The following is a 57,671-nucleotide window of genomic DNA, read 5'->3' as shown; positions in this document are numbered from 1 at the left end:
GCCTGAAGCCGATTACGACGAACTACAATACAAACTGAAGGCATCTTCAGGCTGGAGCAATATCGAAACGACTGGCGTCATCAACGTTCACCGCAGACTGCGGCTTGAGTTCGGCGAAGAAGGCGGTGTGGCATTTAACCGCAGGCCTGGTGGGGGGAATCAGGTTATTCTGAGTATTCCAATTGTTCATGAACGTGCCGAACAGATAGATAGCATCGAGAAGGGCAGGGAGTGAATCTATGTATAAACTGTTGATCGTGGACGATGAGCCAAGAATCGTGAATGGCCTGTACGAACAGTTCTTGGATTGGGGAGACGTAGAACTTGAGGTGTATCGCGCTTATTCAGCTGTCGAGGCTTTGCGTATTGTGAGCGCTGCGAAGATGGATATCGTTCTATCCGATATTCATATGCCGGGGATGAGCGGACTGCAACTGCAGCCCAAAATTATGGAGCTGTGGCCTCGGTGCAAAATGATTTTTTTGACAGGTTATGGAGACTTTGACTATATCCAATCTGCGATGCGTCACGGCGGTGTGGATTATATCTTAAAAATAGAAGGCGACGAGCCGATCTTCGCTGCGGTTCGTAAAGCGATCGCTCGTCTGCAGGACGAATTAGAAGTAGATCGGATTATTCAAGGTGCCAAGCTTCAAGTGCGTGAGTCGATTCCCTTGCAGCGGAAGGAGTTGCTCTTGGGCCTGTTGGAAGGGGAGTTCGAGCCGAGAGGGACAACCCAAACGCGGATGAAAGAACTGGAGATTACGCTTCAATTCAAGGAAGACGTGCTCCTTGTCGCAGGGCGGATCGATGCTTGGCGGCAAGATGTGATCAGTTCTTACGACAAGTCTCTGTTCGTTTATGCTGTTCAAAATATTGCTGATGAATATTTAACTCCATTAACTAAAGCATCCTGCAGTTTGCGTAACTCGGAGCTGGTCTGGTTTATTCAGCCAGCTGACTCAGAGCTGCACGAGGATGAGGAGCGTTTGCGCAATTGCGAAATGTTTGTGCGTGATACATTGCCAGATATTCAGGCAAGCTGTGCGAAGCTGCTCGACGTGCAATTGTCGTTCGCGGTCAGCGGAGCCATGTGTGACTGGGATGATCTGAGCATGCAGCATCTGAAGCTGCAGCAGATGTTCCGCCAAGGACTTGGTGAGGGTAAGGAAGTGCTGCTGTTTGAGCCGAAGACGCTCATGCCGGAAGCGGGTGAATTAAGCAGAACGATAGACGTTCCCGTACAAGCGGATGGGGCGCTTTTGAGTCAAAAAATGAAAAAGCTGGAATGGCACCTGGAAAGTGGGCAGAAGGAAGAATTCGTTCCGTTATTCGGGGAAATCACACGCACAATAGCAGCGCTTGTCGCCTCTTGGGGAGAGGGGATGCCGCTGATTATTGAATTTCGATATGCGCTGAGTGGCATGTTTCTTACTTATCTGAATCGTCGAGGTCTGTTTGCAGAAGTATCGAAAATGACTAGAACGGAACCGCTGCTTAATATCTCGTTACTCCCTGTATGGCGCGATGTGGAAGCCTATTTCGGCGAATTGTCCGAGCTGTTATTCTCGCTGAAGCAAAGCGAACAGAAGGACAGGGTCAGTCAAATCGTTGCCGCCGTCAACCTTTATATTGAACAGCATATTAGCGAGCCGTTGTCGCTTGATATATTAGCCGATCATGTCTATTTGCATCCAACGTACTTGTCTAGGTTATATAAGATTTCTGCAGGGATTCGAGTAACAGATCGGATCAAAGAACTTCGTATGAAACGGGCCAAGGAACTGCTCGCAAATACGCGGCTTAAGGTCCATGAGGTTGCAGTTGATGCAGGCTTTGAGTCCGCACATTATTTTGCCAAAGTGTTCAAAAGAGAAATGAATCTTACCCCGCAGGAATATCGCAATAAGGTTACGGAGTGATGATGCGGGCAACGACATAAGGGGGATCGAAAGTGAGTATGGCGATACCATCAAAGGACTGGCATGCCTCATGGATTTGGTGCGATGGCGAAGAAAGCCCGCGCAATGAATGGCACTGTTTTCGCAGGACATTCGAAGTACCGGTAGCTGGCTGGCGTGATGCCTCGATTTCAGTTACGGCTGATTCTAGATATGCCCTTTATGTAAATGGGGAGTTGGTCGGGCGGGGACCCGTGCGCAGTTGGCCGCATGAGCTGGCCTACGATACGTATGATATTTGCCCTTGGCTGAAGCCAGGTCAACCGAACACGGTCGCACTAATGGTGATGCATTACGGACTTTCCACATTTTCGTATATTCGGGGTCGCGGAGGACTGTTAGCTCAAATCGATTGGACCGCAGGTGAAGCGGGGAATCAAGAAAAGGGCTGGATAGGAACGGATGGCGCTTGGAGAACGGAACGGCACAGGGGTTACTTGTCTCGCTCGCCTCGAATGTCATTGCAGCTTGCCTTTGCTGAGTCGGTAGATGCCGGCCTTTGGGATGAGGGGTGGTGCCAGCCAGCCTATGACGATAGCGGTTGGGCGCAAGCCGTTGTCATTGGCGAGGTGGGAATGGCGCCATGGGTGCAAGTAATCCCACGGGATATTCCCTATTTGACAGAGGAACTTATATATCCGTCTAGGATTGAATCTCTGCATCAGGTAACCCCGCTGTCATGGACCGCTTATTTAGATGCACGGTCGATTCTTGTAAGTGACAGTGCTAACCATGGCAATTCTACCGTATACGCAGGACATGTGGGAACGACCATTCGAATGTCGGAACATGCCAAGGTCACGATAGGCTTTGCGTATGTACCGCCTTTCTTACATGCTGTTTGTGTGGACGGTATTCGGTATCCGAAATCGAGCCTTAGGGGGCAAGGGAGTCAGGATCTATATTTGGATCTGGACCTGCCGGCAGGAGAGCACCTACTGCTGTTTGAACTAGCTGGATCGGATCACGGTCGGGGGATATTTATGGGAATCGACTGTGAGTTCCCTTTTGAGGTTATCTCTCCAGTTGGTGCTGGAGAGGCGTTTTCGCCTTTTATCTCAATCGGGCCTGTAGAAAACTATGAATATATTGACCATATAGTCGATGCACAGCAGAAGGCTCAGGATCGGCTTATCCAGGCGTGTGCAGGCAAACAGGCATTTGTGACAGAGTTGGACGACAGCAGAAAGCGGCAATATGAAGCTTTTTGCAGCATTAGTACTTCCTGTTCGATCAATGAAATAATAAAGCTCGGAGTACCGATAGCCCCAGCTTCACTGGCATTTGTCAGTCCTGAATCGGTCTATACCTTGACGCTTTGGAAGAAGCGAGCAGTTCAGAAACCGGTTCCGGCAAGTTTACAGCAAGCAGTCATGGCTCATGCAGGATATGCCGAAATTCCGTCCTTCGGGGAAGATGATACGGAGTTTATCATTGATTTTGGCACAGAATGGTCAGGTTATCTCTCGTTTGAAGTGGAAGCTGGTGCGGGGACGGTTATTGATTTCTTCGGTGTCGAATATATGCACGAAGGTAAAGTCCATTACACGCATTACTTAGATAATTCGCTGCGCTACATCTGTCGTGAGGGTAGACAAACCTACACCTCTCAAGTACGGCGAGGCTTCAGGTATGTGATCGTTACTGTGCGGAAGGCGCAGCGTACCGTAAAATTATATAGCGTGAATGTGCTGCAAAGTAACTATCCGGTAGCCGAGGTCGGACAGTTCCGCTGCTCGGATGCCAGATTGAACGAAATATGGGAAATGAGTCGTCATACCGTCAAACTATGTATGGAGGATACGTATGTAGATTGTCCGGCCTATGAACAAACGTTTTGGGTGGGAGATAGCAGGAATGAGGCGCTAATCACTTATTATTTGTTTGGTTCAGAGCCATTGGTCAAGCGTTGTTTGGATCTTGTTCCTGGTTCAAGCGTGCAGACGCCTCTCTATGCGGATCAGGTGCCAAGCGGCTGGAATAGTGTCATTCCCAACTGGACCTTCTTCTGGGTTATTGCGTGCGAAGAGTATGTTATCCGAACAGGCGATATGAATTACGCACGCGAGATCTGGCCGCACGTGACGTATACGCTGGAGCACTATGAACAGTTATTGGATCCAAACGGATTGTTGGATTTGCAGGCATGGAATTTCCTGGACTGGGCTCCGTTAGATCAGCCCCGAAACGGTATCGTGACGCATCAAAATATGTTTCTTGTTAAAGCTTTCCGCTCCGTGTCCCAGCTGTCAGCTTGGGTGGGAATGGCGTCAGAAGGGGAGCAATTCTCACAAAGAGCGGATACTCTGCAACAAGCGATCGAAAGACATCTGTGGTCAGAGGAGCAACAAGCCTATCTGGATTGTGTGCATAGTGATGGGCGACGCTCGGAGATTTTTAGTATGCAAACGCAGGTCGTCGCTTATTTGTGCGACATTGCGAGCGGGCAGCGTCAAGCGCATTTGGAGCGCTATCTCGATTCGCCGCCGGAAGCATTCGTCAAGATTGGCAGCCCGTTTATGTCATTTTTCTATTACGAAGCTTTGATGAAAATGGGGAACACGCGCAAGCTGGTTGATGACATCCGTCTGCAGTATGGTCGTATGCTTGATTACGGAGCTACAACCTGTTGGGAGACATATCCGAAAACGGATGATTCCGACCCTACGCCAAGTCAACTAACGCGCAGTCACTGTCATGCTTGGTCGTCAGCGCCTGGCTATTTCTTAGGTACTGCCGTATTGGGCGTTACTTGTAGAGAAACAGGCTGGCATGAAGTTGTTGTTCAGCCTAATCCATGTGGTCTGACATGGGCGAAAGGCAGTGTACCGCTGCCTACTGAAGGGCGGATTGACGTCTCTTGGAAAATTCAACACGATGGCAGGATGCACATCAAAGTATGGGTTCCAGCCGAACTGAAAATAGCGATCCTGCTTCCCGAAGGGATGGAAGGAACAACCGAGCTGCACGTAGTGTAGCTCGGTTGTTTTTTATTACCACATAAGAAAGTATAAGTTTTCGGTTCCCGAAAACCGCTTTCTTATTGGCGATAAAACCTACCTCTAAACGCGGTCGCTCATCCCTGAATGGCCTCGATAGAGGTTTTCTCATTATTCGTTTGCAAGCAGCTCACGCGCGGTCTCTTCGTTTGTGATGAGGACATTAACAAGTTGTCCTTGCAAGGCACCTTGAATCGCCTTCTTTTTGCCAACGCCATGCGCAATGCCAATGCGAAGCTCAATTTGCTTAAACTCCTCAGGGGTTGCCCCGACGACGCGGCTGCTTAGGCTAGGAAGTGAGAATGTGCCCTTGTCATTATAAAAATGAAAGATCAGATCGCCAACGCTGGAAGCGGAAAGCGCTTGGCTGCTTAAACCCGGGACCAGGTTTGATGTAATAATAGTTGCATCCTCCCCAGTATGGCCAATTCCGACGACAGCTGCGTCCACTTTCTTAATTTCAGAAACAATTTCTTGTACACTGGGGTCTTGTAAAAAGCTATTCTTAAGCTCCTCATTAACCGCGATCGCAGGAGCTGGGAACAGGAGAGGCTTGCAACGAAGCGATTGCGCCCACAATTGAATGACCGATGCAGCCGGGACGAGTTCTTCCTTGGCGCCGGAGCCACCGGAAAGCTGAATCACCTTTAAGCCCGGTCGAGGGTCGCAAAAATGCATTTGGGCGCCAATGGCATACAGTGTCTTCCCCCAGCCTAGACCGATGGATCCATGTGTAGGAAGAATTGAATTCAAATATTGGCTAGCTAACACCTCGAAGGAGGTTCCCGATTCATCAGATTGGAAAATGACACAATCCTTCATCTCGTAGCGTTTCATCAGTTGGCTTTCCAACTCAGTATGGCGGCAGCTATCCAAATCGGAACGGATTTGAAATTGCACAATGCCTCTCTCTCTGGCTTCGCTTAGGAAACGAGCGACAGAGGAACGGCCAATATTTAATTGCTCGCATATTTCCTGCTGACTCATTTCAAGGACATAATACATACGGGCGATGCGTTCTAGAAAGCTTTCCTTCGACAAGTGCTCGTTATTCTGCGTTTTACTCATGAGTCGCCTCGTTTCCTGATAATGGTAGGTATGTGTTAGTATGTGCAAATTTTGGACATAAGTTTCAAAAGTAATCATTTGTTCGATTCAACAAAATCTTATCACGCCGATTTACGTTCGTAAACAAAAACCCCGAAATGACGTTCGTAGCTTAGTCACTTCGGGGGTTTAATTATTTGGTTGAGCTCACCTGCAAGAGGTGAGCTTCTTTTGTTCTATTAAAATGGGTGAGAGTGAACAGATAATCACCTTTAAAATAGCTATTCTTATAAGCGCCAGCACCGGCGCCGACTTCAAGCTCCATGATGCTGTAGCCAGCTTCGTTCGGCTCATTCAGCTTCTTGAAGGTCTCGATGCCCGGCTGCAGCAGCGCCAAGGGCTTCGAGCCCCAGATGCTAAGCGAGGTGACGACCGCTTCCTTCGGGTTCGTCTTCGACGGCTCTACCAGCAGCGACAGCTGGTAGGCCGGATAGCTCAGCAGCAGCTTCACGCCAGTCGGCGCTGCTGCCGTTGCGTTAGCCGCGCCAGTTTCCGCGGCTGGTACGGCTTCGGAGGCGTCTGCGACCGCCGCCTCCTGGCCCGCGAGCATGACGCTGTCATCCTGCAGCGTCACTTCCGCCGGTTTGCCCAGCAAGTCTTCGACTTTCTTGCTGGACAAACTGATAAAGCTCTGCAGGTTGACCGCGCCGCCTGCCCAAAAACTCCGCAGCAGCGGCGCGCCGTCTGCGTCAAACAACGTGCCAAGGCCGTCGTAGACGCTGGCCTTGAAGTCGCCTTTGTAGACGAGTTTGCCTAACTCGTCATACGCTTCCCCGGCGCCGGTCAGGGCGCCGCTCTGGAACGCGCCTTTCAGGCGCGGCACGCCTTTTTCATCAAAGGAGGTGCCTTCGCCGTTATACTGGCCTACAAGGAATTGGCCTTTGTATTTCATCATGCCGCTTCCATAGAACTCCGTGCCTTCTCCTGAGTAGCTGCCATTCTTAAAGCCGCCTTCGTAGAGGAGGAGGCCCTTCGCATCGTAAAGCTTGCCTGCCCCGTTATATAGACTTGCTGCGAATTCTCCTTCATACTGGGCAATGCCCCCAGCGGCAAACAGTTTCCCAGCGCCATTGTACATGCCGCTATTGAAGGCTCCGTCATAAAGCAGGTCGCCGCTTGGCAGAAACAATTTACCTGCGCCGCCGAATTTGCCATTTTGAAACTCACCGTTGTAAATCACTTTCTGTTTCTCGTCGTACAACGTGCCAGCTCCATTATAGATATCGGTGGTGAAGGCTCCTTTATAGATCAGGTGACCCTGCTCGTCATAAAGAGCTCCGTTCCCATTTTTAAAACCTTTCTCAAAATCACCCTCATAAGCGAGAACGCCGTTGTCATGATACAGCTTCCCTTTGCCGGAATAGAGACCATCAACCAGATCGCCGACATAGCGAGCTTCTTTTTTATCTTTTTTAGGATCGGCTACGATTTTACCACTACCTGAAAAGCTATTGAGCTGAGGCGTGTTTTCTTGCAGGACAGGCACACGGTTGAACCATTTGTTCACGATCTTAGGCGGTCGGATAAAAATGAAGAAAATCAAAACCAAGATAAACAAGAGGATGAAAATGAGCAGCCTTTTGGAGATGTAGTAGGAGCCGATCAGAACGTAGTTTTTCAATGAGGATTCACGTGTCTGCAGAAAGACTCGCATCATTTGTTGAAATTTAATAATTGCTAGTTTAGGCAATCTTCCAACGGTTATGATCGCCTTCATAACATGTCCGATGAAAGGTGCTACGATAGGCCTTAGCACTTTCTCAATCGTTTTGATCGGCTCCAATGCTCCCACTCCTTATTTCATTATATGAAATCTATGGCACCTGAATCGTCATCTGACCAGGCTGTTGGATAGAAATAACGCCGCCCCAATTGCACATGCATTTGGAGCTGTTGTTTAAAGCAGGCATGTTCGCGACCAGTACAGTAGGAGAACCGGGTGCCCAAGGTGCAGCGGTGACAGGGATGCAGGGCATCGGTGTCAATACGCCAAAAGCCGCAGCTGTTGCCGCTGCAACCATCGGATTCGCCGCCGAATTGCACATCCCAAAAGGCAGTATATTGACCATGGGCTTATTGTCCATAATGTTGGCAATCGGCATGGCGGTCATGACCAAATTCGCAGGAAGCACCATTAACGAGCTAGGCGCAGCACCAAATGTGCACTGCATCATCGCTCCGCCGCATACTAGATTCCCCATTATGGAAGCCCCTTCCTTGAATTATTTCCCGTGCAATATTCGGCAAAATTCGCTTATCTCATTCTTTTATACTACTAGAAAAGGGAATAAGCGGCAATCTAATCCTCTATTCGATTATTTTCGCCATTTTTCTCCAAAGAATGGATGCGAGAGTGGTAGAGATATTGTACTATAAAGAGAGAGAAGTACGTGAGCGGAGGGGTTTATCCTGATTGGTTTGAATATGGTCAAAATAGGACTTGCAGGCATATTGGTGGCATCCTCAGCCATAGTTGTAAGCGTTCAGGCAGAAGCCGCTGTAGTCAAGGCATTGACCTTGCAGGAGGCTGTTAATCAGGGGCTCAAAAAGAGCACACAATTGCGTGACGCTAGAACAGAAGTTTTGAAGAAAAAGATCGAGCTGGAGCAAGCGCAGCATACGGTGAACAATGAAGAGGCCAAAGCCTCAGGCTTATTCGCAAAGCCGCATAATTTAAGTCAGGATATAAGCACGCGTTTGAAAGTGCCAGATGCCCGGTCACAGCTGTTTCTTGCTCAAGAAACGTTGCGGCAAGGGACGAATTCTGCTCGTTATGATATCGAAAAAAGCTATTTAACGGCCTACCAAGATGCTGCTGCAGAAGAGCGCTCCCGAAAGAAATACGAGGAAGCCAAAGCTGCGGTCGATACGGTTAAAAAGAAACGAAAATACAATCTCGCAGATGCTGCGGAACAAGATAAAGTGGAGAAAGCGTTAGAAAAGGCCGCATCCGACTACAAACAAGCGCAGCTGACGGCGAAATCGAGCCGATTAGCACTAGGCAAACTACTGCAACTTGATTTGGAAAATAAAGTGGAGCTTTCCTTTCAGCCGGATTATGCGGATTTGAACCAGCGGATGCTTCCTACTTATATAGCAATGGGTCAAAAGTCGACAGTAAGCCTGCTAAGAGATACGGAGACTCGCCGTTTGGCGGATGAAAAGCTGAATACGACTCGTAATTTATACAGCGGAAAATTCGGTCCGGCCCGCATGCGGGTGATGGATGGGTTATTCAAAGAGCAAGAGATCGATATGGAGCTTTTTCAAGCGAGTTACGATGAAACGCTGGCACAGGTGAAAGAGGATTGGCAGGGATTTTTTATGCTGCTGGGGTTCATTCCAATTCCGAAATCACTGCTGCAAGGCGAATTTGATGGACTGCGCTATTTGGACGATCTGACGAATGCGTTGCCGCTAGCAACCATGGAACAGAATAAGGCGCAGCTTCAGGAAAAAGAAAGTCGTAACGCTGTGATTGCCGATATTCGGCAAGCTTTTTTGGAAGCCAAGGGAGCCGAAGAAGGCTATGCGCAGGCTTTGCGTGATAAGGATAATGCGGTAACGAATCTGTCCAAAGCGAATCAAAAGCTGAAGCTGAGCTTGATGAAATCCGAGGAGCTTCAGGCCTATAAGGATGCGGTAGAGCAGGCGGATCAACAAATTTTGGCAGCGCAAATTGGATACAAAACAGCTCTTGGCAAGCTCGATGTAGCGACAGGCGGAGCTGTTAATCGTACGCTTCGCGAAGGAATTTTGCCGTATCGTGATCTCGATGATGGATTGTCTCCGATGAAGCCGCAGAAGCCCAAAGCGCCACTTGGCACGTGGAAGCTTAAGCCAGCGGTTGGACAACTGCTTAGCGATTTCAGCATTAGCGTGAGCAAGAAGCTGGGCGCAACGGAATATGCTGTTTTTACGAAAGACGGCAAGCGCGTTGGAAAGCGGACGAAAATCAATAAGCCGGTACGGAATTTATCGCTGAAATTTAGTCAAATCGATCAGCTGAAGGTCGTGCTGTATAAGAAGGGGCATGGAATTCAGACTTTGCCTTTAGATGGCAAAGGAAGTACAGGGCAGTTAGTGGATCCAAGCGCGGACAGCGGGGCGAGTCCTGGAAGTGCTGGCGGAAGTGGCGGTACGGATGGACAAGCAGGCTCGGATGGAAGCATCGGCAATAACGGCAATAGCGGTGACACTGGCAGTGACGACGGCAGCGGAACGGATGACAACTCTGAAAATGGTGGAGAAGGTGATGGCTCCGCCAATGACGAGGAAGGCTTGGGAACAGTCATTATCGGTTCCTACAAAGTGAAGCTGGAAGCGTTGACGTCAGAAGCGTTCAATGCAGCTACAGCAACGATGGCGTCATCGGGGCAAGGCATGGTGTATCAATCGGATGCGCCAGGCGCTGCATGGATTGGGATGGATGATGCTTTAGATCCTGAAGCTTTAACGAACCCTTCAAGTTCAGCTGTCTTATCTAAAGAAGCCGTGGATGCACTCAAGGTAACCGTGGAAATCAAGGAGCCGGGCGCGATTGCTTCGCTAGAGACACCGGCACAGCTGCAAGGCAAGATCGATACGCTAAAGCAAGACATTGTGCAGTTGGAAGCTGCCAAAGATGCGGCTGTAGCGGCCATGAAGCTGAACGAGATCGCGGATCTCGCTGTGCAGATCAAAGACGCGCAGGCCCAGCTTGGCATGCTGGAGGCGATGCTCAAAGGCGACACCAAGGCAGCGCTCTCGCAGATGGCGCTGGTGAACAACCCGGACGCGCTGATCGCAGCGCTGTCCGAGGAAGCATCGCCGGCTGAGCCGGGCGATGGTGGCAGTGGCGGCGATGGAACCCCCGCCGCCAACGACCAGGCCAGCGAGGACCTGCTGGCCTCCGAAGCCCAGCTCCAGCAGGAGAAGCTGGAGCAAGCCCTCGCCGCCGGCGAGCCCGAAGCCGCTGCAGCCTTGCTGCAGCAGCTTCTCGCGACGCAGGCGCAGCTCGCGGATGCGCAATCGGGCGCATCCGAGGGTCTGGCTTCGCTCGAAGCAGCGAAGCAAAAGCTGCAAGCTGCGCTGAGCGCAGCGCAGGCGCAGCAGGACACCGAGCGGGTGGCTACGCTGACCCGCTCGCTCGAGGCCGTCGACGCAGCGAAGCTGTCGACACACAAAACAGCGCTGTTCGCGAAGCTGGACGCTGTACAGGTATTGCTGGCGGAGCTGCCAGCAGACACGGCCGTACAAGCGCAGCTGGAACAGCACATCGAGAAGCTGCTAGGCGAGCTGCAGCTTCAAGAAAAAGCGAAGTATGCCCCGGAGGAGCAAGCGGAACTAGCAGAAATCGCTGCCAGCTTAGCAAGCATAACGTCCATCCCTGCGGCTTCTGATCTGCCTAACGGAGCAGGCGCTGAACTATCTGCCACAATCCAACCTCTTTCGGCAGAAAACGTGCTTTCTTCCAATATTTCTATTAAATTTACGGCTCCGCCTGTTATAATAAATGGACAAGCATATTTACCTATTAGATCCGTTTCCGAATCGTTTGGGGCGGCGGTAGATTGGGATCCTGAGAGCTTTACAGTCACGGTGAGCACGGAATATACAACGATAACAAGCTCTATTAATCAAGCGACGGCTTATATAGATGGCCAGCCTATACAGATAGATGGACCGTCCCTTTTGCTAGATGGTAGGACCTATGTGCCGTTAAGGTTCATTTCCGAGTCCTTAGGCCTAAGTGTCGACTGGAACGCAGCTATGCAAATCATTCAGATTACCAATTAAGAGGAGATAACAAGCGATGAAGAAATCGATTGCGGCATTGCTGCTCGTCCTGCTGCTTCTGGGTGCTGCAGGGACTTATCTTGGTGCACACCGAGATAGCATCCAACTGTGGCCAGGGAAAAAAAGCATGCCTTTCGACGGACTATCGAAGGCCATCTCAGACGCACAGAACAACTTATTCGTCATCGATAATGCCAAGAAAACGATCCATAAGCTGGATGCTCAAGGCATCCTCCAGTTCTCGATTACTAGTGAAACTGGAAAGAACGGTGAAGTGTACCGTTTTAACGATATGGCTGTCGATGAACAGGGTTATTTGTATACGATTCGAACACTGTTAGATCCATATGGAATTAATGTGAAATTGGAGCAAATAGTCCGCTATAAACCAGACGGTGCATTCGATCGCAGCTTGTTTACACAGGAATACGGGGATACCCAGTCCAAAAGATATCGAATTGGCTCCTTGCGCAACGTGCAGGTGCACGAAGGTAATCTGTACTTTTTTAACGATGAAGTGAAAAATTTATCTTTATACGAAACACCAGTTGGCAATGGTTTTACGGCAGAGCCTAAGCTCTTGTATACGATTAAGCTTCCGGACAATAAATACGTTTCAGAAGCCGATGGTTACAAGCCAGGGGAGATTTATTATTCCACGCAAAGTGGGGAGATTTATCGTGCTTTGAGCGAAGGACGCTCTGAGCTTGTATATCCAGTCCCGGGCTTGGATCGCACACGGCGCAATTTCCCAGAGAGTCTGCATTTGGACGATCAGGGACGATTAATTTTTATTGATTTTAACACGCGCATGATTACTAGACTTGATCCTAAACAGCCTTATGTGCTGGAAGGACTTGTTGACGATGAGAAGGCAAAAGCCAGTGGTGTGGAGCTTGCTTTTGACACGACAGCGAGCAGTATTGGCCCAGATGGCAGTCTCATTATTGTAGAATCTGCACAAATTAATCGGCGACTTCCGGATGGCACAATCACACCTTCTTTAATTGAAGCAGGATATAGTCCGTCTGCTCAAAACCATGCATGGCTGGTGTGGTCGATCGCTGTGGCATTTATTTTACTGGTGCTCTATGCCATCAGAATCATTTTCATTAACCTGCTTAAGGGCCGGCTGCCGCTGATGGTGAAGCAAATTTTCATTTTAATCCCGGTCATTGCCGTTTCTATGATTCTTCTATCTACCGTAATCTACAATAGCTTTTCCAAAAAAATGGAAGAAGAGACGTTCAGTGAGCTGATTTTACTTGCCAAAAATGGTCAAAACCTAGTAGATGGCGACAAGCTGGAAAGTCTCACCTCTCCTTTGGAGTATAAAGGTCCTATTTATCAGTCATTCCGCAAGAAGATTCAATCCGTCTTCGAGAATAACGCGCGTGATGATAATCAAGGCTTTTACAAGGCCGTTTACAAATATGAGAATGGCGTCATTTATCGTATTTTAGAAGACGATGACGGCATGCATATGTTTAATCCATTCCAGCAAACACCTGAGAATCAACAGGTTGTCTTGGAAGGCAAGCCGGCAACAGGCCAATGGGAGGATTTCTCCGGGGAATGGCGCTATGCCATCGCACCTATTTTTAACTCGGCAGGTAAAATTGTCGGTGTCTTCGAAACGAGTAAGAATCTAGATGGCATATTGAAGCATCGTCAATCGGTCCTTAACTCGATTATTCGCAATATTGCCCTCATTTCAATTGGCTTACTGATCGTGCTTGTGATCATGACCTATGTTCTTCTTTCTTCTATTCGCAAACTGAGCAAAAGCGTAGGCGAAATTGCCAAAGGCAATTGGGATACGGTCGTTAAGATTAATACCCGGGACGAAGTGTCGGACCTGGGCGACAGTGTCAATACGATGGCAGCTCGGATTCGCGATTACATCACCACGGTAGAGAATTTCAGCCAATCCTATTATCGATTCGTTCCACAGCAGTTTTTGCGCTTCTTAAACAAAGACAGCATTCTGGATGTCGAGCTTGGCGACCAAGTTGAGCAGAACATGTCCATTCTCATTTTTAACATCCGAGGCTTCTACCAATTATCCAAAAAGCTTTCACCATTAGAAAATTTCAATTTCGTAAATTCATTCTTGAAACGATTTGGACCGTATGTCCGCAAGCATGAAGGGCTTATGAATAAATATTTGGGCGCAGGCTTCATGGCGCTATTCCCGAATCAGACAGATGAAGCGCTTTTAGCTTGTGTTGAAATGCGCAAGGAGCTAGATACCTACAACTCGCATAGATTGAGTGTAGGCTATACACCGCTTGATTTCGGCATTGGGTTACATAAGGGGCCTCTTCGTTTAGGCATCATTGGGGAGGAGCAGCGTTTGGAAGGAAATGTGATTTCCGACGGTGTAAACCTGGCGACGATGCTAGAGAAAATGACGGAACCGCTAGGGTCATCGATTCTGATCACGGATTCGGTCATTAAGTCCTTGGAAAGACCATCGGACTTCCTCTATCGCGATCTTGGCTTGATCCAAGTAGATGGGGTGAAGGAACCGCTTCATCTGTTCGATGTGTATCAGGGGGATGCGGATAACATCCGCGCCTTGAAAGAGAAGACGAAAGCGCTGTTCGAGCAGGCGGTTACATTCTATCAGGTTGGACGGTTCTATGATGCGCGTGAAGCATTCTTAATGGTTCTTAAGCAAAACCGTCAAGACAAAGCAGCACAGTTGTACTTCTATATGTGTGATGAATATTTTGGGCAAGGCACAACAGGTGATTGGAATGGGACGTTATCTGTTTCTTAATGAGGTGAATGTTGTATGCAGGTAAGTAATTTGACTGTAAATGAATTGACAACCGAGAAGGATGCTAGGCGGATTACAGATTTTTATTTATCCCCCGACTCCTTCGATGATCAGAGACATACGCCAGGCGAGTTGGAGCATTTCCGTCAAGCCCCGAGGCTTAGCTTATCGCAGCGCAATCACCAGCATTGGTTTATTGAGAACGAGGCTGGCGACATTATTGCGGTCACTAGCTGCAAAGAAAATGAGCATAAATCCGGAGGCTTTCTCTGGGATTACTTAGCTGTCCACCGAGATTATCGCAGACATGGCTTTGCCAAGGTGTTATTTAACGCGTTAGAAACGTTCGCCCGTACTGCGAAAGGCCGTTACATTTTAACCTACACATGTGATTTGCCTGAATATCTCCCGATTCAAAAGATGTTCAAAGCCAACGGATTCGAATTAATCGGCATGTATCCGAATTATTACTATGAAGGTGAAGCTAGATTAGCCTTTTATAAACCACTGTCCCCTTGACAGATAGACTAATAGATTGGACCTGATGATATGCAAGGAACCTTAAAAGGGTGGATGGGGCTGCGCACAGAAGACAGTCGTAAGCTATGGATGATGCTGCCGATCTTTTATTTTAGCGGCATAGCGGAGTCCTTGAATTACACTGCGTTCATGGCACTTTTTAATCAGCGCTTCGGCGTGCAATATTTGCCCTATATTTATATGGTTGAAGCCGCTATTATGCCGCTCGAAGGCTGGCTCCTGGCGAAGCTGGCGAACAGACTGCCGAAGGCCAAGATGATGAGTACGCTATACCTCATACTGATGGGGCTGCTCTTTCTGAACGGTGCCGTACTGCTTGGATTTAAGCTAGGGGGCATCGATTATCGCTATTACTATCCGATACTTTTTCTGACTTCGAATTTCGTTGTGAGACAGTTGACCTTGCTCTTATGGAGCACAGCCTTTGACTTGTGTCCGACCCAACAGGCGAAACGGCTTATGCCGATGTTTATCGCGGCTACAACGACGGGCGGCATTACCGCAGGCTTGCTGGCGCATCAGCTAGGAAAGCTGCTTGGCACAGAAGCTGTGTATGCTCTTGCTCCTATACTTATGGTGTTTGGGTTCGTTTTCTTCCGCAGAGCACTCATGCGATATTTAGTGCCGCTTACCTTGAAGGAAGATAAGAGACTGAAGACGACGGCGCAGCCAGTCTCCATTACTGAGGAAGAGAAGCAGCAGTCATCTGGCTATTATGCCAAGCAAATGCTGCGAAGTCCGTTCCTGCTGTGTGCGGTCGCCCTGATGACGCTCATGCCAGCCGTATACTTTATGATGGAGTATCAATATTTTACGGCTGCGGAGTATAAGTTTTCTAATGAAGGTGATTTAACCTCCTTCTATGGCTTAATTACGGCGATTCAATTTACGTTCTGCTTATTACTACAAACGGTATCCACTCGCTTGATGAACTGGTTAGGTGCCAGCAATATGCTGTTAGCCATCACTGTTATTTTCTTTGGGGGCTTTGGTCTGACGGCGTTATTCATGCATCAATCGCTAGGATTGGTGATGGTTTCTGGGTCGTATGCGGTGTTCTATATTTTGCTGTATTACATTGCAGAGCCGTGTTATCAGCTTTTCTTTAAAATGATGCCCATTTCCAAACGGGATGGTTACCGTTATTTTGCACAGGGGGTTGCTGCTTCTGGCGGGATTCTGATCGGGTCGCTCCTCTCTATGCTGCATTCGTTTGGACTCCTTCAATTGTCACCGTTGGCATGGGTAGCCGTGGTGATTGCAGGCATTCTGGTCGTTGTGGCTTGGTTCGGGCGAAACCTTTATATTCGTGAATTGGTCAAAAGCGTACAATCATTACACGGCGATTTATCCGAAATCGCTGGCTCCTTTATTGGGGGCATACGAAGCTCCAAAGCTTTGTCGGCGATTCTAGACTATTTGAAACATCCGAATGATTATGTGCGAGAACTCGCCTTAGAAATAATCGGTAAAGCCAAGGATTCCGCATTCCTGCCGCATTTAATTAAGATGATTGGCGAAGAGAGCTCGCGGATTCGCATTGCCGTATTACGTGCGATGAACTTGCAGGGTGCCACGATTCAAGATCTCGTGCAGGTCGCTTCCTTCTTGGAGGATGAGGATCCGGAGGTGCGCGCTGAGTGTGTGAAACTAATTTCCAAGGCGGTCCATCTGAAAAGTCAGTCTCATTTCTTTATCCGTGTGAAGCTGCTGGATAGTCATCCGAAGGTTGTGCACGAGGGCGTGAAAGCTCTGTATGCACTGGAAAGTGAAGAAAGCTTCGCGGCCTGTGACGAGGCGATCATTAAAATGCTGGATACCGGCGGCGAATGGGCGGTATATGGCTGCCATACGGTAGCCGATCTGAAACTGGGATCGTATGCGGCTTGGGTTGTGTCTTTGCTGGATGAGGAGCGTCCTGCCGTGAAGGTTGCGGCTGCGCATTGTATCGGTAAGCTGCAGCTTGTGGAAACCATCCCGGTTATGCTTGGCATGGTCACAATGGCGGATCAAGAGCTGCGCAAAGCGATTCTGCAAGCGTTGTTGGACATGGGAGATAAGGCGCTGCCAACCTTACTGGAGTACAGCCAGCATCCGAATCCATTCATTTGGAATGCCGTCGTAACCACGCTTGCTGAGCTGTTGGATGAAGGCAGGCTGCATTCGCTTCTTATCGAGCTGTGCGTACAGCGGCTGCAAGCTTCGACACAGGAGCGCGCCTTGCCTACTGCGCTCGAGAAGCTTGATCTGATGGGGCTCGCGGAACTGGCGAAGGAGCGCTGCGGAGAGCTGCATGATGCGCTCATAGACGCGGCATGGTCCGTTATGGCGAAGCTCGTCGATGAGCGCATCGTTATGACACTGCGCGAAACGATTCAAGACGAGAACGTTGAACTACGTGAGAACGGCTTGGAGGTCCTTGCGGAAGGGTTAGGCGATCGCCGGTTGGCCTATGCGTTATTAGACCAGTTGAAGCAAGATGGCAAGGCCCACGTTGTGGAGGAATTACAACCGCTGCAACTGCTGCAAGAGGCAACAACTTGGGCAGATAACTGGCTCAAAGATATTTCCATTTACGCACTAAGCGCATTGGAGCGTGCAGATATGAAGGAAGAACGCAAATTTTTAACGATGCTGGATAAAGTCATCTTCTTGAAGCAGGTTAGCTTATTCGCCGACTTGTCCGTGGATGAGCTAGGCTTAATCGCGGGCATTGCGACGGAAGAAGTCCATGAAGATTTAACCTATCTATTACGACGGGGTGAACCGAACGCGGCCATGTATCTCCTCATTGAGGGGCATGTAGAGCTCAGCAATGAGACAGGTGTGGGAGAAACATCAACGATCGGCGTTTTGGGACCTAAGCAAGCGGTTGGTGAAACGACGGCATTGGACGGCTCTCCATCATCCGTTACCGCACAGGTGATATTTGACGAGGTACGTGTCCTTGCCCTGCAAGGGGAGAGTTTGTCTCGTTTAGTGAGACTGTATCCGGAGATCGGCATCGGGATGCTTCACGCTTCGAGTGCTAGAGTCCGATTGTTGGAGAACATGCTGTTGAAAATGTCGTAGGAGTGATCGCGCTTGCAGATTGAGTCCATCGTATTGAGCAACGATTTACAAGAGCTAGAACGTCTAGCTGCCTTTATCCAAGGCTTGTCAGAGACCCTCGGCATAGACGAGAAGTCTCTGTTTCAAATCAACTTGGTCTGCGATGAGCTTGTGACGAACATCATTCTGTATGGCTACCCAGCAGAGGAAACGGGCCTGCATACGATTAGGCTGGATGTGGGGCAGGTGGCAGATGGTTGGGAGCTTTGTCTGACCGATCGCGGCATTCCTTTTAATCCACTGTTAAAATCCAGCCCACGCACCGACTTAAGCGTCGAGGAGCGCGGTATCGGCGGGCTCGGTATCCATTTTGTCAGACAGGTTATGGATGAGCTGCGCTATGAGCGCTTGAATGAGGAGAATGTACTCCTAATGAAGAAAAATCGTATCCAAGAGGAGGGTGTTTCATGAACATTACCGAGCAGCAGCAAGGGGACATCGTGGTAGTAAGCTTACAAGGCAGATTGGATGGCAATACATCCGCCAGTCTAGAATCCGCTTTTGCCAAGCTGGTTGAGCAGGGCAACGGCAAGTTTGTTTTTAATCTGCAAGGGCTGGATTATGTCAGCAGTGCAGGGCTTAGAAGCTTGCTATCCGCTGCCAAAATGGTCAAGGTGATTCAGGGCAAGCTTGCTCTGGCTCACATGAATGAGCATGTGAAGGAAGTTTTTGATATGTCGGGCTTTAGCAGCATTTTTAAGCTGTATGAGACGGAAGAAGAAGCCGTTAACGCCATTAAATAAAGGAGCTGAACTGGATGGATGTTGTAGCGGGTGTGCTTGTAATCCTTTGTATTGTGGCAGTCATCCAGTGGCAGTTGGGCAATCGAAAGCGGCAAGCAGCGGAGCTGGAGCTGCAGCGGACGATGCAGCTTTTTGATGTGAGCTTGGAAGTAAACTCGACCATTCGCAAACAGGACCTGCTTGTCAAAATCATGGAAACTTCTTCCCGTATCATGAATGCGGAAGCATCCTCTGTCATTTTGGTCGATGAGGCGAAGGGTGAATTGTTTTTTGACCTTGCGCTTGGTGCAAAAGGGGACGAGGTGCGTGAAATCCGCCTCAAGATCGGCGAAGGCATCGCAGGGTGGGTCGCACAGACGGGGAAATCGGTCAAGATTGACGATGCCGCAAGGGATGAACGCTGGTCGTCCAAGGTCGCTAAGCGTGTCGACTATCCAACCCGCAATATGCTCTGTGTTCCACTAGTCAGCAAAGGAAAAATCATTGGCGTGCTGCAGGTATTGAACAAACGAGGCGATGCGCCGTTCACGGATCGAGACTTGCAGTTGCTGGAATCGATCGCCTCGCCAACGGCAGCCGCTTTAGAAAACGCGATGCTGTACGATGCGCTGGAGAAGTCCATCCATGCCTTGAAAGTAACGACAGCTGCGAAGGAACGCATGGAAAGCGAGCTGCGCATCGCAACAGACATCCAGATGGGATTTCTACCACGTAAGAGTTTCAGCTTACAAGGGGCAACAGCCCATGTGAATGCGCAGGCGATTATTCGACCAGCGCGGGAAGTTGGCGGCGATTTTTATGACTATTTTCGAATTGATGAAGATCGTTTATTTTTCGTGCTTGGCGATGTCTCCGACAAAGGGATTCCAGCTGCTTTATTTATGGCGGTGACGATGACGTTGCTCAAAGGTAAAATGTCCGCCGACTTGACACCAGGTGAGCTGCTGACTGAGGTCAATCAAGAGCTCTACAAGGATGACTCGACGATGTTTGCGACGATTTTTTGCGGGGTTTTGAATGTGGTGACAGGTCAGCTTCTCTATAGTGATGGCGGTCATTGTCCTCCCTACATAGTAAGGGCAAGCGGTGATGTTGAGCTTTTAAAAGGCAAAAAAGGACTCCCGCTTGGTGTAATGGACGATATGCTGTATATGGATAATGAAGTTATGTTAGGTCTACGAGATCGTCTCGTTGTGTACACAGATGGCATTACGGAGGCAGAGGACCATCTTCAAGATCAATATGGCTTTGCTCGGCTCAAAGATGTATTAGTGAGGGAACAAGCGAGTAGGCCGGAGCAATTGCTTGGACAGATGGTGCAGGATGTGGACGTATTCGCAGACGGCGCCGTGCAATCCGATGATATTGCTGTGCTTCTTGTGGATCGTGTTCCTATGAAATAGTAAACTCCGCTTCATAGCGTTGTGATATAGTAAATAGATAGACTTCTTGCACCAGGGACGGACATGTAGAAGTGCAAACCATGAATGAATGCATCCATCAAAAGCTCGCTAGGAGGGTTATGCCATGCAAAAATCCCATATTAACCGGCAACCAGATTCTTCTTTGCATACGAATAAAGTCAATAAACCGAATACACCGGTATCATCTGATTTGATGAATATTCAACGGGCCATCGGCAATCGTGCTATGGGGAATATGTTGACGATTCAGACGAAAATGACGGTTGGTCCAGCTGGTGATGCGTATGAGCAAGAGGCCGATCAAATGGGGAAGGCAGCGGCTGACCATATTGCAGCTCAGAGTGCGTCCTCTGGACCAGATGTTCAGCGTTCCGAAGGCGGCGAGATGGAGGAAGAGGAGCTGCAGATGAAGCCATCCTTGGAGTCTATCCAGCGCTCGGAAGGCGGCGAGATGGAGGAAGAGGAGCTGCAGATGAAGCCATCCACGGAGTCGATTCAGCGCTCAGAAGGCGGCGAGATGGAGGAAGAGGAGCTGCAGATGAAGCCATCCTCAGAGTCGATCCAGCGTTCAGAAGGTGGCGAGTCGGAGGAAGAGGAGCTGCAGATGAAGCCATCCTCAGAGTCGATTCAGCGATCAGAAGGCGGCGAGATGGAGGAAGAGGAGCTGCAGATGAAGCCATCCTCAGAGTCGATCCAGCGCTCAGAAGGCGGGGAGTCGGAGGAAGAAGAGCTGCAGATGAAGTCATCGTCGGAAGGTGGCTTTGAGGCGGATGCTGGGATTGAGTCGCAAATTAAAGCGAAGCAAGGCAGCGGCAGCAAAATGGATGCAAGCATTCAAGCGAAGATGGAATCGGCGTTTAAGACCGATTTTAGCAACGTAAATATACATAATGATTCAGAGTCGTCCAAGATTAACCGTTCTTTAGGTGCAGAGGCATTTGCAACGGGGAATGATGTGTTTTTCAGGGAAGGCCGTTATAACCCGGATACGCGTGAGGGGCAGGAACTACTTGGTCACGAATTAACCCATGTTGTTCAGCAACGAGGCGGTAAGTAGCGTAATTCTATCCCATAAAGGAGATATGGACGGATGCCACAAGGAAGACAGTCCCTAACCAAAAAGCCGAGCACCTCGCATCAGCAGGTACAGCAGTCGCCAACGTCACAGCCAAGCACTGTTGCATCACAAATGTCACCTGGGACGAATATCTTCATGCAGATGCAGCGTACGGTGGGTAATCGCGCTACGCAAGCTTATGCGAATCAGCTCATCCAGCGTACAGTTCCGGGTACGCAAACGGTGCCGATTGTGCCAGCGCCTACCGTTGCTTTCCACCGACGCAGGTCAGGGACTGCAGCACCGCCACAGCCTTTGGCATCTACCGTAGCACAAACGCCAGCGCCGACGGCAACTACGACGCAAACGCCAGCGCCGACCACCACAACAACGACACAAACACCAGCACCTACCGTGCAAACGCCGGCACCCACAGTGCAAACACCAGTGATACCTTCTGCTTCTACCTTGCATCCTACGGGTGACGACACAAAGGATAATGCAGACATGACATCGGGTGTTGGCGGAACCTTCTCCGATAGCTTTGGCAAACGCTCTGATGATTTGAAAGAGTCCTATGATAAAACGAAGGATACGAGAACAGCGGAGCAGTCAGCTGCTATGGGAGCAGTTGCTTCTACTGCAGATCTCGTGAGCGGGCCTTTCCAAATCATGAGTGCGATCAGAGAGACACTTTCGGTATCTGGAGATGCCAACCGAACTGGGCATAACAAACGCTGGCAATATGCAGGCACGGGCTCAACGATGATTGAGTCAGGCGGTAAAATGGTCAGCGGCTCAGCTGGGTTAGTAGACAAATCTGCCAAATCAACGGGGCATGCCAAAGGCGTAGGTGCCTCTTCCTCCGTCAGTGATTACTCTGGCACAGTGGCAGAAGCGATCTCCGCAGTCAAAAATACGATCATGGCTGTTAAATCCATCTACGATATGTACAGCAAGCATTCGGAAAATGGCGGTCTCAATAAGGCCGAAACGGCAAGAGGCGTTATTGACGTGATTAGCAATGCGATCCAAGCAGCGCAATCCGGTATTAAAGTGGCGAAGGGCATCATGGAGATCATGGAGACGAGCACGGCTAGCTTGACCTCTGTGATACCAGGCGTGAGTATTGCTGTAAGCGGTGTGAAAATTGCGATCAAAACGATCGATGTGATTAAAGCAGGACTCAATCGCAGCGCGATGACAACCTTGAAGCGCGACTTCAAAGGCAAGTCCGAGTATGCGGATATACTTAAAGAAAAGCGCTGGTACACGCGAAATGCGGGCGTAGATAAAGCGAAGCTAGCTGCCAAAAAGCAGCAGCTGCAAGCTGACATTGCCTCCGGAGATCCAGTCAAAGTTGCAGCAGCGAATCAACAGCTGGATGAAATCGCTCAATACGAATTAGCGAAAGAAATGAAAAAAATTAACGTGAAGCGAACAGACCGTGGCGCTATTCAGATCGGGCTTGAGCTCACGAAAATTGCCGCAGATATTGCTACGCTTACTGGGGTAGGAGCACAAGTTGGAACGCCGCTCAAAATCGTAGCAACAGGCATTGGCGCTGCGATGCCAATTGCCAGATCCTTGAAGCAGGCTGGACGTGATCGCGCATCGAAGGCAGGCGCTTGGGGTATTACTAAAGCGATCTTCAATGCTGATAAATCAACCGAGAAAAAACTCGAAAAACGAGCGCACGACACAGATCTTATTTTTGATATGTTCTCGAAGCTCCCAGCATTCGATGAAACCGATGCAGCTGTCGTTACGCGTTACAAACAAGTAGAGAGCTTTGTTGAAGCAGCTGGTATCAGTATTCAAGCCTTGTATAAGTTCGAGAACGATCCAGCGAAGCTGAAAAGCGCCATTGTTGAAGCGATGGGCAAGAGAGAATAGGAGATTGATCAGATATGCTGACAGAGCTTGCACATGCGCGCCATTTGGCGCAATTAGGGCAATTGAAAGAGATTTTGGATGAGGCAGAGCTTGCCACGAATCTATTAGAGAAATCCGAAGCGATTCCATTGCATGTATTAATGGCAGGGTTTCAAGAGGATAGTAAGGGACGAGATCGATTCCTTCACTTTAGTTTTTTACCGTTGAATGATGAAGAAATTGTCGCAATTCAGCTGCTGCAAATCTACAGTACACTGCCTTTCCATCTTCAACCAGGTGCTCGTGAAGGTGTAGCTGCGCTCTTACTAGAACTAAATACACGCTTGCCGATCGGTCACTTCGGGGTGAATGAGGAAGGCGAGATCCACTATCGCTATGTGTATAGCCTATCTGCTTCACGTACGTTTGATAGTGATGAAGTATTAGAAATCCTTACTCTGTTCGTCTATATGTGTGATATGTTTGCAGAGCACATCGAGCTGGTCGCCAGCGGTGAAGTGAATGCCGAGCAGGTCATTCAGTCTTTAAGATCATAAGATGGCAACTGCGAAGAGACCTCCGACCCCACGTTTTGTGGAATGGGAGGTCTTTCTCATTTTTCATCATTTCCTCGGAAATATTCGACTTATTTCACCTTGGTTTGCAGAAGTTCAATAAACTGCTTACCAACATCTCCCATTTGCCCGCCAGCAGGGCGATTGCCTCCACCGAAGCCGCCTCCGCCGTTTTGGCCACCGCCATTGGCGTCGCGATTCGGTCTTTGGCCGCCTTGTTGGCCGTTGCCAGTTCCATCGGTAGCATTCGCACTAGGTGCAGCGGAAGTATTTGGAGCCTGAGCATCCCCTTTGCCGCCATTCGGGTTGCCTTGACCTTGGCCTTGGCCGTTTCTGCCAAGACCACCTTGCCCATTTTTACCACCGTTTGGACCGCCGTTTCCGCCATTGCCGCGATTCGCCATGCGAGATTCTGCGTCTGTAAGGAAGGTCTTTTGCGCATCTGTCAGCTTAGCCAGCAGCTTCGTTTTATTGTCATCGCTTAGCTCATTCTTCGAGACGATGTCCTGAGCGACAGGCAGCATGGCCACCGCTTGCTCCTTCGTGATGGTGAGCCCATCCGATTTATCCATCATCGTCAGCATTTGGAACGTGCTGAAGAGCTGCATCTTCGCTGGGTCCATCGCGGGACGGTTACCTTGGTTGTTCGCTTGGCCGTTACCTGCTGATTTCTCCGTCTGCTGCCCAGGTTGAGAGGTGCCTGCAGCTGTGGTTTGGGTGTCAGATTGATTCCCGCATCCAGCCAGTAGAATGGGGACTAGGATGCATATGCCAGCTAGTTTCTTCATATTCATACTTGTATGTATCACTCCTATTATTTTTGTCCACGTCGTCATTGTACGATGATATTATGAAAGAATAACGAATAAATGCTGAAAGCCAGCTTAAAATTAGTGGAATGAAATGCCATGAGGGAGGCGCCAAATGGAATTTAGAACGATTGATGTGGAGAAGGATCGAGAAACCATCATCGCCTTTCGAAAAGATTCGTACGTCGTGAGCTTCGGAAGTGAAGAAGGCTTCGGGGATGAAGACGAATACGTCAGAAGGCTTGCAAACCGTGCCATACGATTTCCAGATGGGCTCGTGTTGATTGAAGAAGCTGGACAGCCTATCGGGCAATTGGAGCTTCAGATTGTTCTCTATGAGGGCAGCTATATTGGCTATGCGAACTTGTTTTACCTCATTCCTGCTTATCGGGGCAAAGGCTACGGACGACAGCTAGTCGCATATGCGGAACATTTTTTTGAAACCTATGGGGTTAAAACATATCAACTGCGTGTCGCGCCCACGAACCTGCCTGCGCTCCGTTTATATGAGAAATGCGGCTTACGCCTCTTAGAAAAGGAAGAGAACCAACCCAATGCTGTCTGGCTCATGGTGAAGGACCTCTAGCTATGTCGTATTAACCATATGCAAAAACCGAGAGTTATGCTATAAATGGTGAAAAAGCGATTTCACGAACATGTGAGAGGGTGACATCCGTGAGTACATTAACGAAAGCCATCCTACTAGCGGCTAAAGCGCATGATGGTCAGGTAGACAAAGGGGGCAGCCCCTACATTTTGCATCCGATTCGTCTAGCGAGCAGGGCCAAATCAACGGAACAGTCCATTGTTGCTGTTTTACATGATGTGGTGGAGGACTCGGATCTTACCTTATTTGATTTGAAAAAAGAAGGCTTTAGTCTATCTATCCTTGAGGCGCTAGATTGCCTTACGAGAAGGCCTGATGAATCGTACGAAGGATTTATTAAGCGAATCAAAGTGAATCCATTAGCCTCGGTTGTAAAGCTCCTGGACTTGGAAGATAATTGTGATCTCAGTCGCATTGAACAACCAACTCGTCAAGACTATGATCGAATTGATAAGTACAAGAAAGCGATAGCTGAATTGAAATTTGGAAACTGACACTGAGGTGTCAGTTTTTTTGTCGAAAAACACTTGTTGCAGGCGGACACCAATCGACATACGAAACGAGCTTTATGCCATATGATAAGTGTATGAGTATGAGCTGACTACTATGAAGAAAGGGTTGATCGCCATGAATAACATACGAATATCCTCTAAAGGTATCGAAAAAGCGCTGAAGAGATTTGATTATTTGCAAGCTGTTGCCGAATATATTTGGAACGGTTTCGACGCTGAGGCTACGTATATAGACATAACCCTTCATAAAAACATACTAGACGGCGTAGATCAAATCGTGATCGCAGACAACGGCTATGGCATTAAGTTGAAAGATTTAGAGGGCAAATTTACACCTTTCTATGAATCCGAGAAGAGCGTGGACCCAGATAACCGGGGCAGAACGACCTCAGCCATGCATGGGAAAAATGGGATAGGCCGCTTGACGTTTCATCATTTCGCTTCCGAGGCTATTTGGCAAACCACCTATGAAGATGGTCTCCTACTCAAAAATACGTACAACATCAACATTCAAGCGAAACGCTTGGATGCCTATCAGGTGTCAAAGCCGGAGGTAACAGACAAGAACAGAGGGACGATCGTCACATTTAACCATATCATCAAGGAGTTCGTAGTTGAGGACTTTCTGGCATTTTTGAGCAGAGAATTTGGATGGTTCTTGGAACTTCACGCGGACAAGCCGTATACGATACGTATTGACGGTGTCCCCTTGGATTACGCTAGCTTAATCGCAGAAAAGGAGACCTTTACCTCCGTTCATCCGATGTCCCAAACGAAATTTCGCATTACATATATTCGTTGGTCGGAACGGATGAACCATGAATATTCGAAGCTGTATTTTATCGACTCGAAGCGGAAAGAGCAGCATAAACAGCCAACAACGTTTAACAATAAAGGCGATGCCTTTTACCATAGTGTCTATATTCAGAGTAAGCTATTTGATCAGTTTGATTTTAGCTGTGAAGATCTGAGTGGACAACAGTCATTTACATTCGGTGCAAGTCGAAAAAGCGATGCTTTTCAATTTCTTTTAGATGAGCTGGGTACGTTTATTAGTGAGAAAAGACAGCCATATTTGCGGAAATTGTCTGACGTCGTCATCAAGGAATTTGCGGAAGCTAAGGCATTTCCGACATTTGCAGGTGATCCTGAAGCAGCAAGCCGCCGCGACGAGCTAGAAGCCGCTATTCGTGAGCTGTGTCACGCGGAGCCCAAGGTATTTGCTAGATTGAACCCAGAGCAGAAGAAAGTGCTCGCGCACCTGATGCAATTCGTAGGCTCAGAGGAACGGCAGCGCTTGTTGGCGGCACTTTAATGTATACTTAGGAGAGGACAGGTAGCCTTGGACATACTAGCCATTGAAAGGAGCGCGACAATGAATATTGACGAAGTAAAACGAATTAGTGAAGTATCTAAAAGTGAACGGTGGCCCTACCCGCGCACGTTTCAGGCATTGGTGGATGCAGGTGTCGCTTCATATCGAACCGAAGTTGCGGATAACTTTACGGTTTATATGGGTGGTGCTCAAGATGAGCGCTATGAAGATATGAATTCATGCATGGCGGAGAAGTCGGAAATCGCGGAGACCTTCCGAGGTGACGAGGTAGTCAGAGGCCTCCAGCATCATCAGAAGCATCTTACGCCTTATGCGGATTTCCTGAAAGACATGGCGAAGGCCGGTGTTGATTATTACATCGTTGACATGGCTGGCCGAAAAATTACATATACGAGCGGTAGACCGGAAGAATCATATACAGAGGCTATTCCAGCTTTTGAATAGGGTCGTGTGGAGAAAGCTGCGTCCTCAAGGGGGCGCGGCTTTTTTCGAAGGCTCTTGGGTAATCTTACTGGATTTTCTCCATCTATTTGGAGCAAAATCGATAGTTTTTTTGAACTAGCTGGATTTTGTACAGTTAATTTCCGCTCCAGAGGCTAAGTATATGGAATTCGGATGAATTAGCTGGAGTTTTTCCATCCGGTGTCAGAAATGCGGTTGATTTGATGGAATTTAACTGTAGATTATCCATTTAATTATTAGAGGGGGAAACACAATGCGCATAGCAATCGACGCTGACCTTACACTCAAATCACTGGAACCGAAGGATGCGGAAGCTCTATTTGCACTCACGGACAGCTGTCGGGATTACCTGAGAGAATGGTTGCCATGGGTGGATGCGACGCAGAATAGTGATCATTCCAGAGCTTTTATCCAGCATTGTCAAAATCAAGAGGCGGCTAACAATGGCTTTACTGCGGGCATTTGGTTCAAAGGGGAGTTGGCCGGCTGCATCGGATACCACCCGATTAATTGGGCTAATCACTGTGCCAGCTTGGGCTACTGGTTAGGGGAAGGCTTCCAAGGTCATGGCTTAATAACGCGAGCCTGTCAATGGTTTGTTGATTATTCGTTTAACGAGCTTGGATTGAACCGCGTTGAAATTCGATGTGGAGAAGCCAACTTCAAAAGCCAAGCGATCCCTGAGAAATTAGAGTTTACGAAAGAAGGGCAAATAAGGGATGCCGCGTGGTTATATGATCATTATATCGACCTTATTGTGTATGGCATGCTGAAACGAGAATGGCGGCAGCGGTAAAAAGATAAAGCAGGTTGCCGAGGCAACCTGCTTATTTTTGTGCGGGACCAGAGACATCCCAATCACGCTGGAAAATGATTCGTTCGCCAACCTTGTAGGTGACGGTTAAATGATTCATCCCCGGCTTAAGGGGGTGATCGAGTGAAATGTCATAAAGCTCTGTGTAATCATTCAATTTGTAGAGAAATGTTGTTGTCGAAGCATTCGTCTTGCTGGAGAGTCCGCCAGTATCACGATCTGCAACGGTAATTTGTAAATTTTGAGACACGGCATGGGTAGCGATACTGCTATAGTAAAAGGAGGCTTCGTACACAAGACCGGAGAAGAGGAGATGGTTCCCATCTGCACTTGTGGGCAGCTGTTGAAAAGCTGAAACATCATATTGACGAGCGTTGAACTCCACTTGCTCATTATCTATCGACGTTATTGTGGTGGCACCTAATAATGTCCTTATATCGGCTAGACTCAGTAGAGGAGCACCTTCATTCTCAGAAGCAGCGGGTGGTGCAGTGAGTGTGAGAATATTCGCGAGGTTACCCTTCCAGTGTGTGCTAGCCTGAAACTCGCCAGATTTAATCTGAAAGGAATAGCCAGACGTGTTCGTCAACGTCCACCAGCCTTGTAGATCGGGACCTGTTAAGTTGTACTCATACTGTTTGGCTATGAAAGAGCTAAAGAAGAAGGGCTCGCCTTGTATCTCGTACCCTATAGTCTCATTATCGAGAGAATAGATGCCATCTTTTTTATGATATCCCCCTTGATAAGAGTAGTTCTCTTTAATTTGCATATCCGAAGCGCGGTCTTTCAGTAAAAGCTGGTCATTCTGCTGAGGCTCAAGACGAATCCAAGCTTTACCTACAAAAGAGTTAATCTGGAACCAACGAATACCATTCGGGTCGGTCCAAGCTGCTACTGGATGGAGAGTTTGTGCGCCGAGCACCCCATGATTGAGTATAATTCCTGAGTTTGGATATCGGAAAAGATAGGTGGCTTGCGCGTTAAGCTGTATCGTTGCGGTCTCGTTTACAGCCTCTTCAGGTTCAGCAAACTTAGGATTAAACCAGCCTTCACCCTGCGCGGTACGAACGTGATACCAATCTCCATCATAACCATAGTTCGTGATGTACTCGTTATACGTTTTTTCAAAGGCAGTCAAGTCGCCATTAACGATGAACTTCGGCTCATCCTCATATTGCGAGGAAGGATACGTATACAAGGCACTTGGCTGTGTTCGAAGAATCGTCTTCGTTTCAGGTGTGATCGGCTGTCCGCCGCCAAATGTCCATTTTACGCCATCGGCTGTTTCAACTTGATAAAAAGTTCCGAGCATAGTACGAAATTGACCGGTTACACGAGCAAACTGCTTGGAAAGAGTTCCGTCTGTCTTATACGTTTGATAATCGAATTGAGGCTTAAGGTTATAGTAATAATTTGAAAAATAACTCATTTGATCTGCCGGATGAAAGGTACCAATCTGATTTAGATTCAAATGAACCCATTGATCCCCCAGCCAAGTTGTGTGGATTTTAAGCCACCTTTTCGGATTGTACTCTTCGCTTGCACCCGAGCTGTTTCTGAACCAAGCTTTTTCTGCGTCAACGACAATGACTGCTTGCGGCGAAAGAGCTGCTGAGGGTTTTATGTTTTCCGACGGTTTCGCATAGATGGGTGTCTCAGTCATCAGGGTTATTGAAGGAGGAGGAGGCACCTCGATTTGCCACGGAGCGGTCTTAATCCACCGATCTCCGATATCGGTATGTATTTTCCACCAATTCCATGCCCCAGACCAGTGGGTTTCCGCTTCAATGACATCAACGGTTTGGGGTGAGATGGACCCTTCCGCTTTATTCAGCAGCGCATTCGGAATCGCATAATAAGGGATGTCTTCCAGTAGGGTTAGCTTTTTAGGAATATCAATGCCATCCGCGACTTCTGTTGGTGTATCTTCATATTCATAGGCGTATCCTGAAGTGGCCCACATACCTAGTTGTAATCCTAAGCCGCAAAGTCCGATGGCGAATATTCTTTTCCACATGGTGTGTCACTCCTCACTGCATCATTTCAAACCTTTAGTATGTTTTACTATAAAATGGATGAGAAGTTGCGTGATGCTGTTTATGATGCGTGACCCAATGGGTAAAACCAATCATTTTATGTTTGAAGTGACCACGTCAGTAGTCAAAGGTGCTAGAAGGCACTTATTTTCAGGAAAAACAGAGGAACGGAGGCATAAGAGTGAAAGTGCAACCTTTTGGAGCGAAAAGTGCTCAGAAGGGGTGTGGCGGCGGAAATAGTTGCCTATTTGCACGTATTTTTGATAGAGTGGTCCATCCACTAGAAAAGGTTGCCTTTTTGCACTTTTTCAGCCATCACAGCCCCATGCAAAAGAGGACCCTCGCCATGTTCATTCATGGCTGGAGGGTCCCTTTTTCATTTCATTCTATCGTTGCACTTCAACAACCCGAACCCCTGTCAGTCTGTACCACATAAGCATCCCCAACGAACAAAGCCCAACCACGACAAGCAAACCGTACACATGCTTATACGAATGAAGGAGCGACGTATTCCGTTGGATTTCAAGGAGAATGCCGCAGATCGCGACCGACATCGATCCGCCGAAAAACTGGATCAACTGCATCAATCCCATACCAGAGCCGATGAGGTGCTTCGGCAGGATCCGTGATGTTTCATTATTCAACGACGCAATTGTTGCGGAAAATGCAGGAGAGAAACAAAGATAGCCGATCAGAATGACCAACGGCGAAGTGCCAAGCAGCGTCGAGAATGCAATCATCACAATGGATAGAAACCCGTGTCCGATCAGCAAAAAACGCATATTGCCGAAGCGATCGATCCAACGGCCAACGAAGCGGGTCAGGAACGCGGAGAGGATCGCACCCGGCGCAATCGTTAGACCGATGGTCATCGGCGACTGATTGAACACCTTGGCCAGTACGAGCGGCATCAGAAACAAGTTGCCAAGGTTCAAAACCAAAATACAGAACCCGATCACGACAAGCTTCCGATAAGCTGGATTCGCCAGCAAGGCGGGGTTGATGAATGTGTCTTTTGATCGCCGCAGGTGCCAAGCATGCACACCAAAGGAGATGGCGCTAATGGCAAGCCATACGCCAGAAATTTGTGTGACAGCAAGTAATAAGGTCGCGGCATTAACGACCGTCAATAGCGCCCCCAGCATGTCAAACTGGAATGGTACAGGCTGCTCCTTGGGGAGCAAACGCAACAGAATAGGGAGAATGACTAAGACCAAGCAGGTAATTGTGAACAACCCATTCCATCCCCAATATTCGCTGATTAAGCCGCCGACGATCGGACCTAGCCCGAACGCCATTGCGCTCCCCGCGGATATCATCGCGATCGCCGAGCCTCGCCGTTCAATCGGGATATAGCGGCTGGCAAGTACCAGCCCAAGGCCGGCCATTACACCTGCGCCTGCGGACTGTAGAATACGAGCCGCCAGCAAGGTATGGAATTCGTGCGCGAATAGTCCAAATACAGAGGAAAGCCCAAGCACAATAAGCCCCACGGCTAGGAGCTTGCGAATCGGGAGCACGTCGGAAAGTCTACTGTATAGGACGGTTGATAAAGCATAGCCAATGGAATAGCTGGAGATGACCCATGATCCGAGATCGGCCGTTATACTGAGATCTTGAATAATACTTGGAATCGAGACGTTGAACATCGTCGTATTCATGACAACAATGAATAAGCCTATTGTCCAAACGGGCATTACAATTTTATCGTTCATGTGGATTCATCCTGACTAAAGGCGAGATATGAGTATGATTTTTCTATTATAAACCTACATCGTCTAATAGCCAAAACGAATTAGGGCACTTGCCAATTGACAGGTTGCAAAATAGAACGTACAATTTATTATATATTTAGATAAATATCTAAATAAGGAGGAAACCCATTTGAATGAGGCATTTAAAGCGCTAGCGGACCCAACTCGTCGTGAAATTTTACAGCTGCTGCGAGAAAAGAGTATGAATGCTGGTGATATTGCTGATCATTTTAAGATTAGTAAGCCAAGCATTTCGCACCATTTGAACCTGCTTAAACAGGCGGGACTTGTACTTGATGAACGTCAGGGGCAACATATCATGTATACCTTGCACACCACAGTTGTTGAAGACGTCATCGGATGGATGTTTAACATACTTAACAAAAAAGATGAGGAGGAACAATCATGAAAAAATGGAAGGAGATTTTATTATATGTGGTTAGCCTTTCCCCAGCGATAGGTGGCTTAGTGTTGTACAGTCGTCTTCCGGATACGATGGCGAGCCACTTTGACCTGAATAATGAAGTGAACGGTACGATGAGCAAAGAAATGTCGCTTCTCATGCTGGTGCTGCTGGGTTTGCTGCCGCTATTCATGCGGGTATTGAGAAATGTTGATCCAAAGAAAGCGAATTACGAGAAATTTCCTGCGGCATTTGAGGTGACGCGGTTCGGGGTTAGCATCCTTTTAGCTGTCGTAGGTTGGGCGATCATTTTCTTTAACTTAGGGTATAGCCTTGATTTCCAGAAAATCACCATGATCTTGATAGGCGCGCTGTTTACCGTGATGGGCAATTTTTTAACGCAAGTGAAGCCCAACTATACGTTTGGCATACGGACACCATGGACGCTCGCCAATGAAGAAATTTGGAGAAAAACACATCGTTTGGGCGGTCCGCTGATGATGGTGGGCGGAGTGATTTCGTTTATTGCTGCATTTGTAATGCCCTCAATCGCCATCATCATCTTTATAGCGGCAATACTCATCAGTTCCTTAATACCTGTTCTGTATTCCTATGTGATCTTTACCCGTCTTTCAAAGTAAAAAGGTTATTTATAGACTGCCAGCGATTCGCTGAGTGGTCTTTTTCATTGCGGTCAAAATTTTTGACAATCGACAAAATTTTACAAATATCGCTATGTACACAAATTTGTTTGCTACCTATAATAAGCAATAGGATATGTGACTTAAGTAATGTGACTAAAGTAACAGAGAGTGATTGATGTAAGGTTTTTATTGGAAAAACGAACCTAATAGAAAAGGGCAAATCATTGGAAACAATGAGACGCAAAGCCATGGCCTAACGCATACCTATTTGTATGCTACGGTTGACAGGTTGCCGAGTTTGAAGGGATCATCCTTAATTCGGGGTGGTCTTTTTTTGTGTAACAAATCAACAACCATTTTCTAGGGGGAAGCTTGTCATGAGAGCAAAAAAACGTGTCATGCAATTCATCGTTATCGGAACACTGATCTTGGCTTTACTCGTACATGGCCTATCAAGCTTTACACATGGATCCATGCATCATGACGCACTGACAGCATCTTCTCCCACATCATCGTTCCTGTTTCAATGGTTATTTTGGTTGCCTATTGCCCTTGTTAGTCTCAGTTTCATTGTCTACATGTTCCACAAAGATCATGCTTGGCTGCCATTCCTACATACATTATCACTCACTTTTTGCAGCTTCTCCATTATTGCTGGGGGGCAAGGTATGGTTGAGTACCATTTTTCAATTTTCATGGTGTTGGCCATTCTGATGTATTATGACAACATTAAACTACTCTTGTTCAGCACCGTGTTATTTGCCGCACAGCATCTGTTAGGCTATCTCTTCTTTCCAGAACTGGTATATGGGGCAAAAGTGTATGCGTTTTCAATGGTTACCATTCACTTAGTGTTCGTGATTCTCTTTATTGGAGCAGTCATTTACCAAATCGTCTCAGGCCGAATGGCAACTAAAGCCTTCGAATCCGCTCAAAACGATAAAATGCAGCAAACCGTGAAAGACATCATCGGTCGACTTTTTGATACTTCGCAGGAAGTAAGGATGAATTCCAATGGACTTTCGGTGCAATCCTCCGAATTGAATCGCTTAACATCTGAAGTCGTTCAAACGATGCAAAAAGTTGAGCAAGCGGCAATCCATCAAGAGCAAGGGGTAGAAGTGAGCAGAACGGCTGTAACTGAAATGTTAAAAGATACATCACTCATCGCAGAGAATTCGTCCAATGTATCCGAAATTTCTAACCAAGCCGCGCAGGAAGCGGAAAGAGGGAATCAACTGATCCAATTGGCTGTCCACCAAATGCAATCGATGAATAACACGATACATACGACTGCCGAAAAGGTGAAAGTACTTGGCGAACGCTCGGAAGAAATTAACCAAATCGTTAACTTGATTACAGATATCGCTTCACGTACGAACCTGCTGGCGCTGAATGCTGCCATTGAGGCTGCGCGTGCTGGAGAGCATGGCAAAGGCTTCACCGTCGTAGCCAGTGAAGTCCGGAAGCTTGCCGAGCAGACGAGTTCCTCTGCCAAACAGATCGCTGATCTCATTCAAGATGTGCAATCGAATAATGAGGCATCCATCGCTTCTATGGATCGGGTTATTGTGACCTTCGAGCACGGAAATGACGCTGTTGTTGCAGCAGGGCATGCTTTTGAACATATAGCCAAAGCTGTTCATTCTATTGCCGTACAAATGCGAGATATTAACGGAGCATCCCAGCAGGTTTCCGCAAGCACACAGCAATTCAGCGTGACGATGGAGGAAATTTCGCACCTTTCTACACAGCTGGCGAAGAACGTGAAATCCGTCAGCAAGCGGACTGATCAGCAGGATCAGCTCATTTGCAAAACGTCGCAGTTAGCGGATTTATTAGGTGCGCTAAGTGATAAATTGAATGACATTATGAAGACGACTGAGCAATCATTCTCCCAAACATAGCAGTTACATTTGTTTAACACCATTAACAGTTAAGCTTGGCGTGTCACTTTTCAACGCATATTTCCGATTAAGCAGAAAGCCAAAGAGGGATGCGAGCGACTGCTGAAACAGCATGCCAAGCACGACTGGAATCGCCACGGGCGGCGGGAAATAAGCTACGGCTAGTACCGCGCCCGCACTAATATTGCGCATACCACTGTTAAAAGTAAGGGCAACCACGACATCTTGTTCCCAGCGGAACAATCTCGCAACGAGCCAACCGAGCATGTAGCCCAGCGAGGCTACGATGAGCACAAAAGCGGCTAATCCCAACAATTTAGCGTTGAAATCACGCAAATAGGGCGCAATGACGGAGCTATTAATGGCAACGACGATGCCCATGAAAATTTTAGAAAAAGGCCCTAAACGGCCGCCCCATTGCTCCTTAATTTTTCCTCGCGTCCATTGATTCAGCCCCATCCCGATGAGAGAAGGAACGACGATCATGAAGAATAATCCTTTCATCATCGCGAACGTATCGAGCTGCACTTTGGTGCCGACTAACACAGAGAGCGTATAGGGCACGACGAAAGGCGAGAGAATCGTATCCATCAGGATGATCGAAAGCGTCAGTACGATATTGCCGCGATAAATCGCGACCCACACGAAGCTAGTTATCCCCGTTGGAATGGCTGCGGCCAAAATAAGTCCGGTAATCGTCAACGGTTCATGACTATAAACCACATGCCCGAGACCGAGCGCAATTAGCGGCATCCCGACATGTAGAATGAATAAAGTCGTAAGCAGCGGCAGTGGTTGTACGACAACCTTGATGAATTCTCGAAAGCTGGAGGCGATACTCCCCGAGAAGGTCATGAAAGCAAACAACCACGGTGATAAATAGGTGAATCCCGATAAGTGGCTTCCGAGCAGAACCCCGATAAGAACACTAATAGGCGTGATGAGCGGCATGATTTTTTCTAATTGACGATTCAACTGAGGCAGCATCTAGGTGACCATTCCTTTCGTAAATAGCTCAGAACAAGTGCATATGTAAGCCGATGTGATGATGATTTTTCAATTGTAGCAGATCAATAAACAGAAGATAAGAGTCGATTGGACAATCGTTAACGTCATAAACAAAAAAAAGCACGCCATCCGAAGATGACATGCTCTTAAATACACCTAAATTATTTACCAAGTAAAATTTTCGTGTACGGAGAATCGATAGGCAGCATGATGACAGGCTCCCCTTTAAACGACACCAAGTAACTATCCAAGGTACGGTAGAAATTGTAAAAGGCAGGGTCCTTGCCGTAAGCCGTGTTGTAAATTTTAGCCGCCTCTTGCTCGCCTTCAGCCACGATTTTCTTCGCATCCGCTTGAGCTTGTGCGATCAACTCGCTTGCCTGTCTGTCGGCCTTGGAAGTGATTTTCTTGGACTCCTCATCGCCCTCGGACAAGTACTTCGCCGCAATGGATTGGCGGTCGGAGATCATCCGTTTGTACACGCTTTGCTTGTTGGAATCCGGCAGATCCGTGCGCTTGATGCGCACATCGACGATTTGAATACCGTAGTTATCGCGCTCCATCAACTCCGAAACTTCCTTCGTAATTTCATCGTTCAGATTACCACGCTGCGTATTTTCGCTAATGATATCACTGTAATTGATTTCCGATAATTTCCGCCTAACGGTGTTGTACACAGCGGCATCAATCCGCTCTTCCCCGCCTGTGATCGATTGAATCGTACGCAGGAATTGCTGCGCGTCGTCGATCCGCCATACCGTATAGTTGTCGACTTCGATCGGCTTTTTATCTTTCGTAAGGATAGAAGTAGGCTTGCTGTCATACACCATCTGGTATTTAGGAAGCGTGCGTACGGATTCGATGAAAGGTATTTTAAAATGAATGCCAGGCTCGGTTTGGATCCGAACGGCCTCACCGAATTTGAGCACGACGCGGTATTGACCTTCTTTTACAATAAAGATGGAGATCAGGAAGAAAAACAAGAGAACTACCCCAAGGATGGATCTGAAAATCCATTTACGTTGCATACTCATTTCGCAGCCCCTCCTTGCGTCGTGCCCGTTGCAGCAGCAGGTGTGCGCAGCAGTTCATTGATCGGTAAATATTTAACCGTTTCGCCGGTGCTGTCGCTGATGAAAATTTTCGCGTTCGGCAATATTTTTTCTAACGTCTCGATGATAAGCCTGCTCTCTGTGACGGATTTATTATTGGCGTACTCCGCATAAAGGGCGTTAAATTTCGCAACATCCCCCTGCGCATTCAAAATCCGTGATTTCTTCTGAGCTTCCGCATTCTCAAGAAGTGCCTGAGCGTTACCGCGCTCCCGAGGAAGGATATCATTTTCGTATTTCGTCGCTACGTTAATCTTCGTGTTCTTCTCTTCGCGAGCATTCGTAACGTCTTTAAAAGCATTCTGCACATCGCCAGCTGGCGGCTCGATATCTTGGAACTTCAAATCGACGATATGGATACCAGTTTGATATTTCGTCTGCATTTCAATCAATCGCTCTTTGACCTTGCCTTGGACCTCCGTTTTTCCTTCTGTGATGGCAAAGTCGAGCGCTGTAGCGCCGATTACTGAACGAATTGCTGCACTCGCGGAGTTGCGAAGAAACAATTCGGCATTATCAATGTTGTACAAGTAGTTGCGCATGTCACTGATATTCCATTCCACAACGGCATCAGCGGATAAAATGTTTTCATCCCCCGTAATCATCATTGCTTCTTCTTCGACGGGAGTGATTTTACCATTGGCCTCACGGAAGCCGATTTGGATACGCTGTGTCTTTTTAGCAGGAAGAACAATGACTTGTTGAATTGGAAAAGGGAGTTTAAAGTGCAGCCCGGCTTCTTTTTCAGTTGTGTATTTGCCGAGTGTTAGAATGGCTGCTTTCTCATGCTCCTGCACGGTGTAGAAGGTGGACTTACCAAAGATGAGGACAAGAACGATAATGAGGCCGATAATGATTTTGGTTACTAAACCAGGAGGAAGAGAGGAAGGTCTTCGTCGATCGGGTTCTGGCAGTACAAATGGTTCCACGGAAAACACCCCTTCAATTATAAGATAGACTGATATGCTATACGGGAAGTTTTGGAAATGGTTTCAGCAGGAAAATACTTATTTCCAAGAGTTGACTGTCATGCTATGATATTGAGTAATTGCATACGAATGAATCCCTAGGGGCGCCGAGAGGCTGAGACAGTGTAGACTGAACCCTTTGAACCTGATCTGGTTTATGCCAGCGGAGGAAAGTGGAACGAGCTTTGGAGCCGATTTAATATCTGTTTATGATGCGGCAGCCTACAACCACTTTCTGGAGGAAAGTGGTTTTTTTGTGTTTCAAGGGCAACGTCAGGTAGAGAGGAGTCGATCATCCTTCGATGTTAGAGAAAGAGCTGCATGTCATATCGGGTGGGAAGCTTACATGGTCAGAGATAGCAAAGGTTGCGGCACAGATTCATCCGTATGTCACGGCCATTCATATTCGCGAGAAAACGAAGTCCTTGGACGAAGTGTTTATCGGTGTGCAGTACTTGTTGGAGCAAGGGATTCCAGCTAAAAGCTTGTATGTCAACGGTTTTCCTTCCATTGCGCTAGCCTTACAAACCGGCGGGCTGCAGCTGCCAGGCTCGACGCCAGCGCTAGTAATTCAGGATGAGCTATGCCGGGGGATTGGGCGCATCGGCGTTTCTGTTCATCAGGCAGATGAGGCAAAATGTCGGGAAAAAGAGGGCGCCGACTATGTCATGTTCGGTCATATTTTTGCGACAAACTCGAAGCAGGGAGCGCCTCCCAGAGGCTTAGAACAATTACGGGATTTAGTTAATCACGTTAACATTCCAGTGATTGCGATTGGTGGCATGACGCCTGCGAGAGTTAGGTCTGTACTGGATACCGGAGCAGCTGGCGTCGCAGTGATGAGCGGAATATGGGAAGCAGCGGATCCTCTCGGAGCCGTTCAGGCCTATTACAATGAGCTTCGGCAGATAGAGGTGAGTTAAATGTCAGCAGCAAGATCAGAAGTCATCATCGTTGGCGGCGGTGTTATCGGTACTTCGATTGCCTATTACTTGGCTAAAAGAGGGCAATCCGTCACGCTGCTTGAACGAAGCCAGCTGAGTACGGAAGCCTCAGCTGCGGCAGCGGGCATGCTCGGCGCGCAGTCTGAGATGGAAGACACCGGCGCCCTGTTTCAGTGGGCGCGATTGAGTAGATCTATGTTCCCCGAGCTAAGCGGGGAACTGCGAGAACTCACGGGCATCGACATCGGTCTCGTCCGTGAGGGGCTGCTGAACGTCGCGCTCAGCGACGTTCAAGAGGAAGAGCTGCGCGCGCGGGAGAAGCTCCAGCGCGCCGCAGGCGAGCAGGCCCAGTGGCTCAGCGCCGCTGAAGCCACGGCCATAGAGCCCGCGCTGAGCGGAGCTACGCGCGGAGCGTTGTACCTGCCGGGTGATGGGCAGGTGGATGCGCCTTTGCTGGCGGCGGCCTTCGCGCAGGCAGCGCAAGTGCTGGGGGCGAAGGTGCAACCGTTCGCCCAGGTGCAAGGGCTGCTGACCGCGAAGGAGCGCGTCATCGGCGTGCAGACGGCCGCCGGTCCGCTCTACAGCGACCACGTCGTCGTTGCCGCAGGCACGTGGAGCGGTCAGCTGCTGGCTGGCATCGGCATCGACTTGCCGATGTATCCGGTGAAAGGCGAGTGCTTCTCCGTGAGGACGCCGAAGCCTGTATTGAAGAAAACCCTGTTCTCGCCAGGGTGCTATATCGTCCCGAAAGCCGGCGGACGGCTGGTGGTCGGCGCGACGGTTGTGCCCCACAGCTACGACCGCAAGGTGTCGCTCTCGGGTTTAGCCGAGCTAATGGAGCGCGCGAGGGGACTGATGCCCGCGCTCGGCGACGCCGAGTGGGAGAAGGCTTGGTCGGGGCTGCGCCCGCAGACCGCAGACGGACTGCCCTACATCGGCAAGGTGCCGACGATGGAAGGCTTGTATACAGCGTGCGGGCATTATCGCAACGGGATTTTGCTGAGTCCCATCACTGGTAAGGTGATGGCAGATTGGATTTTAGGCGGAGATGGCGCAGGCGAACAGGGGATACAAGCGATAGCTCCTTGGCTGAATGCCTTCAGCCCTGATCTGTCGCCAGAGTCCGCGCGTCATCGGGATCATGACATTTTTTCAGCTACAGGAAAGGAATTGATAAGTATTGAAACTGCACATTAATGGTCAGCAGGTAGATGTACCCGATACAATTCGGACCGTTGTGGAGCTGCTCGCGCACTTCGATTTAAGCGACAAAATGCTCGTGGTTGAGCATAACGCAGCCATTTTACATAAAGAGGATCACGCTGGCGCTGAGTTGGCAGATGGTCACAAAATTGAGATCGTTCATTTCGTTGGAGGAGGATAATCACATGTTAAAAATCGGTCCATATGAGTTTCGTTCACGTTTGCTGCTAGGTACGGGGAAGTTCCCAGATTTTCAGATTCAAAAACAAGCGGTGGATATCAGCGAGTCGCAAATTTTGACGTTTGCGGTGCGACGGATGAATATTTTTGAGGCGAGTCAGCCCAATTTCTTGTCGATGCTGGATACGTCGAATTTCACGTTGCTGCCGAATACCGCTGGTGCCAAAACAGCCGAAGAAGCCGTTCGCATCGCGCGTTTAGCGAAAGCATCAGGCTTGTGCGACATGATCAAAGTCGAGGTCATCGGCGATGAAATGACCCTGCTGCCTGATCCAGTTGAAACGCTGAAAGCTTCCGAAATGCTGTTAGAGGAAGGCTTTATTGTACTTCCTTATACATCGGATGATGTGTTGTTGGCCAAACGTCTGCAAGCCCTCGGCGTACATGCAATTATGCCAGGCGCATCACCGATCGGTACAGGTCAAGGGATTATTAACCCGCTGAACCTGAGCTTCATCATCGAGCAAGCGACGGTTCCGGTTATCGTGGATGCAGGGATTGGTGCACCTTCCGATGCAGCGTTGGCGATGGAAATGGGCGCAGACGGTGTGCTGCTGAACACGGCCGTATCGGGTGCGAAGGATCCGGTCAAAATGGCTTACGCCATGAAGCTCGCGATTGAAGCGGGACGCGCAGGCTTTGAAGCGGGGCGCATTCCCAAGAAGCGTTACGCGTCGGCGAGCAGTCCGATGGATGGGTTGAGCCGGGTGTAAGGCAAAGGGGGAGTACCATGGCGATTTATAAAGCATTGACGATTGCTGGCTCAGACAGCGGCGGTGGTGCAGGTATACAGGCGGATCTGAAAACATTTCAAGAGCTAGGCGTGTACGGCATGTCCGTGATTACGGCAGTGACGGCGCAGAATACGATGGGTGTGCAAGGCGTTTACCCGATGAGCGCGGAAGCGATCGAACGCCAATTAGCGTCTATTGGGGAAGATTTACGACCGGATGCGTTGAAAACGGGGATGCTGTTCAGCGGCGAGATTATTCGCGTTGTGGCTGCGGCGATTAAGCAATACGGCTGGAAGCAAATCGTTGTAGACCCCGTGATGATTGCTAAGGGTGGGGCTTCGCTTTTGCAGCAAGAGGCGATTGACGCGATGATTCAGGAACTGCTGCCGCTCGCAGATGTTGTAACACCAAATATCCCCGAAGCGGAGACGCTAAGCGGAATGCGGATTACAGATGGGGATACGCGGAAGCAGGCAGCGATACGCATCCATGCTTACGGCTGTAAGCATGTGATGATCAAAGGCGGACATGAGGCCAATACGGAGCAGGCGACGGACTTACTGTATGATGGATCTTCTTTTACGGAATTTACATCCAAAAGGTTAGTCACCCCGCACACGCATGGAACAGGCTGCACATTTGCCGCTGCTCTGACGTCGGGATTAGCGCAAGGACACAAGACGAAGGCGTCCTTGCAGCTGGCGAAAAGCTTCATCCACGCGGCGATTTCGGAGCCGTTACATATCGGAAGCGGACATGGTCCGACGAATCATTGGGCGTATCAGCAGGGTGTTCGGGCTGCTGAGCTCCAAGAAGCTGCGCGAGGTGTGCTATGAACTTTAATGAAGTGCAGCTGCGCGAAGCGCTGCGTTTGTATTTAGTGATGGGCAGTCCAAACTGTGGCGGGGCTGATCCGTACGAAGTGCTGGAAGCCGCCATCGACGGCGGCATCACGATGTTTCAGCTGCGCGAGAAGGGCCCCGGCGCCCTGCAGGGGCCGGAGCTGCTCGCGCTCGGCGCACGGCTGCGCAGCCTTTGCGCGCAGCGCGCGATTCCGTTCATCGTCAACGATGATGAACGGCTAGCTCTAGAGCTGGAGGCCGATGGGATCCACATCGGCCAAGACGATGCCCCAGCCGCCGCCGTGCGGAAGCGGCTGCCGAACATGATCGTGGGCGTATCGGCCCACGATTTGGGCGAAGCCCAGTCGGCGCTGGCCGAAGGAGCCGACTATCTTGGCGTAGGCCCCCAGTACGCCACGCGCACGAAGCTCGATGCGCGTGAGGTCCAGGGGCCTGCCGGCATTGTGCGGATGCGCGCAGGCGGCATCCAGCTGCCTATTGTGGGCATCGGGGGCATCGATGCCACCAATGCAGGCGCCGTCATCCGCGCGGGCGCGGACGGCGTGGCGGTCGTGAGCGCGATCTCCGGCGCGCGCTCACCGAGGGAAGCTGCTGCGGCGTTGCGCGCGCAGCTTGGCAAGTAGCTTCTTACCATCTCTCACTCCACGCTCATGTTAACGAATGACAAAAATCATTATTTGTTAGTTGAAATTGTGGGTTTTAAATAATTGAAAGATGAATATGCCCGAGTATCAGCCGAAGCAATCCTATCCGCCCTCACAACCTAGAATAACGAATGACAAAATTCATTATTTGTTAGCTGAAATTGTGGGTTTTGCGTAATTGATAGATGATACGCCCAAGTTTCAGCCGGGCACCCATCCCTCACTCCGGTCCTAGGATAACGAATGACAAATATCATATTTTGTTAGATGAAATGGCTATTTCAGACTAACTTTTTATTTTAATAGAGACGTTTCTACCTTTTTGGGTGACAGAAACGTCCCTTTTTGCTACCATAGTAGAAAGCTTAATTTCGGTAATCCTTTAAAGCGGTGAAATGTCGCATGGAAAAAGGGCTCGAACTGATTCATTGGGTACTCAAAACGGCAATTGACATCGATTCTGTTTAGCATTATGATACGGTTAAAAAGATTTGACCGTCGTTTAATTAATCTCATAAGAGATTAAAAGTAGACCAAGCAGCGCATGTCGCAAGGCTTTTTCGAGATTATATACTCGTTCTAGTGTTGGCATATACGTTTACCTTGGTACTAGAGAGGGAGGTCGGATCCACGATGAAACTGCAACCTGTTTATATCATTGAAGAACTTGAACAACTCAAAACTATCAGTGATCCACTTCGCGCTAGAGTACTGCTTTATCTCATAGAGAAAGCTTATACCGGCCAGCAGTTGGCTAAACTGTTAGGGATGGCGCGCGCAAAGGTGCATTATCATTTGAATGAGCTTGAGCGTCATAATTTGATTTTTGTTGTTCGTACGGAGCTTAAGAATGGTATTGTACAAAAATTTTATCGTGCTGTTGCACGTGGTTTTGTACCTGGCGAGAACTTGCTTCCGTATGTTTCAGAGGTAGAAAATTATTACCGTGAACGTACATTAAGTGTACTTGGACATGCTAGAAACAGAGCGATTCATGCGCCGGAAGAGGCGTTTCAAATTCCATCGCCCGACCGTTCCCAGTGGCCGATTATCATGACGCAGGTTGAAGCAAAAATGAGCAAAGCGAAATTTGCCGAATGGATAAGTAAATTCCGCGCCCTTATTTATGAGCTGGATGCCGAGCAGGAAGAAAATGGGGAATGGTTCTATTTGACGACGGTCGGCTTTCAGACGCATGAAAGGGGCTTTGACCCCATCGAAAACGTCACCGAATCCGCGACTGAAGAGGAGAGATAATTCATGTTGGATCCTAGACTAACTAAGCTTGCAGACGTACTAGTGAATTATTCCGTAAAAGCGAAAGCTGGCGAAAACATTCTAATTGAAGCGTACGGAATCGATTCCGCGCTGGTGAAAGAAATTGTGAAGAAGGTGCATGCTGCTGGTGCGCATCCTTTTGTAAACCTGCGGGATCACGCTGTGATTCGCGAACTTGTTATGAATGGCACAGAAGCGCAAATGCAAACGTGGGCGGACGCAGATGCGTTCCAAATGAAACAAATGCAAGGTTACATAGGCGTACGCGGCGGCGCGAACATTTATGAGCTGTCGGATATTCCGGCGGATCGGATGAAGTTGTACAACTCGGTGTACTATCAACAGGTTCATTTCGATGTCCGTATTAAGGATACGAGATGGGTCGTTCTTCGCTACCCAACGGCTTCCATGGCGCAGCTTGCTAGCATGAGTACAGATGCGTTCGAGGATTTCTATTTCAATGTATGTACGATGGATTATGGCAAAATGTCCAAAGCGATGGATCCGTTGAAAGAGCTTATGGACCGCACGGACAAAGTGCGTCTTGTCGGCCCTGGTACGGATTTGACGTTTTCGATCAAAGGCATCGGCGGCGTGAAATGCGATGGAGAGCTGAACATTCCAGATGGCGAAGTGTATTCCGCTCCTGTGCGTGATTCCGTGAACGGCGTCATTTCCTACAACACACCGTCACCGCATGATGGCTTTATTTTCGAGAACGTTGTGCTGCATTTCGAAAACGGAAAAATCGTTAAAGCGACAGCGAATGATACGGATCGCATCAACGAAATTTTTGACATGGATGAAGGTGCACGCTATGTTGGGGAATTTGCTATCGGCGTGAATCCTTATATCAAGCACCCGATGAAGGACATTCTGTTCGATGAGAAAATCGACGGCAGCTTCCACTTCACACCAGGGAATTGCTATGATGATGCCTACAACGGCAACAAATCCTCGCTGCACTGGGATATGGTGAACATCCAACGTCCTGAGTATGGCGGCGGCGAAATTTGGTTTGATGATGTGTTGATTCGTAAGGACGGCATGTTCGTACTGCCTGAGCTTCTAGTCTTGAACCCAGAGAACCTGAAATAAGTTTTCTGTTCTATAGAAAAAGGTTGTCCATCGTCGTTATAGACGTGGGCAACCTTTTTTATGTTGCAGTCAAGTTTATGAAATTGTATTTTTTAGCTGTTGAACAAGCTTCTTAGGTGCGGTCCGGGCATATCCTTCTACGATTAAATCTTGAATTTCGGACCAAGGCACAAGGTCAACGTTCTGAATACTAACCCAGCCATGACGGCCGATATAAGGCGTCTTCTCGTACGCGGTACCCTCCTGACCTAAGAGGAACTCCTGTGTAGTAAGGTTTGTTTTGAGTGATGTTGAGATTTGGCCATCTGTTTCGCCCATAAAAACAAATGGTTTGTCTTTGACACGAAAGGTAGTATGGCCAAAGCCATCTACCTTTTCTTCTACTTCTGGAAGTTTCGTGCAAAAATCGCGGATTCTGGCAACTAGGGCGAGTCCTTGAGCGGATTCAATCTGAGTTTGTGACAAGCGGATCAACTCCTATGGATGGGTTGGGATTTTTCATTATCTGAATCAAACCCGTCGCTGCTGCGACTGGTACTGCCGCGGCGGAAGGCCGACAGCCTTTTTAAATGTGCGGATGAAATTTGAATAGTCATTAAAGCCTGCGAGCTGGCACGTGTCAGTGACCGTGGAGCCCTCGCGAAGCAGATGCTTGGCTCTGGCAATACGTTTGAACAAGATGTGCTCGTGAATCGTGCTGCCTGTATGTTTTTTGAAAAGACGGCACAAGTACGATCGGTTCATGAAGACGACCTGCTCCAATACCTCAAGTGAGAGATCCTGATCCAGATTTTCATCAATGTAGGTGAATAGGGAGGAAAGCTTGTCTGGCATCATGACCTGTTCTTCTTGTTTGCCTTGATTCTGGAAGATCCGATTGATAAAAACAAGCAGCTCGATAAAGGTTGATACGTACAGGATCTCTGATCCGGGCAGTGCTTGTGGACGGCGATGCATCTCCATACGATCGTAGAGCTTCATAATGTCGTCAATTTGTGGCGGCGTCAGTCTCATCCGATTTTGCTCACCAAACACACGATTCGTGAAGCAGTCCAACAGGTTGAACTGTGGAGAGTTGAAGCTTTCTAGGATTGCTGGATTGAAATGAATCACAACATTTTCGTAGCGCTGTTTTTTCGATTGAAAATTAGGCCGATGAAGCTCATTGCTATGCATGATCAACAGGTCGCCATACTGCAAGGGATACACTTGCTTTTCGATAAAATAGTGAACGTCACCTGTGAGAAAGAAGTAGATTTCATATTGGTCTTGATGCTGATGAAAATCCAGTGGAACCGGATTATGGGTTATAGCATGTCGAAAGGTCAACAGCTGATTGAGATTTTTATACATTTCCTGCATGTGAAGATCTCCTCTATGTGAGCCCTAGTCAATATAAGCAAACTTTTGCCCAATTAATGCAATGAATACGTTTTTATTATACTGCAAAATATAGATGAGTTAAACATTCAACCTATTCTTGCTTATACTGAAGCTTATGCTTACGATGCTAGTTTTTCTAGCGAAAAACTTTTAGGAGGCTTATATATGAAATTATCCGTATTTACTGTCGCAACACCAGATCTAACACCTGAAGAGCTTGCTAAAGCAGCTGCTGCTGCCGGGATTACTGGCATTGAGTGGCGCTTCAAAGATATTCCTGCGGACGCTGTAGGACAAAAGCCTTCCTTCTGGGGCAACAATCTGTGCTCGATCGATCCAGCTTCTTCTGATGCAGAACTTGAGCGTTTTAAGCAAGCAGCTCTTAACGAAAACCTTGTGAACCTGAGCATTACACCTTATTTGAACAACTGTGATGTAGCGGAAACTGAGCATGTTTTCAAAGCGGCTCAAAAAGTTGGCGTTCCGTTCATCCGCGTAGGCGTGCCTGGTTACGATAAAAGCAAAAACTATAATGATTTGTTCGCTAAAGCAGTGGACTACCTTCACCATGTCCAAGAGCTTTCCCAGCAATATGGGGTAAAAGGTCTAGTTGAGACGCATCACAACACGATTACTGCGAGTGCTGGTTTGGCTCATCGACTTGTGTCTGGTTTCAACCCAGACAACATTGGCGTACTTCACGATGCAGGCAACATGGTGCATGAGGGCTTCGAGAACCACCGTATGGGCCTTGAATTGCTCGGACCTTACCTTGCACACGTACATGTCAAAAACGCTGCATGGACGCTTACAGGCGAGGAACAAGACGGCATCAAGCTGTGGAGAAGCGAGTGGGCACCGATTGATGCGGGTATCGTGAACTGGAAGCAAGTGCTTAACGATTTGAAAGCAGTTGGCTACGACGGATACCTCGGTATCGAAGATTTCAGCTGCCAATTCGGCACAATTGAGATGCTGAATAACTTCTCAGCGAAAGTTAAGCAATGGTTGGCTTAAACGTATAAGAGCGAAAAACCTTCAACACCACGGGAAAGTGGGGTTGAAGGTTTTTTCTGTGCTCGCTTTATTGGTGGTAAAAATGTAAAAGTACATCTTTTTCAGAGGAAGTAACTTAAGTGTGATTAATAAATGCGAAAGTGCAATCTTTTCGGCTGAAAAGGTCTAAATAGGGCTGAAAACAAAGAAATTGATGCCTTTTCGCATCAATTTCTTTTAAAATCGTTAATTTGTTAGAAAAAAGATGCCTTTTTGCATTTCACAGCCCAAGATGGGGTGTACGGCAGGTGGTTGCGATACGGTGGCGCTGCTAACTGAATAGTTAGCTAGGCTATCGCTACTTGCCTTACGTCTGCAGCTTCACAATCGCACGAATCGCAGCATCAATCTCCCGCTCAATAGCGCCAGATACGACATCCGTATGCGGATTGTACACTTCCCGCAGATCAGCGTCTGCGTAGCCGTCTAGGGCGACGATCGCGCCAGCGCGCACACCGCGAAGCGATGCGATGACGAAGAGCGCGGCAATTTCCATTTCAACGGCTAATGCGCCAGCTTGCTTGTATTTACGATGCGGGAATTCCTCGACGCCTTGGAAGAAAGCGTCCAACGTCACGGTAATCCCTTGCTTCACGATTCCGTCCGTTTCAGAAGCCGCTTCATACAGCGCGCGGGTAACGGTGTGATCAGCTACCGCAGGGAAGCCGTGCGGCACGAGCTGGCGAGTTAAGCCTTCCTCGCGTACCGCTGCTGTGCTTACAACGAGGCTACCTGGCGGGACATCCGCTGAGTAAGAGCCAGCAGTGCCCACGCGAATCAGCGTCTTGACGCCGCCTTTGATGAGCTCCTCAAAGCAAACTGCCGCGCCAGGCGACCCGACACCATGACTGACAACGGTGATAGGTACGCCATTCTTTTCGCCAACGAATGTCCGATATTCGCGGCTGAAGGAAAGCTCGCGTGCGTTGTCCAGCTTGCGTGAGATAGCTTCGGCACGGAACGGGTCACCACACACGATGGCATATGGAGTTAAGTCTTCCGAATTCACTTGTAAAATAGGTAAAAACAACTTAATCGAACTCCTTTCTGACCCATTCATCTTCTGGGATTGGAATGGCTTCGCCGGAGAAGCGTTGTTCTTGGAACGGATCTGCGACATTATGGAAGCCATTACGTTCCCAGAAGCCTTCACGGTCTTCCATCATGAACTCGATGCCGCGAATCCATTTGGCGCTTTTCCAGAAATAGAGATGAGGGACGACAAGACGAAGCGGCCAGCCATGCTTTAACGTAAGCGGTTGTCCATCATAAGCAAAAGCCAACAGGATGTCATCGCCCATCAGATCAGCAAGCGGCACGTTCGTTTCATAGTCATTGTCGGCATGAATCATGACATATTTTCCTTCGGGTTTTACATCGATTAGTTGAAGGAAATCTCTGAAGCGCACGCCTTCCCATACCGTATCCAGTTTGGACCAACGGGTCACACAGTGAATATCGCACTGGATTTGCGTGCGAGGCAGGGCAAGTATGTCGTCGTAGCTGAACGTTTTTTCTTCGGCAACTTGTCCGAAAACGCGCAGCGACCACGCCGCCATATCATAGTTCGGTACTTCGCCCTCATGCAAAATGGGGAAGCGTTCCGTAACCGCCTGGCCTGGTGGAATTCGACCTGCAAGCTCTTGTGGAACGTCTACAGCGGGAATTTGCATGCGCTTGATGCGCTCCGCTTTGGTGTCTTTATGCATCTGCCATCCTCCTAAGCTTATGCGTATCTCTGTTATCGCGAGCTGCCATTCGCTTTCTGTGCATCCGCCATGTAATTGCTTTTACGGAAGAACAGCATCGCCAGCAATGTCACGATATAAGGCAGCATTTGTGTGAAATGGGTTGGTAATGAGAAGCCTTGAAGGCGGATACTGAACGCATCCATTAAGCCAAACAGCAAGCTGGAAGCCATGACGCCAATCGGATTGGCTTGTCCCAGCATGGTTGCAACGAGCGCGATGAAGCCGCGGCCTGCTGTCATACCTTCGGTAAACATGGTCACTTGACCCAATGAAAGCTGCGCGCCTGCTAGTCCGCAAAGGACACCGCAGATGAGCACGGCCAAATATTGCATCCGATTGACCTTGATTCCGATACTTTTCGCCGCAACAGGGTTTTCCCCGACAGCGATCATGCGGAAGCCAATAACGGATTTAAAGAGTAAATATTGAAGTGCGAATACAAGCACAAAAGCTAGATAAACGAGCGGTGAATGCCCGGACACAATCCCGCCAATGACAGGGATATCTTGAATGAAGGGGATGTCCCACTTCGGAAGTCCGATCATATTTTTATCATAGTAAGCGCCTTTGACATTAAAAATGGCTTTCAAACAAAACGCTGTTAAGCCGAGCGCTAGAAAGTTAAACGAAATACCGACGACGATCACATTTGCTTGTAAATGGATACTCATATAAGCAAAAATCAATGAAAACAGCATGGTTACGGCAATGGCTATGATCACGGCAAGGAATACGTTGCCTGTGTAGTAGTTGCCAACAATTGCCGAGAAGGCGCCGACCAAGACGAACCCTTCCAAACCAACATTAAACAATCCGACCCGCGAACAGATCGCCCCGCCGAGTGCTGCAAGAAGAATGGGAGCGACCATGCGAAGCATGGAGTTAAATAAAGACACATCAAGAAGATGCTCCATCGCTCTTGCCTCCTTTCCGACGTTTCCATAGGGTAAAGCTGAATTTAGCAGTTACAAAGAGAATGAGCAATGATTGAATAACACTGGATATTTGCAGTGGAATGTCTGTATTGCGTTCAACACCCATGCCTCCGGTTTGCAAAGCAGCAAGGAGAAGAGAGGCGATAGCCGTACCTAGAGGATGGGCCCCCGAAAGCAGAGTCGCCATGATGCCTGACCAAGCATATCCAGGATTCGAGATCATGCCATCCGTATAACGATACTGCATACCGAGCACCTCGATGGCTCCAGCAAGTCCGGCAAAGCCGCCGCTCGCGAACATACTCGTTAGCATCACTTTTCGTCTATTTACCCCGCCATAAGCGGCAAATAACGGATTATAGCCCAGCATCCGAATTTCATAACCGGCAACGGTATATTTAATGAACAAGAACAGGAGAACGGCTAGCGCAATGGCGATGATAAAGCCAGCATGGACGCTCATTCCTTGGAATAGCTTAGGAAGCCAAACGCCCTTATCAATCATCATCGTTTGAGCGAGTGCTGCTGAACCCGATTTGTCTTTGAACGGATAGGCAACCACATAACCTGCGAATAAAGCCGCTATATAATTAAGCAACAACGTTGTAATGATCAAATTCATGCGGAATTTCGCATCGAGCCAGCCAGCGAACGCTGACCAAATTCCGCCTGCCAGAATTCCGCCAAGAATGGCAGCTAGCAATTTAAATAGCGGAGGCCCAGGCAGGTATAGCGCAACCATGGCACTGGATAGGGCGCCAAGAATCATTTGGCCTTCCGACCCCATGTTGAAAAATCCAGCACGAAAGGCAATCGATACGCCCAACCCAACAAGAATAAGTGGAGTCGCTCGCGTTAGGGTATTTGTGAAGTAGAAAAAGTTGCCGAAGGCACCTTTCCACATCTCAGTGTACGTTTCAATGACGGACCCGCCAATCAGCGTAATGGCAATCGCACCACCGAGCAAACCGATGACTACGGCAAGCAAGGGCTGAATCCAAGCGCTTAGATTGAGTCGACTTTTAAGCATCTGAATTTCCTCCTGCCATCCATAAGCTAATTTGCTCCTCTGTTGCGTCTTCGGCTGATAATTCGCCGACAATGCGTCCTTCGTACATGACAACAATGCGATCTGACAGCTTAAGAATCTCGGTTAATTCCGAGGATACTAAAAGAATAGCACCTTGTTCATCTCGTTTACGAAGGAGCTCTTCATGAATCAATTCCATAGCCCCAATATCAACACCGCGAGTAGGCTCGGCAGCGATTAGAAAAGGCTGTTTCTGAGCAATCTCTCTAGCGACAATGAGCTTTTGTAAATTACCGCCGGACAGAAACTTCACTTTGGCCTCTTGAGAGCCCGCTTTAATCTGGAATTGCTGGATGAAGCCACTAACCATATCGCGGAGGTCTTTTCCTTTTAAAAGGCCTGAGCGGCTTTTGGTTTTATGATGACCCATCGTGCCATTATCTAACACAGTGCCTTCTTTGGCCGCACCCCATTGGTAGCGATCCTCCGGTACGTGAGACAGACCGATGTCTCTGATTTCGCGAACGGAGCGTCCTTGAACAGGCGTGCCTAATAATTGAATTTCTCCTTGATCAATCGGTTGGAGACCTGAAATTGCTTGAATCAATTCTGATTGGCCATTTCCTGAAATACCAGCAATACCAACGATTTCTCCGGCTTTTACTTGCAAATTAACACGATCGAGCACAGGCTTGCCTTTATCTCCGTGGATGGAAACGTCCTGAACCTGAAGAACAGTTTGGCCTGTGGTCAGTGCTCGTTTCTTCAGCTGTTTCAAATCTCGTCCAACCATTAACTTGGATAGTTCTTCAATGTTCGTAGCACTAGCGTCAACGGTTCCCGTAACCTTCCCGTCCCGTAGCACGGTAACCCGATCTGCAACCTCCATCACTTCGTGCAGCTTGTGCGTGATGATGATGAAGCTCTTGCCCTGATTAGCCAGGCTCCTCATAATGACGAGCAGCTCTTTGGCCTCCAGCGGCGTGAGCACCCCAGTGGGCTCGTCCAAAATAATGATGTCGGCCCCTTGGTATAACACTTTCAGGATCTCAACGCGCTGCTGCAAACCGAGCGGGCAGTCGGCCACCTTCTTGCGCGGATCAATCGGCAAGCGATATTTGGCGCATAGCTCATCAACCTGTGAGATGGCTTTTTTACGGTCAAAGGCAAGCCCAGCTTTGGGCTCATTGCCGATTACGATATTTTCAGCCACGGTAAACGAAGGGAAGAGCATGAAATGCTGGTGAACCATACCGATGCCATGACGAATAGCATCCGTGGGATTGGTAAAAACAACTTCTTTGCCATTCAGAAGAATGCTGCCAGCCGTAGGCTGCTCCATGCCGTACAAGATGCGCATCATGGTCGTTTTGCCAGCGCCATTTTCCCCAACTAATGCATGAATTTCACCTTGACGCAGCGAGAAATCAACGTTTGAATTCGCTGTTAAATTGCCATATGTTTTTGTTATTTGACGCATTTGAAGCAGCATAACGGTTTTTCGCTCCTCTACCTAGACATGAGGAAACTGCTTACGTCGCCGTAAACAGTCTCCAAGTCAAACCTATGTGATTAACATACTGATGATTATTTTACTGGATTTTCTACTTTTACTTTACCAGAAACGATATCATCACGTATAGCTTTTACCTTCGTTACAACAGCTTGTCCAACAAATGGGCTAAGTGCTGATTTTGTTTCTCTCGTTACGAATGTAAGACCAACGCCATCTTCTTTTAAGCCGTAGTCAACAGCACCGAATTTAAACGTGCCGTTTACGAAATCTTTTACTGTTTGATAAGCAACTGCATCTGTACCTTTCAATTGGGAAAGGACGATATGCTCTGGATCTGTTACCGTGCGGTCAATATCTTGTCCGGAAGTGAAGAAGCCTTTTTCTTTCGCTGCTTCAAACACACCAAGATCACCTACAGCTGATGCGCCTGCGATGAAGTCTGCGCCTTGAGAGAATTGAGTCAACGCCAATTCTTTCGCTTTAGCTGGATCTGTGAAGCTTCCTACATAGTTAACGATAAATTTAGCATTTGGATTTGTGGATTTCAAACCTTCTTGGAAGCCAACTGTATATTTCTTAATAAGTGGGATGTCTACGGCTGCAACCATACCTACAACGTTTTTCTTTGTAGCTAGACCAGCTGCTGCTCCAAGCAAGTAAGCTGCTTCGTGCTCGCGGAATACAACGCTGCGAACATTCGGAAGATCAACGACAGTGTCAATGATCGCAAAGGATTTTTTAGGGTTTTCAGTAGCTACTTTCTTAAGCGCATCTTCCGCTGTGAAAGAGCTTGTGATGATCAAATCATAGTTATCAGCAACTGCAGCGCGCAAGTTTTGCTCAATCGCGCTCGCATCAGCGGATTCTACGGTTTTAACTGTCACACCAAATTCTTTGCTAGCTTTCTTTACGCCTTCATCCATTTGTGAGAAGAACGGGTTCACACCGATTTTCTCTGGCGTAATCAGAATAATCTTCTTATCTGATTTGGCTGCCGCTGCTGGCGCGCCGGATGCTGCAGGTGAAGCTGTGTCTGTCTTTGCTGCCCCACAGCCTGTTAGTAAAACAGTTGCGGCAAGAACTGAAAATATCGCTTTTTTCATGATGTGTTTCTCTCCTCTATATCTAATATGAATTTATGTAACCGATGACTGTGTTTATATCCTACTAAAAAAGTCGGATATAGTCAAAGGAATTGTTTTTCAATTCGACAAAATCAAACATTTTTCTACAAAGATAATTGCCCAACGGTTATTATACTAAATTGCAAGATCACAATCCATAAGAATTACTTGGCAACTGTGAACAAAGGGAAAACCTTCAAAACCGCAAGGCAGCGGTCATGAAGGTTCTTTCAGTAGCTATGAAAGTGTATGTTTCTCGGCTGTGCGATTACGCATTCGAAGCGTCATCCACGCACTCCAGCCATAAAGTCCCGCACTCATGTAAAACAACACATCGATCGTCAGCCAATCAATGATATAACCGCCGAGAAGTACGGCAAATCCGGAGGATACCGATGTCCAGAAGTGATAATTACCGAGCGTATCGCCACGTTGTCCAGTCGTGGTTCCATCCGCGAGTAATCCGCGCTCGCTCATCTTCTGCATAGCGTTGCATACACCCATGAAAGCTTGGATGAGCAGGACGAAGACGTATGAAGGAATCCAAGGGAAGACGAGCATCGCTGCCATCATGCCGAATGAACTAACGGCCATTAGCTTGATTGAGCCGTGATCTACGAGCTTACCCAGCCATAGGGCGGATGCTGCAGAGCTGATGGTGAATACAGCAAAAGCGAGGCCGTATGCCGAGTACGTACTGCCGAGATTTTTCAAAAACAATAAATAATACGGATAAATCATCCCTGCCGCCAATGTCGCTAAGCTTTGAGCTCTAATGAGCAGTCGAACATTCAACTTAACGCCCCCTATAATCGTCATAAAATTGATTCATAAAAACATGCTGCGGGTCCCATTTGTCTTTGGCTTGGAAGAAGGCTTCCGCTTTAGGATAAATCGTCTGGAACTGCAGGGCTGATGGGAAGGGAGCATAGGGCAAATAATAGGAGCCACCCAAAGGAATTAATTGATCGATGATCCGCTGAATGCCTTTCGTCATACGAGCTTGCGCCGCTTCACTCAGCGGGGTGTTGAACAGACACACGAGGGCGAACATGTCACTTTTGGCATACGACAGTGCTGCTTCCTCATCATGATTAACGTAACGAACGGTAATATTTAATAGGTTTAACTGTTCCTCTTGCAGGATGGGTTTCATGTTGTTAACAAACGCCGCAAAATGTTCCACGGGAATGAAATATTCTTGTAGGAGATCATTTTTGGTAGCTGAACTATAGTCCATGAAGTCAGATTCAGAGCGCATCGCATTGTTACGAGATAGCAGCGAACTCCTTCCGACGAGGAAATATTGCTGTAAGTCCCAGAACGCATTTTTCGCCCAATCGAAGGAGCGATTGAGACCAAATAATAGCTTCAAAGGCAGGACAAAGCTGTCTTTTTCCTTTAATTTATTGTAATCAGTGATGGGGAGATCAGGCCGTGAAGTGTAATTCGAAGCATACATTTCGGTTAGGAAGGAATCCGGCGCGATCGAAATCCGTGCGAGATGCATGTGGATATCGGGATTTTTTTTAACCTGGTTAAGAAAATAATCCGTATACGTTTCTGTTGTCATCGTGTCAGTCGTCATCGCGTACACTTCATCCTCTGTTAGCGACAAGGTGACATCTAAAATGACACCGAATAAGCCATAGCCACCTAGGGCTAGTGGGAATAGCTCCGCGTTTTCAGCGCGTGAAACATTCCGTGTTTGGCCTTCAGCGCCTAAAAGTCGGAAGGATTCGACGGAACTGATGAGAGAGCCGTTGCGAATGTCACGGCCGTGTGCATTAACCGAGATCGAGCCTCCGATGGTAAAAATGTTTTGCGACTGCATCGTCTTCACCGCAAGCCCGTACGGGTTAATGTACTTTTGCACATCGGCCCAAGTGGCCCCGGACTGAACGGTAATCGTCCTTGCCTTTTCATCAAAGGCCAGAACCTTGTTAAACGGCGTCATATCCAGCACAATAGCGTCCTTGTAATAGGTGTGACCGCCTTGACTGTGCCGCTGGCCAGCAATGGAAATTTTGAGCCCGTTCTCGCGGGCTTCCTGTACAATCTCTTGAAGCTGCTGGACTTCTTTGCTTGGAATGACGCGCTCAATCTTCACGGGTCGAAGCTTACTGTAATCCGATCGTAGGAAGGGATCTTCTCCAGCGACAAAGGTACTCGCATACTGCCAGAGGCATAACGCAATTAATAGCAGCAAAACGACAATCTTCTTCATGTGCGCATCTCCCAACTTGTTGGATTTAACAACGTTTGCGGGGCTTGACGCCATCGAAAGGAATGACCTAAATTATTCCTATAGTGTAAGTTCACACCTTTTGTTGTGTCAATCAAAATGAAGTGACGTTTAGCCAAGCGCGAAGGGGAGGTGCTTTTCATGAGTTTACGAATAAAACTGGCATTTGGAGCAGCAGCGTTATCCTGTATTAGCTTCTTCTTTTCGATGTTTCTAGTCCTGGTTTTTCTCGTGGTAGGTATCGTGTTAAGTGCTAGTCATTATAAAAACAAGCATGCGAAATGGGCCTTAGTATCAAATCTATTCGTTGGCGCTTTATATGTAGCATTTTTTATTTATTTGTTTAGGAACTTTACTTCGATTGATTAGGGGATTCCCGTGGAATACCCAAGTCTCTCGCGAAGTTGATATCGAGTAATATATTTGTGTAAGATGGAGGGAAAGATCCGTCTGCAACAATTGGGAATGGAATTAGGGGTATGAAGGAGGCGAGCCATGGCGCGTTCAAAGCCGCTTTGGTTGCTAATTAGTTGGTTTGTTGTTGCCATTCTGGGGTTGTTGATATTGAAATGGACAGGTGTTTGGAAGCACGTGGATCTGAATTGGGTCACGAGATGGCTGCGTGATTTAGGCCCGCTAGGCGGACTGCTGTATATCCTGGCGTATACACTCAGGCCGTTAGTCTTGTTTCCGGCAACACCTTTGACCCTCTATGGGGGGTATGTATTTGGTGCATTTTGGGGGACGGTTTACGATATTATCGGTGCGGGTGCAGGTGCATTACTGTCATTCTACATAACAAGAAGATGGGGCCGCGGCAGCTTTCAACGCATTTTACGAAGTCCAAAGCTGTTATCGTTCGATCAAAAAGCAGAGGAAAAAGGCTTCATGGTCGTGCTCTATATGCGGCTTATGCCTTTCTTTCCTTTTGATGGGATCAGTTATGGGGCTGGCTTATCGAAAATCCGCTTCTGGGACTATACGTGGGCTACGTTTATCGGGATTATTCCTGGAGCCATTGTGTACAACGTATTTGGCGCTTCCTTAAATGATATATGGTCATGGAAGTTTCTCGGCGCCGTAGCGATGTATGCTGTTTTTGCTATCGTTCCACTGATGATAAAGAAAAGACAAGACCGCAAAGTGCGCCAAGCAGCGTAAAAGTAGAAGCCGTGGGAGGCATGGAAAAGATGAAGGGGAACGTTGTTGCAAGGGATTTGGCATGGAGTTTTGGGGGAGCAGGTGCTCTGCTCCTTATTTTTATTGTGTTGTCGCAGAGCTTTACGGGGAAATGGCTGCA

General features: G+C 48.3%; 52 protein-coding genes and 2 riboswitches (2 of these 54 cut by a window edge). Of the genes, 33 read left to right on the top strand and 19 right to left on the bottom strand.

Annotation, left to right across the window (positions count from 1 at the left end):
• The 3 genes in view from AC58UX_RS12350 to AC58UX_RS12340 are tightly spaced (at most 38 nt apart) and all read left to right on the top strand, a layout consistent with a single transcriptional unit that may run on beyond the window.
• Positions 1-235, top strand: the 3' end of a protein-coding gene (locus AC58UX_RS12350) for a sensor histidine kinase (protein ID WP_497252925.1). It extends 1,574 nt beyond the left edge of the window; the window shows 235 of its 1,809 coding nt (coding positions 1,575-1,809); the start codon falls outside the window, past its left edge; the stop codon is at positions 233-235.
• Between the two features lie 4 nt (positions 236-239).
• Entirely contained in the window at positions 240-1,922 is a 1,683-nt protein-coding gene (locus AC58UX_RS12345) for a response regulator (protein ID WP_497252923.1), read from the top strand.
• A 38-nt stretch (positions 1,923-1,960) separates the two neighbouring features.
• Positions 1,961-4,939 (top strand): family 78 glycoside hydrolase catalytic domain, encoded by a 2,979-nt coding sequence (locus AC58UX_RS12340; protein WP_497253648.1) that lies wholly within the window; start codon positions 1,961-1,963, stop codon positions 4,937-4,939.
• Positions 4,940-5,071: 132 nt separating this feature from the next.
• On the opposite strand, the gene AC58UX_RS12335 is transcribed toward AC58UX_RS12340, so the two are convergent.
• The 3 genes from AC58UX_RS12335 to AC58UX_RS12325 all read right to left on the bottom strand — a co-directional run bounded on the left by AC58UX_RS12335 (position 5,072) and on the right by AC58UX_RS12325 (position 8,268).
• Positions 5,072-6,028, bottom strand: coding sequence for a sugar-binding transcriptional regulator (locus tag AC58UX_RS12335; RefSeq protein ID WP_497252921.1), 957 nt, complete (start codon positions 6,026-6,028; stop codon positions 5,072-5,074).
• Positions 6,029-6,200: 172 nt separating this feature from the next.
• A complete protein-coding gene (locus tag AC58UX_RS12330; protein WP_497252919.1) occupies positions 6,201-7,850 on the bottom strand; it encodes an MORN repeat-containing protein in 1,650 nt (549 codons plus the stop codon).
• A gap of 31 nt (positions 7,851-7,881) precedes the next feature.
• A complete protein-coding gene (locus tag AC58UX_RS12325; protein ID WP_497252917.1) occupies positions 7,882-8,268 on the bottom strand; it encodes a DUF4280 domain-containing protein in 387 nt (128 codons plus the stop codon).
• 223 nt (positions 8,269-8,491) lie between these two features.
• Here AC58UX_RS12325 and AC58UX_RS12320 point away from each other — a divergent pair, with 223 nt between their 5' ends.
• The 10 genes from AC58UX_RS12320 (at position 8,492) to AC58UX_RS12275 (ending at position 23,937) form a co-directional block, all read left to right on the top strand.
• Positions 8,492-11,845 (top strand): stalk domain-containing protein, encoded by a 3,354-nt coding sequence (locus AC58UX_RS12320; RefSeq protein ID WP_497252915.1) that lies wholly within the window; start codon positions 8,492-8,494, stop codon positions 11,843-11,845.
• A 16-nt stretch (positions 11,846-11,861) separates the two neighbouring features.
• Positions 11,862-14,630: an adenylate/guanylate cyclase domain-containing protein gene (locus AC58UX_RS12315; RefSeq protein WP_497252913.1), complete on the top strand. Its 2,769-nt coding sequence runs from the start codon at positions 11,862-11,864 to the stop codon at positions 14,628-14,630.
• A 15-nt stretch (positions 14,631-14,645) separates the two neighbouring features.
• On the top strand, positions 14,646-15,149 hold the full coding sequence (locus tag AC58UX_RS12310) for a GNAT family N-acetyltransferase (protein ID WP_497252911.1): 504 nt from the start codon (positions 14,646-14,648) through the stop codon (positions 15,147-15,149).
• Between the two features lie 30 nt (positions 15,150-15,179).
• Positions 15,180-18,242 (top strand): MFS transporter, encoded by a 3,063-nt coding sequence (locus AC58UX_RS12305; RefSeq protein WP_497252909.1) that lies wholly within the window; start codon positions 15,180-15,182, stop codon positions 18,240-18,242.
• A gap of 12 nt (positions 18,243-18,254) precedes the next feature.
• A complete protein-coding gene (locus tag AC58UX_RS12300; protein WP_497252907.1) occupies positions 18,255-18,692 on the top strand; it encodes an ATP-binding protein in 438 nt (145 codons plus the stop codon).
• A complete protein-coding gene (locus AC58UX_RS12295; RefSeq protein ID WP_497252905.1) occupies positions 18,689-19,024 on the top strand; it encodes an STAS domain-containing protein in 336 nt (111 codons plus the stop codon). The genes AC58UX_RS12300 and AC58UX_RS12295 overlap by 4 nt, the downstream gene beginning before the upstream one ends.
• Before the next feature lie 14 nt (positions 19,025-19,038).
• The gene (locus tag AC58UX_RS12290; RefSeq protein WP_497252903.1) at positions 19,039-20,427 is read left to right on the top strand and encodes a PP2C family protein-serine/threonine phosphatase; all 1,389 of its coding nucleotides are present in this window, start codon (positions 19,039-19,041) and stop codon (positions 20,425-20,427) included.
• A gap of 124 nt (positions 20,428-20,551) precedes the next feature.
• Positions 20,552-21,505 carry an eCIS core domain-containing protein gene (locus AC58UX_RS12285; protein ID WP_497252901.1) on the top strand — a complete coding sequence of 318 codons (954 nt, stop codon included), beginning with the start codon at positions 20,552-20,554 and terminating at the stop codon, positions 21,503-21,505.
• A gap of 33 nt (positions 21,506-21,538) precedes the next feature.
• Positions 21,539-23,401, top strand: coding sequence for a hypothetical protein (locus tag AC58UX_RS12280; protein ID WP_497252899.1), 1,863 nt, complete (start codon positions 21,539-21,541; stop codon positions 23,399-23,401).
• A gap of 14 nt (positions 23,402-23,415) precedes the next feature.
• Positions 23,416-23,937: a YbjN domain-containing protein gene (locus AC58UX_RS12275; protein WP_497252897.1), complete on the top strand. Its 522-nt coding sequence runs from the start codon at positions 23,416-23,418 to the stop codon at positions 23,935-23,937.
• An 89-nt stretch (positions 23,938-24,026) separates the two neighbouring features.
• Here AC58UX_RS12275 and AC58UX_RS12270 read toward each other — a convergent pair whose 3' ends face one another.
• Positions 24,027-24,743, bottom strand: coding sequence for a hypothetical protein (locus tag AC58UX_RS12270; protein WP_497252895.1), 717 nt, complete (start codon positions 24,741-24,743; stop codon positions 24,027-24,029).
• 136 nt (positions 24,744-24,879) lie between these two features.
• Here AC58UX_RS12270 and AC58UX_RS12265 point away from each other — a divergent pair, with 136 nt between their 5' ends.
• The 5 genes from AC58UX_RS12265 to AC58UX_RS12245 all read left to right on the top strand — a co-directional run bounded on the left by AC58UX_RS12265 (position 24,880) and on the right by AC58UX_RS12245 (position 28,477).
• Positions 24,880-25,350 carry a GNAT family N-acetyltransferase gene (locus AC58UX_RS12265; RefSeq protein ID WP_497252893.1) on the top strand — a complete coding sequence of 157 codons (471 nt, stop codon included), beginning with the start codon at positions 24,880-24,882 and terminating at the stop codon, positions 25,348-25,350.
• Positions 25,351-25,439: 89 nt separating this feature from the next.
• Positions 25,440-25,865, top strand: a complete 426-nt coding sequence (locus AC58UX_RS12260; protein ID WP_497252891.1) for a GTP pyrophosphokinase — start codon at positions 25,440-25,442, stop codon at positions 25,863-25,865.
• 133 nt (positions 25,866-25,998) lie between these two features.
• Entirely contained in the window at positions 25,999-27,198 is a 1,200-nt protein-coding gene (locus AC58UX_RS12255) for an ATP-binding protein (RefSeq protein ID WP_497252889.1), read from the top strand.
• Between the two features lie 60 nt (positions 27,199-27,258).
• Entirely contained in the window at positions 27,259-27,663 is a 405-nt protein-coding gene (locus AC58UX_RS12250) for a DUF1398 family protein (protein ID WP_497252887.1), read from the top strand.
• 271 nt (positions 27,664-27,934) lie between these two features.
• Positions 27,935-28,477 (top strand): GNAT family N-acetyltransferase, encoded by a 543-nt coding sequence (locus AC58UX_RS12245; RefSeq protein ID WP_497252885.1) that lies wholly within the window; start codon positions 27,935-27,937, stop codon positions 28,475-28,477.
• A gap of 31 nt (positions 28,478-28,508) precedes the next feature.
• Here the strand turns inward: AC58UX_RS12245 and AC58UX_RS12240 are convergent, their stop codons facing one another.
• Positions 28,509-30,512: a hypothetical protein gene (locus AC58UX_RS12240; protein ID WP_497252883.1), complete on the bottom strand. Its 2,004-nt coding sequence runs from the start codon at positions 30,510-30,512 to the stop codon at positions 28,509-28,511.
• Between the two features lie 405 nt (positions 30,513-30,917).
• Positions 30,918-32,246, bottom strand: a complete 1,329-nt coding sequence (locus AC58UX_RS12235) for an MFS transporter (RefSeq protein ID WP_497252881.1) — start codon at positions 32,244-32,246, stop codon at positions 30,918-30,920.
• Between the two features lie 169 nt (positions 32,247-32,415).
• On the opposite strand from AC58UX_RS12235, the gene AC58UX_RS12230 reads away from it, so the two are divergent.
• The 3 genes from AC58UX_RS12230 (at position 32,416) to AC58UX_RS12220 (ending at position 35,239) form a co-directional block, all read left to right on the top strand.
• Positions 32,416-32,694, top strand: coding sequence for an autorepressor SdpR family transcription factor (locus AC58UX_RS12230; protein ID WP_497252879.1), 279 nt, complete (start codon positions 32,416-32,418; stop codon positions 32,692-32,694).
• Positions 32,691-33,329 carry an SdpI family protein gene (locus AC58UX_RS12225; RefSeq protein ID WP_497252877.1) on the top strand — a complete coding sequence of 213 codons (639 nt, stop codon included), beginning with the start codon at positions 32,691-32,693 and terminating at the stop codon, positions 33,327-33,329. The genes AC58UX_RS12230 and AC58UX_RS12225 overlap by 4 nt, the downstream gene beginning before the upstream one ends.
• 208 nt (positions 33,330-33,537) lie before the next feature.
• Positions 33,538-33,629, top strand: a riboswitch (cyclic di-GMP riboswitch).
• 80 nt (positions 33,630-33,709) lie between these two features.
• Entirely contained in the window at positions 33,710-35,239 is a 1,530-nt protein-coding gene (locus AC58UX_RS12220; protein WP_497252875.1) for a methyl-accepting chemotaxis protein, read from the top strand.
• 3 nt (positions 35,240-35,242) lie between these two features.
• Here AC58UX_RS12220 and AC58UX_RS12215 read toward each other — a convergent pair whose 3' ends face one another.
• The 3 genes from AC58UX_RS12215 to hflK all read right to left on the bottom strand — a co-directional run bounded on the left by AC58UX_RS12215 (position 35,243) and on the right by hflK (position 38,288).
• Entirely contained in the window at positions 35,243-36,226 is a 984-nt protein-coding gene (locus AC58UX_RS12215) for a bile acid:sodium symporter family protein (RefSeq protein ID WP_497252873.1), read from the bottom strand.
• Positions 36,227-36,408: 182 nt separating this feature from the next.
• On the bottom strand, positions 36,409-37,281 hold the full coding sequence (gene hflC / locus AC58UX_RS12210; protein ID WP_497252871.1) for a protease modulator HflC: 873 nt from the start codon (positions 37,279-37,281) through the stop codon (positions 36,409-36,411).
• Entirely contained in the window at positions 37,278-38,288 is a 1,011-nt protein-coding gene (gene hflK, locus AC58UX_RS12205) for an FtsH protease activity modulator HflK (protein WP_497252869.1), read from the bottom strand. Before hflK ends, hflC begins: the two co-directional genes overlap by 4 nt.
• Positions 38,289-38,417: 129 nt before the next feature.
• Positions 38,418-38,516, top strand: a riboswitch (TPP riboswitch).
• Positions 38,517-38,629: 113 nt separating this feature from the next.
• Between hflK and AC58UX_RS12200 the strand changes: the two genes are divergently transcribed.
• The 8 genes from AC58UX_RS12200 to AC58UX_RS12165 all read left to right on the top strand — a co-directional run bounded on the left by AC58UX_RS12200 (position 38,630) and on the right by AC58UX_RS12165 (position 45,331).
• Entirely contained in the window at positions 38,630-39,250 is a 621-nt protein-coding gene (locus tag AC58UX_RS12200; RefSeq protein ID WP_497252867.1) for a thiamine phosphate synthase, read from the top strand.
• The gene (thiO, locus tag AC58UX_RS12195) at positions 39,251-40,468 is read left to right on the top strand and encodes a glycine oxidase ThiO (protein WP_497252865.1); all 1,218 of its coding nucleotides are present in this window, start codon (positions 39,251-39,253) and stop codon (positions 40,466-40,468) included.
• Positions 40,452-40,655 (top strand): sulfur carrier protein ThiS, encoded by a 204-nt coding sequence (gene thiS / locus AC58UX_RS12190; RefSeq protein WP_497252863.1) that lies wholly within the window; start codon positions 40,452-40,454, stop codon positions 40,653-40,655. The genes thiO and thiS overlap by 17 nt, the downstream gene beginning before the upstream one ends.
• A 4-nt stretch (positions 40,656-40,659) precedes the next feature.
• Positions 40,660-41,427: a thiazole synthase gene (locus tag AC58UX_RS12185; RefSeq protein WP_171632287.1), complete on the top strand. Its 768-nt coding sequence runs from the start codon at positions 40,660-40,662 to the stop codon at positions 41,425-41,427.
• 17 nt (positions 41,428-41,444) lie between these two features.
• Positions 41,445-42,284, top strand: coding sequence for a bifunctional hydroxymethylpyrimidine kinase/phosphomethylpyrimidine kinase (gene thiD, locus AC58UX_RS12180; protein WP_497252860.1), 840 nt, complete (start codon positions 41,445-41,447; stop codon positions 42,282-42,284).
• A complete protein-coding gene (gene thiE / locus AC58UX_RS12175) occupies positions 42,281-42,934 on the top strand; it encodes a thiamine phosphate synthase (protein WP_497252858.1) in 654 nt (217 codons plus the stop codon). The genes thiD and thiE overlap by 4 nt, the downstream gene beginning before the upstream one ends.
• A gap of 654 nt (positions 42,935-43,588) precedes the next feature.
• Entirely contained in the window at positions 43,589-44,212 is a 624-nt protein-coding gene (locus tag AC58UX_RS12170) for an ArsR/SmtB family transcription factor (protein WP_497252856.1), read from the top strand.
• 3 nt (positions 44,213-44,215) lie between these two features.
• Positions 44,216-45,331, top strand: coding sequence for an aminopeptidase (locus AC58UX_RS12165; protein WP_497252854.1), 1,116 nt, complete (start codon positions 44,216-44,218; stop codon positions 45,329-45,331).
• Between the two features lie 75 nt (positions 45,332-45,406).
• Here AC58UX_RS12165 and AC58UX_RS12160 read toward each other — a convergent pair whose 3' ends face one another.
• Together AC58UX_RS12160 and AC58UX_RS12155 are read right to left on the bottom strand one after the other, a co-directional pair.
• Positions 45,407-45,802: an MmcQ/YjbR family DNA-binding protein gene (locus tag AC58UX_RS12160; protein WP_497253646.1), complete on the bottom strand. Its 396-nt coding sequence runs from the start codon at positions 45,800-45,802 to the stop codon at positions 45,407-45,409.
• Positions 45,803-45,841: 39 nt separating this feature from the next.
• Positions 45,842-46,693 (bottom strand): AraC family transcriptional regulator, encoded by an 852-nt coding sequence (locus AC58UX_RS12155; RefSeq protein ID WP_497252852.1) that lies wholly within the window; start codon positions 46,691-46,693, stop codon positions 45,842-45,844.
• 186 nt (positions 46,694-46,879) lie between these two features.
• Between AC58UX_RS12155 and AC58UX_RS12150 the strand changes: the two genes are divergently transcribed.
• Positions 46,880-47,731, top strand: coding sequence for a sugar phosphate isomerase/epimerase family protein (locus AC58UX_RS12150; RefSeq protein WP_497252850.1), 852 nt, complete (start codon positions 46,880-46,882; stop codon positions 47,729-47,731).
• A 346-nt stretch (positions 47,732-48,077) separates the two neighbouring features.
• Here AC58UX_RS12150 and AC58UX_RS12145 read toward each other — a convergent pair whose 3' ends face one another.
• The 8 genes from AC58UX_RS12145 to AC58UX_RS12110 all read right to left on the bottom strand — a co-directional run bounded on the left by AC58UX_RS12145 (position 48,078) and on the right by AC58UX_RS12110 (position 56,353).
• Positions 48,078-48,800: a nucleoside phosphorylase gene (locus AC58UX_RS12145; RefSeq protein WP_497252848.1), complete on the bottom strand. Its 723-nt coding sequence runs from the start codon at positions 48,798-48,800 to the stop codon at positions 48,078-48,080.
• Between the two features lies 1 nt (position 48,801).
• A complete protein-coding gene (locus AC58UX_RS12140) occupies positions 48,802-49,479 on the bottom strand; it encodes a sulfite oxidase-like oxidoreductase (protein WP_497252846.1) in 678 nt (225 codons plus the stop codon).
• 32 nt (positions 49,480-49,511) lie between these two features.
• The gene (locus AC58UX_RS12135; RefSeq protein WP_497252844.1) at positions 49,512-50,435 is read right to left on the bottom strand and encodes an ABC transporter permease; all 924 of its coding nucleotides are present in this window, start codon (positions 50,433-50,435) and stop codon (positions 49,512-49,514) included.
• Complete coding sequence (locus tag AC58UX_RS12130) at positions 50,419-51,486, bottom strand: ABC transporter permease (protein WP_497252842.1); 1,068 nt, start codon at positions 51,484-51,486, stop codon at positions 50,419-50,421. The genes AC58UX_RS12135 and AC58UX_RS12130 overlap by 17 nt, the downstream gene beginning before the upstream one ends.
• Complete coding sequence (locus tag AC58UX_RS12125; protein WP_497252840.1) at positions 51,479-52,978, bottom strand: ABC transporter ATP-binding protein; 1,500 nt, start codon at positions 52,976-52,978, stop codon at positions 51,479-51,481. The genes AC58UX_RS12130 and AC58UX_RS12125 overlap by 8 nt, the downstream gene beginning before the upstream one ends.
• A gap of 95 nt (positions 52,979-53,073) precedes the next feature.
• Positions 53,074-54,105 carry a BMP family lipoprotein gene (locus AC58UX_RS12120; RefSeq protein ID WP_497252838.1) on the bottom strand — a complete coding sequence of 344 codons (1,032 nt, stop codon included), beginning with the start codon at positions 54,103-54,105 and terminating at the stop codon, positions 53,074-53,076.
• A gap of 258 nt (positions 54,106-54,363) precedes the next feature.
• Entirely contained in the window at positions 54,364-54,921 is a 558-nt protein-coding gene (locus tag AC58UX_RS12115; protein WP_497252836.1) for an MFS transporter, read from the bottom strand.
• Between the two features lies 1 nt (position 54,922).
• Positions 54,923-56,353 (bottom strand): FAD-binding oxidoreductase, encoded by a 1,431-nt coding sequence (locus AC58UX_RS12110; RefSeq protein ID WP_497252834.1) that lies wholly within the window; start codon positions 56,351-56,353, stop codon positions 54,923-54,925.
• A 159-nt stretch (positions 56,354-56,512) separates the two neighbouring features.
• Here AC58UX_RS12110 and AC58UX_RS12105 point away from each other — a divergent pair, with 159 nt between their 5' ends.
• The 3 genes from AC58UX_RS12105 to AC58UX_RS12095 form a co-directional block, all read left to right on the top strand.
• On the top strand, positions 56,513-56,740 hold the full coding sequence (locus tag AC58UX_RS12105; RefSeq protein ID WP_497252832.1) for a hypothetical protein: 228 nt from the start codon (positions 56,513-56,515) through the stop codon (positions 56,738-56,740).
• 126 nt (positions 56,741-56,866) lie between these two features.
• Positions 56,867-57,532 (top strand): TVP38/TMEM64 family protein, encoded by a 666-nt coding sequence (locus AC58UX_RS12100; protein ID WP_497252830.1) that lies wholly within the window; start codon positions 56,867-56,869, stop codon positions 57,530-57,532.
• A gap of 29 nt (positions 57,533-57,561) precedes the next feature.
• A protein-coding gene (locus AC58UX_RS12095; protein WP_497252828.1) for a phosphatase PAP2 family protein crosses the window boundary here: on the top strand, positions 57,562-57,671 show its beginning. The gene runs 595 nt beyond the window's last position; 110 of the gene's 705 nt are visible here — the first part of the coding sequence; its start codon is at positions 57,562-57,564; its stop codon lies beyond the right edge, outside the window.

It is taken from the genome of Paenibacillus sp. J22P90 (assembly GCF_059692195.1).
This window is presented reverse-complemented; position numbering and strand designations above follow the sequence as displayed.

Coding starts and splice junctions, on each gene's coding strand:
- AC58UX_RS12345 (WP_497252923.1), top strand. CDS start 240: ATGTATAAACTGTTGATCGTGGACGATGAGCCAAGAATCGTGAATGGC.
- AC58UX_RS12130 (WP_497252842.1), bottom strand. CDS start 51,486: ATGCTTAAAAGTCGACTCAATCTAAGCGCTTGGATTCAGCCCTTGCTT.
- AC58UX_RS12140 (WP_497252846.1), bottom strand. CDS start 49,479: ATGCATAAAGACACCAAAGCGGAGCGCATCAAGCGCATGCAAATTCCC.
- AC58UX_RS12185 (WP_171632287.1), top strand. CDS start 40,660: ATGTTAAAAATCGGTCCATATGAGTTTCGTTCACGTTTGCTGCTAGGT.
- hflC (WP_497252871.1), bottom strand. CDS start 37,281: ATGAGTATGCAACGTAAATGGATTTTCAGATCCATCCTTGGGGTAGTT.
- AC58UX_RS12290 (WP_497252903.1), top strand. CDS start 19,039: ATGGATGTTGTAGCGGGTGTGCTTGTAATCCTTTGTATTGTGGCAGTC.
- AC58UX_RS12100 (WP_497252830.1), top strand. CDS start 56,867: ATGGCGCGTTCAAAGCCGCTTTGGTTGCTAATTAGTTGGTTTGTTGTT.
- AC58UX_RS12325 (WP_497252917.1), bottom strand. CDS start 8,268: ATGGGGAATCTAGTATGCGGCGGAGCGATGATGCAGTGCACATTTGGT.
- AC58UX_RS12235 (WP_497252881.1), bottom strand. CDS start 32,246: ATGAACGATAAAATTGTAATGCCCGTTTGGACAATAGGCTTATTCATT.
- AC58UX_RS12220 (WP_497252875.1), top strand. CDS start 33,710: ATGAGAGCAAAAAAACGTGTCATGCAATTCATCGTTATCGGAACACTG.
- AC58UX_RS12275 (WP_497252897.1), top strand. CDS start 23,416: ATGCTGACAGAGCTTGCACATGCGCGCCATTTGGCGCAATTAGGGCAA.
- AC58UX_RS12125 (WP_497252840.1), bottom strand. CDS start 52,978: ATGCTGCTTCAAATGCGTCAAATAACAAAAACATATGGCAATTTAACA.
- AC58UX_RS12280 (WP_497252899.1), top strand. CDS start 21,539: ATGCCACAAGGAAGACAGTCCCTAACCAAAAAGCCGAGCACCTCGCAT.
- AC58UX_RS12315 (WP_497252913.1), top strand. CDS start 11,862: ATGAAGAAATCGATTGCGGCATTGCTGCTCGTCCTGCTGCTTCTGGGT.
- thiD (WP_497252860.1), top strand. CDS start 41,445: ATGGCGATTTATAAAGCATTGACGATTGCTGGCTCAGACAGCGGCGGT.
- AC58UX_RS12245 (WP_497252885.1), top strand. CDS start 27,935: ATGCGCATAGCAATCGACGCTGACCTTACACTCAAATCACTGGAACCG.
- AC58UX_RS12150 (WP_497252850.1), top strand. CDS start 46,880: ATGAAATTATCCGTATTTACTGTCGCAACACCAGATCTAACACCTGAA.
- AC58UX_RS12285 (WP_497252901.1), top strand. CDS start 20,552: ATGCAAAAATCCCATATTAACCGGCAACCAGATTCTTCTTTGCATACG.
- AC58UX_RS12340 (WP_497253648.1), top strand. CDS start 1,961: ATGGCGATACCATCAAAGGACTGGCATGCCTCATGGATTTGGTGCGAT.
- AC58UX_RS12295 (WP_497252905.1), top strand. CDS start 18,689: ATGAACATTACCGAGCAGCAGCAAGGGGACATCGTGGTAGTAAGCTTA.
- AC58UX_RS12305 (WP_497252909.1), top strand. CDS start 15,180: ATGCAAGGAACCTTAAAAGGGTGGATGGGGCTGCGCACAGAAGACAGT.
- AC58UX_RS12165 (WP_497252854.1), top strand. CDS start 44,216: ATGTTGGATCCTAGACTAACTAAGCTTGCAGACGTACTAGTGAATTAT.
- thiO (WP_497252865.1), top strand. CDS start 39,251: ATGTCAGCAGCAAGATCAGAAGTCATCATCGTTGGCGGCGGTGTTATC.
- AC58UX_RS12310 (WP_497252911.1), top strand. CDS start 14,646: ATGCAGGTAAGTAATTTGACTGTAAATGAATTGACAACCGAGAAGGAT.
- AC58UX_RS12320 (WP_497252915.1), top strand. CDS start 8,492: ATGGTCAAAATAGGACTTGCAGGCATATTGGTGGCATCCTCAGCCATA.
- AC58UX_RS12335 (WP_497252921.1), bottom strand. CDS start 6,028: ATGAGTAAAACGCAGAATAACGAGCACTTGTCGAAGGAAAGCTTTCTA.
- AC58UX_RS12170 (WP_497252856.1), top strand. CDS start 43,589: ATGAAACTGCAACCTGTTTATATCATTGAAGAACTTGAACAACTCAAA.
- AC58UX_RS12270 (WP_497252895.1), bottom strand. CDS start 24,743: ATGAAGAAACTAGCTGGCATATGCATCCTAGTCCCCATTCTACTGGCT.
- AC58UX_RS12120 (WP_497252838.1), bottom strand. CDS start 54,105: ATGAAAAAAGCGATATTTTCAGTTCTTGCCGCAACTGTTTTACTAACA.
- AC58UX_RS12255 (WP_497252889.1), top strand. CDS start 25,999: ATGAATAACATACGAATATCCTCTAAAGGTATCGAAAAAGCGCTGAAG.
- AC58UX_RS12215 (WP_497252873.1), bottom strand. CDS start 36,226: ATGCTGCCTCAGTTGAATCGTCAATTAGAAAAAATCATGCCGCTCATC.
- AC58UX_RS12105 (WP_497252832.1), top strand. CDS start 56,513: ATGAGTTTACGAATAAAACTGGCATTTGGAGCAGCAGCGTTATCCTGT.
- AC58UX_RS12250 (WP_497252887.1), top strand. CDS start 27,259: ATGAATATTGACGAAGTAAAACGAATTAGTGAAGTATCTAAAAGTGAA.
- thiE (WP_497252858.1), top strand. CDS start 42,281: ATGAACTTTAATGAAGTGCAGCTGCGCGAAGCGCTGCGTTTGTATTTA.
- AC58UX_RS12240 (WP_497252883.1), bottom strand. CDS start 30,512: ATGTGGAAAAGAATATTCGCCATCGGACTTTGCGGCTTAGGATTACAA.
- AC58UX_RS12155 (WP_497252852.1), bottom strand. CDS start 46,693: ATGCAGGAAATGTATAAAAATCTCAATCAGCTGTTGACCTTTCGACAT.
- AC58UX_RS12225 (WP_497252877.1), top strand. CDS start 32,691: ATGAAAAAATGGAAGGAGATTTTATTATATGTGGTTAGCCTTTCCCCA.
- AC58UX_RS12135 (WP_497252844.1), bottom strand. CDS start 50,435: ATGGAGCATCTTCTTGATGTGTCTTTATTTAACTCCATGCTTCGCATG.
- AC58UX_RS12265 (WP_497252893.1), top strand. CDS start 24,880: ATGGAATTTAGAACGATTGATGTGGAGAAGGATCGAGAAACCATCATC.
- AC58UX_RS12110 (WP_497252834.1), bottom strand. CDS start 56,353: ATGAAGAAGATTGTCGTTTTGCTGCTATTAATTGCGTTATGCCTCTGG.
- AC58UX_RS12200 (WP_497252867.1), top strand. CDS start 38,630: ATGTTAGAGAAAGAGCTGCATGTCATATCGGGTGGGAAGCTTACATGG.